The organism is Paenibacillus sp. FSL R5-0490 (genome assembly GCF_001956215.1).
Lineage (GTDB): Bacteria > Bacillota > Bacilli > Bacillales > Cytobacillaceae > Cytobacillus.
The window spans coordinates 1-57,671 of the sequence record NZ_MRTQ01000023.1 but is presented as its reverse complement, the minus strand read 5'-3'; the positions used below and the strand labels follow the sequence as shown (position 1 = coordinate 57,671).

Genomic DNA, 57,671 nt, shown 5'->3' with positions numbered 1-57,671 from the left:
ATTTTATCTGGTGCTTCATAGATGATGGCAAACCAGATAAATACATGCGTTTCCCATAATCCGATCTGGAAATGCGGAAGCATTTTATACCCTCTCGCATTGCTTGCAAATGCGACCCATGTATCATTTGGCGGATTCTTTGTTCTTCTCGCATGTTTGGCAACATGAGGGAACATTTCATCTCCTGACAGGTTTGAGAGGGATGGTGCAAAATAGCGGCCCAATTCTTCTAATTTAGGCCTAATAACAGATTTTAACCTGTCCATTCTTTCATCCAATCCATCTATTTTAAAGACATCAAAATCATCGTTTGTAAAACCGGAAAAAGACATATGCTGACCTCCTGTATGCTTTGTCAAATATTGTAGCATAACCGGGAACAATCCAAAAATTTAAAGCCCTATAGAATTGGCGAAATAAAGTTTTAGGTTATCGCACAAATTAGTTGCAACCGAGAATTGTCCTTCATATGATAAAAGTAAAAATAATCAGAAAATTAAACACTTTTGGAAGGGGTGTACTGTCTAATGAAACAACTAATGAATACAGTGAAAAAGAAAAATGGTGATAGGGAAAGGACAGCGGTTTTAAGGCTGGAAATGGACTATGAGCTTGCTACTTTATTTGATGCCATGTCAGAAAAGAATGAAGACCTTCAAAAACAATCTAAACTAAAGCTGGAAAAAATCAGGCAGGAACTTCTTAGATTAAAAGCACTTTAAGATGAATTGTCGATAAAGGAGAAAAGGCAGAAAAAATGCAAATAAGACGAAAAAATTAGAAACGAACTCCATGACGCTATGAGGAGTTCGTTTATTATTTTTAATCAACAAATCACGGCTGGTTTTCGGCAAATAATTATTTACCCGGAAATGATACCCCCTATCATTGGAGAGTATATAACTTGAAGAACCTTGCTAATTCATTTAAGCTAGAAATATTTTAATGCTATCACATGCGGAGGGCTGACCCATGACAAATTGGAGTGAGATTCATACATATGCCAAAGCCTTGATTAAAGAGGCGGGCGGGAATATTAAAAATTCGTTCAGCAAAACTCTGACCATAACCACCAAGTCAAATGCGAATGATTTAGTGACAGATATAGACCAGGAAACAGAACAATTCTTCATAAAGAAAATAAATGAAAAATACCCTGAGCACCGGATACTCGGTGAAGAAGGTTTTGGTGATAAGCTAAATGACCTGGATGGAATCGTCTGGATTATTGATCCGATTGACGGAACAATGAACTTTGTCCATCAGCAGAGAAACTTTGCCATTTCAGTCGGCATCTATGAAGATGGAAAAGGCAAAATCGGATTAATATATGATGTAGTTCATGACGAGTTATATCATTGCATGAAGGGGCATGGTGTATTCATGAATGATTTGGAACTTCCTCCCTTAAAGGAAACGGATGTGTCAAAAGCGATTATTGGATTGAATGCCACATGGGTTACCGAAAATAGAAGGATTGATCCATCACTGCTGGCACCACTTGTACGAAATGCAAGGGGGACACGGTCCTACGGTTCAGCAGCAATGGAAATGGCATATATAGCATCCGGGAGAGTTGATGCTTACATAACCATGCGTCTGGCTCCATGGGATTTCGCTGCTGGAGTGATTATGATTGAAGAATTGGGAGGAATTGCTACAACCGTTAAAGGTGAGGAGCTGAACTACCTTGAAAACAATTCTGTTTTTGTCTCTAAGCCAGGGCTGCATCAGCAAATTATGAAAGAATACTTAAAAAATGGCAATTGGTAACATATCAAGCAGCAAGTTTACAGAGGAAGACCTGCCCTTTTTTATAGAAGTCATTAAGGATAGCACGGACTGGGAAGAAGAAGAAAAATGCGGGAATGACCTGTGCAATTATATGGCCAGGCATCATGAATTAAATGGTGAGTGGAGAATTTGGCGAATTAACAGAGAACGAACAGCCGTCACTTTCCATGTGAATTTATCCCCTTCTAACCGGAAGCCGTGGCTCGGTACGATCCTGGTTAAAAAAGAAATGCGAAGAAAAGGAATCGGAACAGCGGTTATCGAACTGTTGGCCGCTGAATTAAAGAAAAAAGGCGAAAAGTCTTTCTTTGCTGGTGTTCCTGAAAATCGGAACAATTGGATTTGCTTTTTATCTGATGCCGGATTTGAGCAGTTTAAGTCGGAGGCTTCCGACGATGGCCGGGAATTTTTAATAATGGTCTGTCCATTAATATGAAAAAAGGCTGCAGCCAACCGCTGCAGCTTTTCATTATAACAAACCTTCTTCTCTCATTTTCTTCTTAGTCTTAAAACCATATCCCATCACAAATACTAAAGCGATGATGGACAAGATAATCCCTAAAATGCTTCTTTCAGCAACCGCAACGCCAATACCCATCATGCATATAGCTGCTCCTATAGCAAAGGCTAATAAAGGCCACTTGATATTCTTCATAATTTCACTCCCAAGAGGATTAATTTAGTTAAATACTGGTGAAAAATATGTAGAGAATATACTGCCCGGCAGTATAATTTTTCAGAAATATATCCTTCTCAACATTATTTTACACAAAAAGTTTTTAGGTTTCTATAGTAATTGTGATATAATGTATCAGTTGTGAAAAATGTTGAAAAATGAATTTGATTCAGTTTTGATAAATAGGAGGAAATCTTTTGAAATTAAGAGAAGATATTCGAAATATTGCGATTATAGCCCACGTTGACCATGGAAAAACAACATTGGTTGACGAGCTTTTAAAACAGTCCGGAACTTTCCGTTCAAATGAGCACGTGGAAGAGCGTGCGATGGATTCAAACGATCTGGAAAGAGAACGCGGTATTACGATTTTAGCTAAAAACACTGCAGTTAAATATAAAGATACAAGAATCAACATTCTGGATACACCAGGACATGCCGATTTCGGCGGAGAAGTTGAACGTATCATGAAAATGGTTGACGGCGTATTATTAGTTGTCGATGCATATGAAGGATGTATGCCGCAGACGCGTTTTGTTCTTAAAAAGGCTTTGGAACAAAAACTTACGCCAATCGTTGTTGTAAATAAAATTGACAAACCATCTGCCCGTCCAACAGAAGTTGTTGACGAGGTAATCGATTTGTTCATTGAACTTGGTGCAGATGAAGATCAGCTTGAATTCCCGGTTATTTATGCATCCGCTATTTCAGGAACTTCAAGTGTTACCCCTGACAAGCAGGATGATGACATGCATTCTCTTTATGAAGCAATCATTGAACATATTCCTGGACCTGCTGATAACCGTGAAGAGCCGCTTCAATTCCAGGTAGCACTTCTTGATTACAATGATTATGTGGGGAGAATTGGAATTGGCCGGGTATTCCGGGGAACAATCAAGGTCGGACAGCAGGTTGCTTTAATGAAACTTGATGGCTCTGTTAAGCAATTCCGGGTTACAAAGATCTTTGGTTTCTTCGGACTTAAGCGTGAAGAGATCCAGGAAGCTTATCCTGGAGACCTTATTGCCGTTTCCGGAATGGAAGACATTAACGTCGGGGAAACTGTTTGCCCTGTCGAGCATCAGGAAGCACTTCCTGTTCTAAGGATAGATGAACCAACCCTGCAAATGACTTTCCTTGTTAACAACAGTCCATTCGCGGGAAGAGAAGGCAAATATATTACTTCAAGAAAAGTTGAAGAAAGACTTCGTGCACAGCTTGAGACGGACGTAAGTCTCCGTGTTGAAAATACAGATTCACCTGACGCCTGGGTAGTATCCGGACGTGGAGAATTGCATTTATCGATCCTTATTGAAAATATGCGCCGTGAAGGTTTTGAACTGCAGGTTTCTAAGCCGGAAGTAATTATTAGAGAAATTGACGGTGTTCGCTGTGAACCGGTAGAACGTGTTCAAATCGATGTGCCGGAAGATAATACTGGATCGATTATTGAATCTATGGGTACCCGTAAAGGTGAAATGCTTGATATGGTCAATAACGGCAATGGTCAAGTAAGACTGACATTCAATGTCCCTGCCCGCGGACTGATCGGCTACTCCACCGAATTTATGACGCTAACCCGCGGCTATGGTATTATCAATCACACATTTGACAGCTACCAGCCAGAAATTAAAGGTCAAATTGGCGGACGCAGCAAAGGTGTCCTGGTGTCTATGGAAAGCGGCAAGTCATCCACATACGGAATTATGCAAGTTGAGGACCGGGGAACAATTTTCGTTGAGCCGGGTACTGAAATTTATGAAGGCATGATTGTGGGAGAGCATACTCGTGAAAATGATCTTACTGTAAACATCACTAAAGTGAAGCATGCGACAAACATCCGTTCTGCTAATAAGGATCAGACGAATGTAATTAAAAAGCCACGTATCATGACACTTGAAGAAGCTCTGGAATACTTGAATGATGATGAGCTGCTTGAAGTAACACCTGAGTCAATCAGACTGAGAAAGAAACTTCTTGATAAGAACGAAAGAGAAAGAATGGCCAAGAAGAAGAAATACGCTGAAACTAACTAAGACTTAAGAAGGGGGAGGAGATAAGGATATGGATGTATCACAGCGCCTGTCTTTTTTTGCTGCTTTGTTCAAAGTCGATGAGAATCCCACAACTGGAATGTGGCTTCTTTATATAACAATTGTTCTGCTGTCAATATTGGTATTTAAATTAGGATTTGCCAAGAAACTCCCAATTTTAAAATCAGCTATGATATACACTTTCTTGATTTTAGGCTGTACGATGCTGACATTTCTTGGAGTATTCCTTCCTGTAGCAGAAGGTCTTGTTGTGGCTGCATTAATCTTGATCATTTACAAAATCCGCCTTAACCAGGAAAAGAAGGAACAGGCAAAGGCGGAATAACAGGGAGATGCTGAGATGAAGTCTTTGCAGGATTCACTGTATAACTGGCTGACGATAAAAATTGTCTGTGAGGATCGTCCGGATGATACAGCAGCAGCAGACACAGAAAGAATGTTCTTTGAGATTCTTTCGGAAGAGCATAATATTTCCGATATTCACTTTGAAAAAGATGATTTGATGTATTATGTGCATTACACAAAGGGTGAAGAACGGAATAAGAGCCGTTTTCCCTGTGAATTGATAGAAGTAATGCTTAAACAGATTCAAAGTGAACCTGAAAAATATGTAAATTATCCGGAGGATTAAAAGAAGCCGCCCAGACAAAATGTTTGGGGCGGCTTTTTTGCTGTTCATGGAATGGTGTGCAGTTCACCATTCTTCCTCCTGGACTTTGCTCCGATATAGCTTAAAGTTTCCGGTATCAGCTCTTTTTTGTGTTTTTTCTGTAATTCTTGTTTCACATGGTCTGCACATATATGTGTGAATTGGGCGGTTGCGTAGACGTTTAGCCTGTAAGGACTCGTTTTCAATGGATTCAATTTTATCACATAGTACACATTTTACTCGCATGGGACACCTCATATTGTTTTAACTGTTGTTATTACCATTATAGTATAAGTTAAGGTCTGATTCGAATGCTTTGCGGCAAATAAATTTTTTTACGGTCATCCCGTATCGGGTTTTATGTGTTAGTTTATATTAGTATAGAAAGCGCTGCAGGTTAAATCAAACGTGTAGAAGAGATGTTATAAGTTGAAAGAAAAGCGTTATCATACTATGATGAAATTAATAAAGGAGGGAAAAGAATGGCAAATCAGGTAGAACCGAAATTAATCAAACCATTATATGACGAATTGCAAAAGGAACGTTTCGTCACACTTGCCACTATTGACTTTGAAACTGGCGGACCTAATGTTAATGCGATTTCATGGATACTGGCAAAAGATGACGAAACATTATATTTTGCAGTTGATAACCGTTCAAGAATTGTTCAAAACATAAATAGCAATAACAAAGTTGTTCTGAATATTATCGCGAATGAATCTACATACTCCATCGCAGGTGAAGCATCGGTTAAGGCTGAAAAGATGGAAGGCGTACCTTTAAAGCTCGCTCTTATGGTCATCACTGTGAAGGAAGTCCGTGATGTCATGTTTTACGGCTCTAAAATCACTGTCGAACCTCAATATGACAAAACATACGATAAAGATGCAGCAGCCCGTTTGGACAAACAGGTAATGGAGGCAATGAAAAAAGCTTAGTTCCCCAGGGAACTAAGCTTTTGTTGTTCTTACAGCCGTTTTACCGCTAAATAATAAATGCCATCGGTGGAGTCACTTTTACTTATAATAATTTGAGTGTTTTTCCTGTTTTTGTTCAAGCTGTTTTTCCTGATCATTGTTGAGTCTTTTCTTTGGATCTTCGGTTGCGTTTTTCTCATTTTCCTTTTTAGGATCAACCAGGTCGGCTGGGACTTCAGGCATTAGCCGGCCAGCGATATCTGCCAGTTCATTCATGATTCCCTGCAGGGGCTCTCCGTTTTGAATATCAGCGGCTATTTCCCGAAGCCTGGCGTTAATATCCGGATCAGCCACTACAATTGCTCTTGCACCATGAGGATCATTTTTAAGAGTTTCGGCAACTGAATATTTGATTGATCCGACCTCAGAACGGTCGAGATTTTTATTTACATCTACGCCAACTACTGCAAAGCGTCCAAGTACAACAGCTGTTGCATCATTGACATTGGGAACTCGGACAGCCAAATTGACAAGATGCCTGGAAACCTGCTGTCCAGTCTCTCTGTCAACTTCCTGTATTGTACTATTTTTAACATTTACGGAGTTGATGTTTTTCTGTTCCTGTTGATCTTGGGCTTCATTGTTGATCATGCCGCACCCTGTTAATAGTAATCCTGTCATCCATAACAGCAGCCATTTATTCATATTTGACACCTCCGGGACATCAAAATTTCCTGAAAATGAAAGCTTGAACTTTTTCAGGTTCAGGAATATTGAGGATTGTTTAATGTTATTGTGCAAAATTTCTTCTATCTTTATTCGGCATTACATATATTTTTACCAAGATAGATTTGTCCACTTCATAAGAAAGCCTTTCTTCCTAATTAATCAACATCTTTCGAAGGCTGAATAATATAAACCAACAGGATTATAATCCATCAGGAATGAAGGTGATCTTTTTCATGAAACTGCAAATCTGCAGGCAGGGGACCTTGCTTTTGTAATTTGCTTTATCAAGACACAAGAGGAGCAGGAGGCATCATATTGAGTAAAATTTACGTATTAGATACCAATGTCTTGTTGCAGGATCCTAATTCCATATTTTCATTTGAAGATAATGAAGTAGTCATTCCGGCTGTAGTCCTGGAAGAGGTTGATTCTAAGAAAAGGTATATGGATGAAATTGGGAGGAACGCAAGGCAAGTATCCCGGCTGATTGACAGCATGAGGGAGACAGGTAAGCTCCATGAGAAAATACCTCTTGAAAATGGCGGAAGCCTGCGAATTGAGTTAAATCATAGATCATTTCATGAACTTCAGGAGATCTTTGTAGAAAAAACGAATGATAATCGGATTTTGGCAGTTGCAAAAAACTTATCCTTGGAGGAAGAGACAAAAGAAAATGGACGAACGGTAATCCTGGTAAGCAAAGATGCCCTTGTCAGAGTTAAAGCGGATGCTATCGGGCTAATTTCAGAGGACTTCTTAAGTGATCGTGTAGTTGAGAATGATCATTTATATCCTGGGTTTCTGGAGGTATATATAGGTCTCGATATTATGAACCGTTTTTATGAAAAAGGAGAACTGCCGCTATCTGAAATAGCAAATCATCCTTTCTATCCGAATCAGTTTCTGGTGATGAAAGATGCGCTTGGTTCCTCATCGTCTGCACTTGGTATTGTGGACAAAAGTGGAAAGAAAGTGAAAAAACTCATTTTTGATCATGACCATATATGGGGGATCAAGCCCAGGAACGTGCAGCAGACAATGGCTCTTGAGCTGTTGCTGAGAAACGACCTGCCGCTTGTTACGCTTATCGGTAAGGCGGGGACTGGAAAAACTCTTTTGGCGCTGGCATCGGGCTTAATGCAGACAGAAGATTATGGCCAGTACAAAAAATTGCTGGTCGCCCGCCCTATTGTGCCTGTAGGCAAGGATTTGGGATTTCTTCCGGGTGAAAAAGAGGAAAAGTTAAGACCGTGGATGCAGCCGATTTTCGATAATCTGGAGTACCTGTTTAATGTCAAAAAGCCGGGTGAATTGGATGCCATATTGGCAGGTATGGGCTCGATTGAGGTGGAGGCTCTGACATATATCAGAGGCAGAAGCATACCGGATCAATTCATTATTATTGATGAAGCTCAGAACCTGACGAAGCATGAAGTAAAAACCATATTAACCAGGGTAGGGGAAGGGAGTAAAATTGTACTGATGGGAGATCCCGAGCAGATTGACCATCCCTACCTGGATGCTTATAACAACGGTCTCACCTATGTCGTGGAAAGATTTAAAGATCAGGTTATCTCAGGTCATGTCAAACTTGTTAAAGGTGAGAGATCTGGCTTGGCCCAGCTTGCTGCTGACCTGTTATAGCCTGCATGACAGAATTTGTGATTCTGGGGGTTTCATGCCGGGGGAGAGACTGCGAAGAAAAAGGGCGATGCAAATCGCCCTCTCCGGTTATTCCACTCTAAAAGCTTTCACTCTTTTTATGGGGGAATTTTGGTTGCTGCCATCCCCAAGATAGGCATGAACTGGCCCATCCTCTTTTAATGGTTTTCCATCCTTTGAGAACCCCAATATTAATTCCTCGGCTTCAGAAAGTGTCAATCTGGTTTCACCATCTTCACTTTCAATAACAACGATTTCTGCACTCTCATCCGGCTCTGCATTCATTAGGAATGGTTTAAAAGGTATACCGAATGTGCCTGTCAGGACCTTTTCTTTTTCAAATTTCTTTTCTGTTTTAAGTGTTGGAGGGAAAACTGCGCCTTCCATGATTTCTCTATCCCAATGCTTTGAGACAGCTTTAGTATATTCCTCCAGTTCATTTTTTCTGATATTTTCCTGCATAAAGTATGTTGTCAAATCCAGCCTTCGGTCATCAAATATCCAGACTCCCGGATCTAAGGTGATTTGATATTTTACGTTTCCTTTGAAAGCAATAATATTTTCCATATTGAACCTCCTGGCAGCAGCTATTATTCTAAATATATGTATGATTTAAGTATACAGATTTTTAAGGCGCTTGTCATACAGGCAATAATTGATGACATGCCTTATTCGTGCATTCTGAATTGATGCCGTAATCATTTCTCTATCGAATCCCTTATTATCCTTGCTTTTTTCCATGCTTAAGTATAAAATTTATAGATAGGATAATCGCTCGGAAATGGAGGGATTGAAAGTTGGCTTCTGACATGATTATTGATCACAAAGAAAAAGCAAATGCCCTTTTGAAGGCAGATGCTGCTAAAATATTAAAGTTAATAAAGGTGCAAATGGATAATCTAACCATGCCTCAATGCCCTCTATATGAGGAAGTTCTTGATACCCAGATGTTTGGCTTATCCAGAGAAATAGATTTTGCTGTCCGTCTTGGATTAATTGAAGAGACAGAAGGCAAGGCTATTTTAGATGAATTGGAAAGGGAGCTGTCCATGCTCCACGAAGCTTCAGTAAAAAAATAAAAATAAAAAACTCAAACATCTTCCATAGAATGTTTGAGTTTTTTTATAACCGTATTATTATAAGAATGGGTATTAGTATATCCAAAAGAAAAGAATGCTCAATATTGTATAACTTAATTTAAAAATAGTATAACATAATTATAGAATTATTTTCTTTGCTGTGTTACATTTAAATTAACTTTTCTTTTCTTCAAAGCAGGATATTCAATACTATAGTAGAATAAGTAATAAACTTAGAAGATAAGGGAAGAGGGCTGGATGTTAAAAAAAATATTAAAATCATATGATTATACCCTGATAATAGCTGTAGCCCTGTTAGCTGTTTTTGGACTCATTATGGTTTTCAGTGCAAGCATGGTAACAGCTGTGCAGATTTATGATCAGGAAAGCGACTTTTTCTACAATAAACAAAAGATGAATTTAATTATCTCAGGCATTGTTTTCGTTTTTGTCGCTCTATTTCCATACAAAGCTATGCAAAGCAACAAATTTCTTGTTCCGATGGTGTTTCTGTCGTTATTCGGCCTAATTGCGTTATTTATCTTTGGAAAAGTAGCGGGCGGAGCTATGAGCTGGTTTGAAATCGGAAAAAGAAGCCTTCAGCCTGCAGAGTTTGTCAAGCTTTCAGTCATTATATATTTGGCTGCAGTGTATGCAAAGAAGCAGCCCTATATTAATGAATTTAACAAAGGTGTTCTGCCCCCGCTTGCTTATCTGATTCTTGCCGTAATCCTGGTTGCTGTACAGCCTGATTTTGGTTCGTCCATGATTATATTGCTTGTGGCTGGAGCTGTGATCTTTACTTCAGGCATGAATTTTAAGAACATATTTAAATTGGGGCTTTTCGGTGTATTGCTGGCTGCTCCTTTTATCCTTCTATTAAAAGATAAGATATTTGCGCCTTATCGAATGGGGAGGGTAGAAGCATTTAGAGATCCCTTTGGATCGGAGTTTGGATATCAGCTTTCTAATTCCTATATTGCCCTCGGTGCAGGCGGGTTAAAAGGGCTGGGCCTTGGTGAGAGTATACAAAAACTTGGGTATCTTCCTGAAGCCCATACAGACTTCATTATGGCCGTAATTGCTGAGGAACTCGGGGCACTTGGAGTAGGTTTTGTCATTTTGCTTCTCGGGTACATTGTACTGAGGGGAATCTTTATCAGTTTAAAGTGTAAAGATGCTTTTGGCAGCTTGCTTGCTATCGGGATTTCCGCCATGATAGGAATTCAGGCGTTCATTAATCTTGCGGGAATTTCGGGTGTTATGCCGCTCACTGGTGTTACACTTCCTTTTATAAGCTATGGAGGGTCATCCCTGCTTCAGCTTTCGATTGCAATGGGAATTCTAGTGAATGTTTCTATGTTCGTCAATTATGAAAAGAAATATAAACATAAACATGAAGAGACAAATCCGGAATCCATGGACATGGCTTCCGAAAAAACATTTTCTATTCATAAATAAGCACAGATAACTTCACAGTGCTTTATTTATATATCAATCAGCAGATGCTGATTACATAATTGCTTCCATCAGGGGGATGCCAATCAAAGTTATTATGGCCGGTTAACGGAATACCCGCCCGGCCTCAACTTAGATTTGGCAGAATATTGCCAAAAAATACATAAAGACGGGGTGTTTTGTTTGAGCAGAAGAATTAACAAGGTATTAGTAGCCAACAGAGGAGAAATTGCCATTCGTGTTTTCCGCGCCTGCACAGAGCTGGATATTCGCACGGTAGCTATCTATTCGAAAGAAGATTCCGGTTCCTACCACCGCTATAAAGCGGATGAAGCTTATCTGGTAGGGGAGGGCAAAAAACCAATTGATGCCTATCTTGACATTGAAGGAATCATTGATATAGCAAAAAGCAGTGATGTTGATGCCGTTCATCCTGGCTACGGATTTCTATCTGAAAATATTGAATTCGCAAAACGGTGCGAGGAAGAAGGCATCATATTTATCGGTCCGACTTCAAAGCATCTGGATATGTTTGGAGATAAAGTTAAGGCAAGAACTCAAGCCCAGCTTGCAGAAATTCCGGTTATACCCGGCAGTGATGGTCCAGTAGAAAGCCTGGACGAAGTAATTAGCTTTGGTAAAAATCATGGCTTCCCAATTATCATTAAAGCTTCACTTGGCGGCGGCGGAAGAGGCATGCGCATCGTAAGGAACCTTGAAGAAGTAAAGGAATCCTATGAGCGTGCCAAATCAGAGGCAAAAGCAGCTTTTGGGAATGATGAGGTTTATGTTGAAAGATTTATAGAAAGACCAAAGCACATCGAAGTTCAAATCATCGGTGACCATGAAGGAAATATTGTTCACCTGTATGAAAGAGATTGTTCAGTCCAAAGGCGCCACCAGAAGGTTGTTGAAGTTGCTCCTTGCGTCTCACTCCCGGAGAGTTTGAGAGACGAGATATGCCAGGCTGCTGTCAACCTGATGAAGAATGTAGATTATTTAAATGCAGGAACTGTGGAATTCCTGGTTTCAGGTGACCAGTTTTATTTCATAGAAGTAAATCCGCGTGTGCAAGTTGAGCATACGATCACCGAAATGGTAACAGGTGTCGATATTGTACAAACGCAAATCATGGTGGCTGAAGGCTACTCGCTGCACAGCAAAGAAGTTGGTGTTCCAAAACAGGAAGATATTCATGTACATGGTTATGCCATTCAATCCCGTGTTACAACAGAGGACCCTCTAAATAATTTCATGCCCGATACTGGCAGGTTAATGGCATACAGATCAGGCGGCGGTTTCGGTGTGAGGCTCGATGCGGGAAATGGTTTTCAGGGTGCAGTAATCACTCCTTATTATGATTCGCTGCTTGTTAAACTCTCAACGCACGCAATGACATTCCAGCAGGCAGCATCAAAAATGGTGAGGAACCTTCAGGAGTTTCGTATCAGGGGTATTAAAACAAATATTCCTTTCCTTGAGAATGTTGTAAAACATGAGAAATTCTTAATCGGTGAGTATGATACATCATTTATTGATGAAACTCCTGAGCTATTCCTATTCCCGAAAAAGAAAGACCGCGGGACGAAGATGCTGAATTATATCGGGAATGTAACGGTAAATGGATTTCCGGGAATTGAAAAGAAGAAGCGTCCGGTATTTGAAGAGCCTCGAGTACCGAGATTAAAATACAGTACAGATTACCAGGATGGAACTAAGCAAATTTTAGATAATCAAGGTCCTGAAGGGCTGGTTAAATGGATAAAAGAACAAAAAGAAGTCCTGATTACGGATACTACCTTCCGTGATGCGCATCAATCTCTGCTCGCGACGCGGGTAAGAACTAATGACCTGAAGCATATAGCAGAGCCGACAGCAAAATTGCTTCCCGATATGTTTTCGTTTGAGATGTGGGGCGGTGCAACTTTTGATGTTGCTTACAGATTCCTGAAAGAAGATCCTTGGGATAGATTACTGACATTACGGGAAAAAATGCCAAATGTTTTATTCCAGATGCTTCTTCGTGCTTCGAATGCAGTCGGGTATAAAAACTACCCGGATAATGTAATAAGAGAGTTCGTAGAAAAATCGGCCTACGCCGGCATCGATGTATTCCGGATTTTCGATAGCCTTAACTGGGTTAAAGGGATGGAAGTCGCAATTGATGCTGTGCGCCAGACTGGGAAAATTGCTGAAGCCGCTATGTGCTATACAGGTGATATTCTGGATCCTGCCAGAACGAAATACAATCTTAAATACTATAAAGACTTGGCAAAGGAACTGGAAAATCAGGGAGCACATATACTGGCCATCAAAGATATGGCTGGTTTATTGAAGCCGCAATCAGCATATACTCTTATTTCTGAATTGAAAGAAACTGTTGACATTCCAATTCATCTTCATACCCATGATACAAGCGGAAATGGAATTTACACATATGCAAAGGCTATTGAAGCTGGAGTGGATATTGTGGATACGGCCCTGAGCACAATGGCAGGCTTAACATCCCAGCCAAGTGCGAACTCTCTCTATTACGCGCTGCAGGGAAATGACAGACAGCCAAAAATTGATATCCAGTCGCTCGAGCAATTATCTTACTATTGGGAAGATGTGCGCAAATATTACCAGGACTTCGAAAGCGGGATGAAAGCTCCTCATTCAGAAGTCTATCAGCATGAGATGCCTGGCGGACAATACAGTAATCTTCAGCAGCAGGCTAAAGCAGTAGGCCTGGGGGATAAGTGGGATGAAGTTAAGGACATGTATTCCCGTGTGAATCAAATGTTTGGTGATATTGTTAAAGTTACACCTTCATCCAAGGTCGTTGGTGATATGGCGTTATTTATGGTCCAGAATCAGCTGACAGAACAGGATGTTTTGAATAAAGGGAAATCACTGGATTTTCCAGACTCAGTTGTAGAGCTGTTTGAAGGCTACCTGGGACAGCCATATGGTGGATTCCCGGCTGAACTGCAAAAGGTCATATTGAAAGACAGGGAGCCAATCACAGTCCGACCGGGAGAGCTTCTTGAAGATGTAGACTTCGATGCTTTAAAAGAAAAACTCTTTAAAGAATTGGGCAGGCAGGTTACAAGCTTTGACGCAATTGCCTATGCACTTTATCCAAAAGTATTTATGGATTATATTAAGACCTGCGATCAATTTGGTGATATTTCTGTTCTTGATACCCCTACATTCCTGTATGGTCTAAGACTTGGTGAGGAAGTGGAAATTGAAATTGAAACAGGTAAAACATTAATAGTTAAATTGGTTTCGATAGGGCAGCCTCAAGCCGACGGCACAAGAATTGTGTATTTCGAGCTAAATGGCCAGCCGCGTGAAGTAAGCATAAAAGACGAAAGCATAAAAGCTACAGCCGCAGCGAAGGCAAAAGCTGATCCGCACAATGAAAGCCATATTGCAGCCAGCATGCCGGGAACTGTCATCAAGTTACTTGTAGAAAAAGGTGAAAAAGTCGAAAAAGGCGATCACTTAATGATTACAGAGGCTATGAAGATGGAAACTACTGTACAGGCACCATTCTCTGGAACTGTAAAGGATATTTTCGTCTCAAATGGTGAAGCAATTCAAACTGGAGACCTTCTGATAGAGTTGTTAAAATAAACAAAAGAGCTTCGGCATTTGCCGAAGCTCTTTTGTTTAGTGTATTTATGGAATGGAAGTAAAAGTAGGGATAGCAGATTCATCACTTTTGTCTTTTTCCTTAACTGCTGAAACAGCAAGCTCATTTTTTCTGCTTCGTGAAGACAGGAGGATAAAATAGCTTAGTACTCCAAATAAGCAGGAAATAAAGAAGGCGTGTGCAAGAGCTATATACAAGTTAAGTCTGGTTAAAACAACCAATGCTCCAGCGGCAACCTGGAGTGATACTAAGATAAATGAAATAATCCAGCCCCAGTAAATTACCTTCTGGTTCTTGTAATGTTTAATGGCCAGATAGGTAATGTAACCAATCCATATGAAAATTAATCCCGCGGCAGCCCGGTGCCCCATTTGCACCCATTCGTACATATTAGCCGGAAGTGCGGAAGATCCATTTATACAAAGCGGCCAGTCACGGCATACAAGGCTGGCATTTACATGACGCACAAGTGCGCCGGTGTAAACAACCGCATAGCTGTATAAAGAAACTCCAATAATATGTTTCCTCATTCTTTTATCGATAATAAGCTTTTCTGCCTCGAATTTTTTATCAACTTCAAAAATAAGTAAAGTCAGGAGCAGTACAGCAGCAAATGATATTAAAGATATCCCGAAATGAAGGGCGAGCACAAAATCAGATTGCCCCCAGACTACTGCGGCAGCGCCTATTAAAGCCTGCAGGATAAGGAAAAAAAGCGAAGTCAGCGCTAAAAACTTTGTCTCTCTAATATGTCCTATTTTTCTCCATGTCCAAATCGATAATATAAGAACCATAAATCCGATAGCGCCTGAAACCAGTCTATGTGCCAGTTCAATAATCAGTTCAGGAGTAATATCGGTGGGAACTAACTCGCCATTGCAAAGAGGCCACGATTTCCCGCACCCCATTCCTGATTCCGTTTTCGTTACCAGGGCACCGCCCAGCAAAACCAAAAGCATGCCGATTGATGTAAGAACAGCAAGCCATTTTAAAGATCGTTGCAAAGCCTTTCACCTTCTTTAAATATTCTAGGTTTAATATTAGTGTCATAATTGATTTACTGCGTATTTGTCCATTATCTATCTTAACAAAGATTCTATAAAAAGCCATATATGAATGTGCGTCCATTTACTTTTTCGATAGTACAGGAATAAAAAGCTTTTTACAACAGTTATAAAAATTATAAAGTTAATTACAGTAAAAAAGGTTGAAACTTATAATAGAGTTTGCTAGAAATATAAAGGGGGTATAAAATGGATGTCCCCTGTCGCGGAAAGTAAGCCAAAATACATAAAAGTGAGTATATTATTCCTTCTTAGTTTTCTGAAACAGTTTTATTATCTCAAAAATAAACCCTTTCTTTAAGTGAATTTAGACTTTGACACAAATTAGTCATAAATTATTCTAAAAAAATTCACAAAAGAGTTTTAAAGTGTGATTTAATATACAGAGAAATGGTTTAGATTCATTTAGATAGTAAACAGTTTAAATACATTATTAATAGTAGAAAACTATTAGTATGGTTATTATTCATCCAGGGTTCACCCCTCGTTTTTTATCGTGAATATGGCTTTCAGTGCATTTATACTTTATAGTAGGTGTAATGTTCGCGATAAGGAATTAAGGAGGAAAAGATATGTCTGACTCACGGGCTTTGAGTGATGCTTCTATCGAGAACAGAGAGCGAAGCCTTCAACAAGATATACCTGAGACAACAGTTTGGAAAGACTTCCTTGCTCTTATCAAAATTGGCATTGTAAATTCCAATCTGATTACAACCTTCACCGGTCTTTGGCTTGCACTGCATTTCTCAGGAAAAGGATTTTTCAATAATCTGGATCTGGTTCTTTATACAGTAATCGGCTCCTCATTGATTATTGCGGGCTCCTGCAGCTTAAATAATTATATTGACCGCGACATTGATCCATTAATGGAAAGGACAAAAGGGAGGCCAACTGTTACTGGGAAAGTGAACCCAGGCAAGGTTGCACTTTTGAGTTTTCTGCTTATTGGCCTTGGTACGGCCTTTTTAATGTTTACAACAGCAACAGCAGTTGTAATTGGATTAATTGGTGTTTTCAGCTATGTTGTCTTATATACAATGTGGTCAAAACGCAGGTTTGTTTCCAATACGATTGCAGGCAGCATTTCAGGGGCAGTTCCCCCGCTGATTGGGTGGGCCGCTGCAGATGGTAATCTTGATCCTATGGCTTGGATGCTGTTCGCTATTGTGTTTATCTGGCAACCTCCTCATTTTTATGCACTGGCAATGAGAAGGGTAGAGGAATACCGGGCTGCGGGAGTTCCGATGCTCCCAGTAGTAAAAGGATTTAAAACCACTAAATGGCATATTTATATCTGGATTGCAGCATTATTACCGCTGCCGTTTCTTATGCCATCACTTGGATTGCCATTCATAATACTTGCTGAGGTTTTAAACATCGGCTGGTTAATGACTGGGTTATATGCAAGGAAGTTTAATGATGATATTAAATGGGCTACATTAATGTTTGTATACTCCCTGCAATATCTGACCATCATGTTTGTAGCCATGGTAATTATCACACTTATTTAACTTAGTTAGGAAATTCCTTCTTTCGTTAATAACGAGAGGGGATTTATCCATATTTTTTGATCAAACAATTCAAAAAATGAAATCTTTACGAAAGAGGGGTTTGATTAAGCTATGAAAAGGCTTGCAAAGTGGCGTCTTTTTTCTCTGTTTGCAATGATGGCGCTCATTCTTTCCGCTTGCTCCGGCAAACCGTATTTATCTACGCTAAAACCTGCCGGCGAAGTGGCGCAGACACAATTTGATTTGATGGTGTTAAGTACTGTAATAATGGTAGGAGTAATTGCGGTCGTAACAGTAATCTTCTTTATTGTTGTTTTTAAATTCCGCCGCAAGGACGACAGAATTCCAAAACAAGTTGAAGGAAGCCACAAACTGGAAATCATTTGGACTGTTATTCCTATTCTTTTGCTTCTTATTCTTGCTGTACCGACAGTTTCAGCTACCTTTAAGCTTGCTGATGTAGGCCCAATGGAAAAGAAGAATGAAGAAGGTAAAACAGATGCACTTGTCGTTAATGTGCGTGCAAACTTATACTGGTGGGAATTTGAGTATCCAAACCAGGAAATTATCACTGGCCAGGAATTAGTTGTGCCAACGGATGAAAAAGTTTATTTCAATCTTATTGCTTCTGATGTTAAGCACTCCTTCTGGATTCCTGCTGTAGGCGGTAAGCTGGATACGAACACGGACAACGTGAATAAGTTCTGGCTGAAGTTTGACAGTGAAAAGGCTGCTGATGCGGACAATTACTTTTATGGAAAATGTGCTGAGCTTTGCGGTCCTTCCCATGCATTAATGGATTTCAAAGTTAAAGCGGTTCCACGTGATGAGTTCGATCAATGGGCAACTGCGATGGCAGAAGTAAAAGAACCTAAAAAGGCAGAGACAGATCTGGCTCAAGATGGTCAGGAAGTCTTCAATAACAGCTGTATCGGCTGTCATGCTGTAACTCCGGCAAACACTGCTCCTGAAGCAGCCCGTTTAGCTCCTAACTTAACAAACTTCGGTGATCGTGACCGTATTGCCGGTGTCCTTGATCATACTGAAGAAGATCTTAAGGATTGGTTAAGAGATCCGGAAACATTCAAACCTGGCAATAAAATGACAGGTACTTATGGTGAATTATCTGAAGAAGAGCTTGATGCCCTGACAGAATATTTAATGGGCTTGAAAGTTATGGAACAATAGGGGATTTTTTGAAAAGGGAGGTAAAATTGTGAGTACCTTAGCACAAAAAAAAGGTTTCGGAGCGGTTTTATGGGATTACTTAACTACAGTTGACCATAAAAAAATCGCAATCCTTTATCTTATAGCTGGCGGATTTTTCTTCTTGCTTGGCGGATTGGAAGCTATGTTCATCCGTATCCAGCTTGCAGTACCAAATAATGACTTTGTAAGTGCCGGATTGTATAATGAAATTTTAACTATGCACGGTACAACGATGATCTTCTTGGCGGCTATGCCACTGATTTTTGCTTTTATGAATGCTGTTATGCCACTTCAGATTGGTGCGCGTGACGTTGCATTCCCATTCTTGAATTCTTTAGGATTCTGGCTGTTTTTCTTTGGTGGAGTTTTCTTGAATCTGTCATGGTTCTTAGGAGGAGCTCCTGATGCCGGATGGACTTCTTATGCATCTCTATCAATTGCTTCTGAAGGGCATGGAATCGATTTCTATGCACTTGGACTGCAGATATCAGGTGCGGGTACGTTAATCGGGGGGATCAACTTCCTTGTTACCATCATTAACATGCGTGCCCCTGGTATGACATACATGCGTATGCCTATGTTCACTTGGGCTACATTTGTTACATCAGCATTGATTTTATTTGCATTCCCTGCTTTAACAGTAGGACTATTCCTGTTAATTTTCGACCGTATGTTTGGATCTAACTTCTTTGATCCTGCTATGGGCGGTAACACAATTATCTGGGAGCATTTCTTCTGGATTTTTGGACACCCTGAAGTTTACATCTTGGTATTGCCGGCTTTCGGTATTTTCTCCGAGATTTTTGCGATTTTTTCAAGAAAGCGCCTTTTCGGATACTCTTCAATGGTATTCGCAACGGTTCTTATTGGTTTCTTAGGATTCATGGTATGGGCTCACCATATGTTTACAACTGGTATGGGGCCGATTGCAAACGCGATCTTTGCTGTTGCAACAATGGCAATTGCAGTACCGACCGGTATTAAAATCTTTAACTGGCTATTTACAATGTGGGGAGGAAGCATCACTTTCACAACACCGATGCTTTGGGCTATTGCCTTTATTCCTTCATTCGTAGCCGGAGGTGTTACTGGTGTTATGCTGGCGTCTGCTGCACAGGATTACCAGTACCATGACAGCTACTTTGTAGTGGCCCACTTCCATTATGTTATTGTCGGCGGTGTTGTGTTTGCACTATTTGCGGGTGCTCACCTTTACTGGCCTAAAATGTTCGGTACAATGTTAAACGAATTCCTTGGAAAAATTACGTTCGTATTATTCTTTATTGGATTCCATTTAACATTCTTTATCCAGCATTTCCTTGGACTTTGGGGAATGCCGCGCCGTATCTTCACGTACCTTCCTGGACAGGGATTTGAAACGTCGAATATGGTAAGTACTGTTGGTGCTTTCTTCATGGCAGCTGCAGTAATCATCTTGTTAATAAATGTTGTTATTACCAGCGTTAAAAATGAAAAAGTTGGCAATGATCCTTGGGGAGACGGCCGTACTTTAGAGTGGGCCATTCCTTCACCGCCTCCATTCTATAACTTCAAGCAGCTTCCGCTGATTCGCGGCCTTGATGCATACTGGCTTGAAAAAATGGAAGGCAAAAAAGGCATGTCGCCTGCAGAGCCGCTAGGTGACATCCATATGCCAAACAACTCGTTCATTCCTTTTGTGATTTCTTTCGGACTATTTGTTGCTGCATTTGGTGCAATGTATCACGAAGAACACAGCTGGGGTATTCCAGTACTAATTGTGGGTATGCTTATTACTCTAGGCTCCATGTTTGTTCGTTCTGTCAAGGATGATCATGGATACCACATTCATAAAGAAGATTTGGAAGACAATAATGATAAGGGGGTTAAGGCATAATGGCTACTGAACAAAAAATGACTTATGAAACATGGCCTGCTTCGCCTGAAAAGCAAACCCTCGAAGCCAAGAACAAATTCTTAGGTTTCTGGTTTTTCCTTGGGGGAGAGACGGTTTTATTCGCCTCCCTATTCGCCACTTACCTTGCTTTAAAAGACAAAGTTCCTAGCAGTGACATGGCTCTTGCGAAAGACTTGTTTGAAATTCCATTGGCATTTATTATGACAATGCTGCTATTAACAAGCTCGCTCACAAGCGTATATGCTATGTATCACATGAAGAACTTCAACTTCAAAAAAATGCAGCTATGGCTTGGAATTACTGTTTTGCTTGGACTTGGATTCCTTGGTTTGGAAATTTACGAGTTCAATCACTATGTACATGAATTCCATCATAGCTTTACAAGCAGTGCCTTTGGTTCAGCCTTCTACACGTTAGTTGGATTCCATGGTGCTCACGTGGCATTCGGTTTATTATGGATCACTACTTTGATGATCCGCAACAGCAAAAGAGGATTGAACCTTTACAATGCTCCTAAGTTTTATGTAGCCAGCCTATACTGGCACTTTATCGACGTTGTTTGGGTTTTCATCTTTACAGTAGTATATTTAATGGGAATGGTGGGATAAACTGATGGCCAATCAACAACCAAACTCAGGTAACCCAAGAGTAGACATTGAATATAGACGCAAAAAAAGTGCAGAAGAGATGAGACATCAAGTTATCACATTTGCACTAATGATCTTCCTGACAATTGTTGCGTTCGTAGCAGCAGGTTATGAAGGTTTCTCCGGATGGTTTATAGTGCCGTTCATCCTGATTCTTGCTCTTGTGCAAGTAATCTTCCAATTATATTATTTCATGCATATGAGCCACAAAGGTCATGAAGCACCGTCTTTGTTCTTATACTCAGGAGCATTTGTCGGATTTATCACTATCATTACTTTCTTGACTGTTATTTGGTGGTAAGTTCAAAAAGAAAATCGGCTGTTGGCCGATTTTCTTTTTATGTAATGAAGTATTTGCAAATACCCAATTTCCGATTTATTGAGATTGCAGACTGAAGAGAGTATAATAGTACTTGTCAATATCGCTTAGTATTGGAAACGTTTAAGGCCGATTGAGCAATATTTAATGAGGTGATAGCATGTCTTTGGAAATATTCGGTTTCCGTGCACTTTGGAGTCCATATTTCTTTTTATTTGTAGCACTGATTCTTGCAGGATACTTTATGTTAACAGTAAAGTATCGTGGAAAGTTCAAAGATAGTGAGCCATTAACTAAAAGGCAGGGTGGGTATTTTACAGTCGCTATGATTGTGTTGTATGCGATCAAAGGCTCTCCGCTGGACCTGATGGGCCATTTAATGTTTTATGCCCATATGATACAGATGGCTATCCTGTATTTAGTTGTTCCTCCCCTTGTAGTCATGGGAACCCCTCAGTGGGTGTGGAGAAGAGTGATTAATCACAAAGCTATTAAACCTGTATTCAGTATTTTTACAAAGCCATTAATCGCCATTATTCTGTTTAATGGAGTATTTTCTATATACCACATACCAGATGTTTTTGACGTGGTAAAAACGGATATGATGTTTCATACTGTATATACATCTGGCCTGTTTCTTCTGGCAATCTTTATGTGGTGGCCGACTATTAATGAGCTTCCTGAAATGGAGTCACTGGACGGCTTGAAAAAGGTAGGATATATTTTTGCAAATGGTGTTTTATTGACTCCTGCATGTGCTCTGATCATTTTTGCAGATACTCCAATGTACAGCACATATTCTGATCCAAATGCATGGGCACAGGCCCTTCAGTTATGTGTTCCTTCTGCGACACTGGCAAGCCTGAATCTTAGCGGGCCGGAAATGTTCAATTCAATGTCTCTTATACACGATCAGCAGCTTGGCGGGGTCATCATGAAGATTATCCAGGAAATTGTATATGGCTTTATTCTTGCGCAAATCTTCTATGCTTGGTACAAAAAAGAACAGGAAATTACGCCTTCAGAAGAAGAAGCATTATTAAATCCGCATTTAGTAAAATAAAAAATAACTCCAGTCAGAGGCTGGAGTTTATTTTTTTGAAAAAGTAAAAAATGTATATTGCAATGATCATGATCACATGGAATGAAACAAATATTGAACATTTAAGGAACTTTTATTAAAAGCTCATACAGTTTGTTGAAAAATATAGTACACTTTAATAAAATGAACCTTGTGATAAATAATACCGTGAAGATGAATTTTAAACTGATAGTGGAGAGAGGAATAATTTATGGAATACTCATTACCTATACTCCCTACCATAAGCACGACCTTTATTGTATTAAGTGCAATAACGGTTGCGATTGGTTGGGTACAAATCAGCAAAAAAAAGCTTGAGGCTCATAAGAAAACAATGACTTTGGCTGCTGTGTTTGCTGTTATTTTCTTTATCATTTATGCCAGCAGAACTGTTTTTATTGGGAATACTGCATTTGGCGGCCCTGATGATATAAAAATTTATTATACGATTTTCTTAATTTTCCATATTACCCTGGCAACTGTTGGGGCAGTTTTAGGAATTATCTCGTTATATACGGGCTATAAAAATAAAGTGGCAGCACATAGGAAATTGGGACCGATAACCAGTGTGGTCTGGTTTTTTACTGGCATAACAGGTGTTGCAGTCTATCTGCTGCTGTATGTTTTCTACCATGGAGGAGAAACCACATCAGTTATAAAAGCAATCCTGGGTACGTAACAGGTTATGAGATGCCGCTGGCTGTTTAGCGGTATTTTTTTTATGCCCAAAAAATTATCCACTTCTTAATTAAAAGGACTTAATAAGTATATGGCGAATATTTATGAATGATATTTAATTGGGAGTGAATTTTGTGTCGGTAAGTAAATTAACAGAGAATGAATATATTGAGGCCATGAAGCTTTCCATGTATGCCTTCCAGTATAATGTGCCTGAAGCTGACATCCCGGCCAGGATGGAACGTTTAAAAAATCATGCCATTTTTGGTATCTGGGAAGGGGAAAGTTTGGCTGCCAAACTTCACATCATCCCCCTGAAAGTTCATATTAATGGCTTTGAATGGGATATGGGAGGTGTTGCTGGTGTGGCAACATATCCGGAATTCAGAAGAAGGGGGCATGTAAGCAGTCTGATCAAGCACGCTTTAGCCGAGATGAATAATAAGGATCAGCTATTTTCATTTTTGCATCCATTTGATATTTCTTTCTATCGAAAATACGGATGGGAGATATTCACTGAATATAAGAAAACGCATATTAAGAAAATAGATTTAAAAATGACGGGAAAATCTTCAGGGACCATTAAGCGATTTACTAAGAACCAGCACACATTAACCATCGAAAAGATTTATAAAGAATATATGCAGCGTTATTCAGGAGGGCTTGTAAGAGACACATACTGGTGGGAAAACTTTGTGTATTCTGATTACCAGATTGCGGTGTATTTTAACGAATCAGGTGAAGGACAGGGCTATATATTATTTAAGGTAAAAGACAATAGAATGGATATCGAAGAATTCGCAGCTTTAAATCAGGAAGCCAGATTGAACTTATGGAATTTTATCTGTCAGCATGATTCGATGGTTGAGGAAGTAAAGATCATTACTTCAGTACACGATCCATTTCCTTATTACCTGAATCAGCCTAATTTAAAAATGGAGGTTTTTCCGTACTTTATGGGGAGAATCGTCAATGCTGAAAAGTGTCTCGGCCAATATTCTTTCAATGAATATAGTGAAAATGTCTTTCTGCATATTGAGGATCACCATGCACCATGGAATAATGGAAGTTACCTAATTGCTGACGAAGGTGTCAGGGTGTTTAAAGAGAAAGCAGGAAGCCAATGCACTAACCCTCCAGCACGGGGTCTTCATATGTCTATCAATGCCCTTTCAGCGATTATAATTGGCTATAAGAGGCCAATGGAGTTATATGATTTAGGTGAAATTAAAGGTCCAAGAAATGATGCAGAAATACTTGAAGGAAAAATTCCTGTGCAAAAGTCCTTTTTCTATGACTTTTTTTAAGGAAACTAAGTTGAGATGTTTGCAGGAAAGAAAAAGCGTCCAGGCGGACGCTTTTTTATTTTTTTATTAAGTTTATATTTTGAAATTCATCTTAATAAGTCCTGCTTCTTTTGCGGAATTAAAGGCAATGACCAGTAATGGGCCAATGATGAAGCCCAGTATTCCAATAAGTTTCAGGCCTAGATACATGGCTATTAGCGTAGCAAGCGGAGATAGCCCTATATGGGTGCCCATTACCTTTGGCTCAACTGTCCTCCGGATAATTAAGAGGACGGCTGCAAGAATTGCCAATTGTGTCCCCATAGCTAAATCTCCTGTCAGCAGATGAAACAATGCCCATGGGCCTAGAATGACAATGGAGCCAATAATAGGGATAAAGTCAATAACCCAAATGATTATAGACATGATCAATGCCATTTCTGGATTGATGAATAATAATCCAATCAGTGAAACGATAAAGATAATCACACTTACAAGAAATTGAGCCTTGAAAAAGCCAAACCCGACATAAGAGAGCCGTGAAGTCATAAACTTGACTTTATCTGCTGTTTTTTCTGTAAGGTGATTATACAAGCCTTTCCTTAATCGCGGAAGATCTATTAAAAACAAAAATAAGGCAATCAAATATACGATGAAACTGACAAGATAATTCGGGATGTTTGTCAGAAGTGCTTTTAAGCTATCTATATTTACGTAAGCGACAAGGTCATTCTTCGTTTTATTCAAGAAGGATTGAATCTGGTTGCTTAATTCATCAACAAGGTCTTTAGGAAGGTCTTTGGCGGCATTGGAAAAGTCCGCTTCTGCCCTGAGCCATGCTTTTGTAATTTCATTAATGTACATAGGAGCATTTTCAACAAGTTTAATGGCTTCAGTAATCACTTTTGTCGTAATAAAGTAACCTGATAAGCCAATGAAGAGGACAAATCCCAGAAAAGTAATCAGCACGGATACTCTTCGGCTTATTTTTATTCTATTTTGCAGCAGTTTCACAACTGGCTCCAGGATTAATGCAGTAATAAATGCAACAATCAGCGGAACAGAAACAGGCAAAATGAAATAAAAAAGGACAGTTATAAGAATTACAGCAATCAATATTAATAAAAAACGTTTTGTGAATATTGCAGACAAAATAAGTCCCCTTTCCCAATTTTGTTAACCATCAAAAGACCGTAACACTTTGATTATAGTATGCATTAAATATTATAAAAACAAAAAATTAAACGGTTTAAAGCTGAGAGATTATTGCCCGTATATTAAAAATCGTAAAGAAAGAAGTGAACGGTAGATGCATAACGCCCATCTTGACTTCGAGACGATTCAGGCAGCCAGTGATATAATCTCCGCAATCGTAGAATCCAGCCTGGAGGAAAGAAAAAATGTTATTCCTCTTAAGCATGAAAGATTCACTTTCTTTAAGAGAAAAGAAGAACCAATCTCCATAACTTTTAAGAACACTGAAGTATATTTGAGAATTAAGCTTAACATAGTAAATGGAAAAAATATTTTGGAGGAAACTCTCCGGATTCAGAAAGAAATCAAGGATGAGATTGTCCATTTTACAGGACTGAAGGTAAAAAGAGTGGATCTCTCAGTCCAAAAAATTATATCTGCAGGAAGCGCTCTTTCAGAAAATTAAATTTAGCGGGTCCAAAGTTGATATAAAAAAGACGCATGATGTTCATGCGTCTTTTTATGCAGAAAAAACATTCTGTAATCTTAGCAAAAATTACTCAGCAAATTGGTCAATTTCAGCTTTAATTTCACTAAGAATTTTTTCGCATTGGCTTACTAATGATTTAGGGAAGCTTTCGCCTTCGCCGTATTCTACACCGTGCGGATAGTAATGTTTGCCTAGCAGCGGGGTCATAAGCTGAATAGTTGCTCTATGGGCTCCTACATCTCCTTCAGCAGCATATCCAAATACACGAAGGTAAAAAACGCCTTCTTTTAATTCGAATTTACGGTCATATGTAACTCTTTCATAATCCCATTGCCCTTCACGGACAAGGCCGTGTGAAAGCATTACTTCATCTAAGCGGGTTAAGTCTGCTTTATTATTTTCCAGACCTGTGTTTTCAAATTTCATAATTGTCCCTCCTGAAAACAATCCATGGTTCTGATGAACGGATCCATGCATAATTTTAACAAGTTTATCTCAAATTTAATAATAGTAGAAAAAAGCGTAACTTGCAACGGATTCATGCAAGAAAACATTCATCTGTCAAAGAACGTTAGCTGAAATGCCATATTTAACGTCTGTCTGGCATATCTTGAGCAAATGGAACTGAGCAGCTGCAAAACTGTGAAAGGGGAAGCGTCAATTGCAGAAATACAAAGCCATCAGCATCTTATTTTTTCTAATATTCTTTACACCTCAGCCTGCAGGTGCTGCTGTAGATTACAGAGTTGAGCAAAAAGATACTCTTTGGGAAATTGCCCTTAGATTTCAGAAAGATCTGAAGGAAATTATTAATAGCAATCCTCAGATAGAAAATCCTGATTTAATTTTTCCAGGTGAAATGATTATCATTCCAGACCATGGAAAGAAGATAGCTCTTCCAAATATGGGTGAGAATGAAAATGAACTTATGAGACTCGCCAACGAAAAAAGAAGGGAATTAAGTCTAAAACCGTTGTCTGTAGATTTGCAGCTGAATGCTGAAGCCCAAAAAAAATCTTCGGATATGATGAAATTACAATATGTTTCACATAATTCTCCTACATATGGAAATCCTACAGAAATGTTAAGGAATCAGCAGATTTCATTTTTCACCGTTAAGGAGAATATCGGGGCGGGCTATAAAACAGCTGATGAAATCTTTGCTGCCTGGATGAATTCCTCGGTCCACCGGGAAAATATTCTTAACAAAAAGGCAACCCATATCGGTGCCGGATATTGTCAAGGAGGCCTGCACGGTCACTATTGGACCATATTCATTGTTGAAAAAAATGAAGGAGGATAAAAAATGGAAAAAATCCGCGATATTATGACAGACCAGGTTGAAAGCTGTTCACTATTGGACAATGTTTATGAAGTGGCAGTTAAGATGAAAGAATTAAACGTAGGTGCTATCCCGATTGTGGATAGTGATAAGCTCGTCGGAATGATCACCGACCGGGATATTGTTCTTCGCTGTGTGGCAGAAAAACACCCTGCTTCATCTAAAGTAGAAGATATTATGAGCAGCCATTTAGTAACTGTGTCAAGTGATACAGAGGCTCGGGAAGCAGCCCGTTTGATGGCAGAACATCAGATTCGCAGGCTTCCTGTTGTGGAAGGTGACAAGCTTGTTGGGATAGTTTCACTAGGTGACTTCGCCGTGCGTCATTTAACAGATGACCAGGCTGGAGAAGCCCTTACTGATATTTCTAAACACGAATCTGAAGCACAGCATTAAGAGGACACCACCTGGGTGTTCTTTTTTTTTGCAGCAAATGCTGTTACGGAACTTATTTATAATAGATAAACAATACACCTAATGGTATGATTAATAGTATATATGCAATAATTTTATTTAGATTCCATTTAGCAGAACGCCTGCATGTTATACTTTAAATTTCCTTAAATACAGCGAGTAAAAGAAGGGAGGTACGGTTCTCTGCGAGCACTTTTCCGAATTTTAGTATTGATTTGCATTTTTCTGGCAGCAGGCTTTTACATCGATATTGGGCGTAAAGAAAAAGGGGAAATCCTTGTCAGTCAGGAAAATACAATTAAGGATATAAATAATAAGGAAAATAAATTATCTTCCAATACAGGGTTCCCTGAAAAGGGTGTGGCCTCACTAATGGGAAAATCAGCTGGGGAGCTTAAAGAAAGTTTGGGAGAGCCGTCCAGAATAGATCCCTCTTTTTATGGATACGATTGGTGGATATATAATAAAAGCGGCGCTGAGTATATTCAGGCTGGCGTCAGCAATAATAAAGTGGTTAGTTTGTTTGCGACAGGTGAACATTCAGACATTTACCCTTTCAAAATAGGGCAGCCAATTGGTGAATTATATTCATCCGTCTTTTTTGAAACAGAATTCAGTCTTAAAGTAAAAGACAGTTCATACCGTTTCGAGTTATCTGAAGATGACCTTAATACAAGGCCGCTTGTTATGGTTGGTGAATACTATGCACAGCTTAATATAGATAGATTTACAGGGACGCTTTCCAGCGTGAGGTTAATGGATGCAGCCACTTTAATAAAGCTTCGCCCGTATGAAATGGTTTACCGTGGTGAATTATTGGAGCCCCCATTGCCTTCTCCTGCTTTTGAAGACGATGTGGAGAGAGCGAAAGAGAAGCAAATTTTCGACATTACCAATGTTATAAGAGTCAGCCATCATTTACAGCCGCTGAAATGGGATGATCCGACTGCAGCGGCAGCTTTAGCTCATAGCAAAGATATGTATGAAACAAAAGACTTTTCTCATACTTCTAAAACTTACGGCGATTTGGCGGACCGGCTTGAAGCTGCGGAGGTCTCATATGAGGAGGCCGGGGAAAACATAGCTGCAAATTATACAGATGCTCCCGCTGTTGTTGAAGGCTGGCTTAACAGCAAAGGCCATCGGGATAGTCTGCTGAAAGAAGAGTTTACCCATCTTGGAGTTGGAGTTTATAAAAAGCATTATACGCAAAATTTCATAAAAAAAGCTGATGGAGAAGCTAAAAAATGAAAAGAGCCTAAATTAAGGCTCTTTTTTACTATTAGCAATCTGAATCCGGCCAACCTGAAAATAGTCATCTTTCCAATTTCCATACAAGTGGACAGAATCACCGATCTTGACAGAAGGAATTGAAGCATTAGTCATTAAAGGAGTAATTTTTTTTATATTTGAATGCTTGAGGCTCTTTGTTTGGACGGTCAGTTCAAGAACATGTACATAGCGGCTGTAATTATAGCGCTGTCTGCTATCGCTAAGATGGACGACTTCGCCTGAAATAATGGCTTCCTCGGGGACCTCTGCAAGGCTCACCCACTTCTCATAGCCTTCCCGCATTTCCTTTTTTGTCAGCCAATAAAAATAAAGGCAAATAATTGGAATAACGATAGCGGTGACCATCTTTCCACCTGCCTTTAATTATTTACATTTTTCTTTTCAATGATAAAAAAGCTGCCTGTTGCCTGTGCAATTTTTCTTCCATCAGAACGGAGTACATCTGCAGATAATACCATGCTTTTTGTTCCCTTATGGTCAATTGTCGCTCTGCATGTTACGTATTCCCCTTTGCCGACTGCAAGATAATGAATATTCAACTGTGTCGTAACAGCGCCAAAACCTTCAGGAAGAAGCGAAGCCGCAAGTGTTCCCATGGCAGAATCAATAATTGTAGCGGTTATTCCCCCATGGAGAATTCCGAGCGGATTATTGACAATCTTACTTAAAGGAACTGTCAGTATGCATTCATCTTCAGTTATATGCCGTTCCATATGGAGCAGTCCGCCAATATAAGAGCTGTTTTGACCGGTTTGTTTTTTATGAAAACCTAAAAGCAGGGATTCTAATGCGGTTAATTCTTCGTCAGTGGCATTCCTGGTGCACTGATCAAATAATTCCATAAGATCTCTTTTCATTATTATTCACCTTTCAATATCTTTCTGCATTCATATATTACCATTAATGGCTGAATTTTTGAATTTTAATGGACCAATAAAGCAGATATAAATATTCACCTTTTTCATTCATATTCATATGGTATTATAGGCATTTGCATTAGAACGAGGTGATATTTTATGTCCAAAACGAAGCTTCATCCCTCTGTTGAAAAGTTTAAAGAGTTTGTTAAACAGAATCCCCGGATCATCAAAGAAGTCAGGGATGGTAATGCAACGTGGCAGGAATTATATGAGGATTGGTATTTGCTTGGGGAAGAAGATTCAAGGTGGGACTCTTATAGAGAAAACAAAGAAAATACACAAAAGACCGAAGAGAAAAAAAGTGACTGGATGGGCAGCATTATGGGTACCCTTAAGCAAATGGATGCGAATCAAATGCAGGGTTACATCACTAATCTCAGCCAGGCACTTTCAACTGTGCAGGGGGTTATTTCGCAATTTCAAGGCGGCGGCCAGAAACCATCGGGAGGCTCAAAGCCAAGTATGACTAAACCAAGCAGCCCTTTTACATTTAATAAGGATTAAGGGGTTAATCAGATGAGAAAAGATATCGTCGAGTATCTTGAACAAAAGCAGGATCTTAGGCAATTTATCCGTGAGCAGCCTTATTGGTATAGAAAATTGAGCAGAAATCCAAACGAAATTCAATCTCTGGAAGTGGCCGCACTGCACTATTATAAAAAAACAATTCCACATCAGGTTGAAAAATTCACGAATGGAGTGCAAATGGCCTCCATGATGATGAGCATGTTTCAGGCCATGAATTCTCAATCCAATTAGAAAGCTTTCTCGCACACGAGGAAGCTTTTTATTTGTTATAGAGTAAAAATAAGCAGCCGGGCAAACACTAACTTTATTAGAGCGTTACGGAAGACATCCTAAAGGAGTGTAAAATAATGAAAAGGCAAATATACTTTTTTATATTGCTGGTTATTTTTGTTCTTGCAGCGTGCCAGAAAGATATTCCTGAGCCCGAAACAAAAGCGGAAGCCAATCCTGCTGTGAATGCCGTTAAAGCAGAACAGCCGGTGCCGGTTTCGGGTGTGGAAAGCTCTGCCAGGGATCCCTTTTTTGTAAGGCATCAAATAAAAGGAAAAGACGTTTTTATTGAATGTATTGTGCAGGATGTGTCCTTTAGAAAGCAAAGCAGCAAAGAAAAAGGCAAAATTATCCTGTATGTAAACGGAAAGAAGAAGGATGAAATCCATTCAGCTGCTTTTATTATAAAGGGGCTTCCTTCAGGCAAACATCGAATCGGACTGGAACTTGTTAAAGGCGACAGGGCTGAAGCTTCTTTGAAAAGAGATTTTCTTGTGGTGATTCCTTAGTCTGCTTGCTTTAGCTTTAAACCGTTTCATGATAAAATAAGAAACGGAGGTGGGCTATTTTGCTTGCTACATTAGAAAGAATGGCTATTTTGGACAAAGCTGACGAACTTGCAGCGATGATTACAGAATCTGAAGAAGCGGAACATTACCGCAAAAGTTTATATAAATTAAAGAACAGCCGTGAAACTCAAAGGAAGATACAGGATTTTATCAAAATGAAAGAACTGTATGAAGAAGTTCAGCGATTTGGCAAATATCATCCAGAATATAAAAGGGTGATGATGTCTATTAGGGAGCTAAAGCGCGACATGGACATGGATATACATGTGGCGGAATTCAGAAGAGCAGAGACCGCTCTGCAAACTCTCCTGGATGAGGTAAGCATGCTGATAGGACGTTCTGTATCCGAACACATTAAAGTTCCCACCGGCAATCCTTTCTTTGAATCAAGCTGCGGAGGAGGCTGCGGTTCTGGAGGCAGCTGTGGCTGTTCTTAGACAAGAGTAAGTGCTCTGTCCACTGAGGCAGCGTTCAAAAAACCAGCTAATGCTGGTTTTTTCTTTTTAAATAAAATATGCAGTTTGAACCTTCCCATTGAAAACTGTTATTTTTCTGTGCTAGACTAAATAAAACAAACGATCGCTGAAGGGGAAAACTATATGCTTGGTCAAAGGCAAGGAATAATCGTATGGCTTTATTCTTTAAAGCAGGCAAAAATGTTAAGAAGATTTGGAAATGTACATTATGTTTCAAAACGGCTCAAATATGTAGTGCTATACTGTGATCTTGCAGATACGGAAACAATTATGGAGAAGATAAATTCATATTCTTTTGTTAAAAAAGTGGAACCATCCTATAAGCCGTTCCTCAAAACGGAATTTGAAAATTCCAAACCGGACAAGGCTAAAGAATATGATTATAAGATGGGAATATAAAAAGGCGTGAGCAAAAGCTCATGCCTTTTTCTCATTTAATGCAAAGGTGCAATAAAATGATTAAGCCTTAGAATTCCTATTAAATATTGATAATATAATTCCTTTTCATTAAAAATAGCAGAAGGCTTTACTGTCAGCTGAATAATTTCTTTATTCATTTCTTTCGCTGCATCCTCGAATAAATCATACCTTTTATTTGGCACTGACTTGGGATTTGGGATCCCTTCACGGCAAATATATAACGGCTGAAATTCTCCCGGGTCTGTCGGCTTCAATATGACTGCAAGGGATGTCATTTCTCTATTATTGATGCTCGTATGGAAAGCTGCCATGTGGGACAATCGATGCTTGTTCGCCCGTGCAATTTCAATTAATTCATAAATATCTGAGTATCCCTCGCCTATTTCTATAAAACGCTGTATCAAAATTAGAACCTCCTTAAAACTCAACGCATTCACTTATTAAATGATTTTTGTCCATCCATACTTTATCATTTTAAGCATAAAAATAGAATGGAAAAAAATCATAAAATTTATAAAAATTAATGTGACTGATGACCTTCCCTTTGGTATTGTTAGGTTAAAAGAAAAATGACTAAGAGGGCATAGCAATGTGGAAGGCATCTTTATTTATTTTTTTACTTTTGTCTGGAATTATTTCAGGTATGGTACTGTGGCAGTGGCAGACTTATTCTGATCGTGCGGTTGCCATAAACAGTTCCGAGGCGATTACACAGGAAATCATAGTCGAAACGCATCAGAAAGAACTAAAAATCACTCAAAAGTTAAACGGACTTCTGGACCGAAAAGAATATAGGCTTGATATCCCCGACACTTTATTTAAATGGAATTGCAAGACTGGAACGGGAAAAGCCTGTGATTCAGCAGACGAAAGTCCTTATACATTTTTTTCTGCTGATGATCAGATGATATTTGAGTATACTGTACCGATAAATGAAAAGAAAAAAGCATTCCTGTTAACGGATTGGTTTGTTAAAATCCCCGGAATAAAGGCTGAAGGCTTGTCCATATCAATTTCGGATTCTTTCAAAAGAGAGGGTTCCTGGGCAGCAGGGATTAGGCTTAAAGCCCAAAAGAAACTAGATCATATCGATTACTATTATTTCGAAGGTTATGGAAATGTTCCATCACTTTACTGGCAAGAGGAACCGCTTTTGAAGACAGCTATAAACAATACAGATGCATACACAACTGATATTCGGGCAGCCAGCTTGGATTTTAAGAAACTGGATGACATCGGGAATTTTCCATTTATGTCGATTATCCTTACCAATCGCTACCCTGAATATATGGATGAAAATATCCTGATTGCATCTCCACACATTAAAGTCGACCAGCTGGAAAAAAAGCTTATAGCTTTGCAGTTTCAAAGAAAATTTGCAGATGGCTTTCCTGACTGGATTATTGATGCTTTCACAGCAGGATTATTAGATTTAAAACCTGGCTCATCGGAAGGAAGACTAGTCCTGAAGGAATTGCAGGGGGAGTTGACAGAAGGTGAACTAAAGGATTTTCTTCTAAATGTATTACAGGAGGATACTCTGAATACAGAAAAGCTGGACAAACTTTTAGGCAATGCTAAGGGTCTGCACACACAATTTTTCACCATGAATATCAAAAGCAAAGCACTGCTTGTCCCTCTGTATTTTCAGGAAGAAAAAAAGCTATGGGTGTCTGGTGCTGAGAAGGCGAGCATAAATTTAGTATATAGGGATGGTCTCATTTTTCTGCCATTTACAGCCTCGATGCAGTCATTAGGATATGAAGTTAAGGTCCTTTCCGGTGAGGAAACGATGCTTGTGTCAAAAGGGAAGAACAGTTATCGGTTTTATTTGAATAAAAATGTTTTTATCTATAATGAAGAAGATTATGGATTGCTTATGAATCCATTAACTAGGCAAAACGGAACAATATGGATGGAAATCCAATGGTTTAAAGCACTTTTTGGAGTGACTGCTGAAGAAAGAGAAGGCGGGATTCACCTGACCCCCTGACAGAATTTAAAAGAATACAAAATAAAAAGCCCTGCAGTTAACTGCAGGGTCCTTCTATATCCTTTTCAGGATAGAAGGCAAAGGGAGAGGAGAAACCGGAGGAAGAACTTATGGGGAAACGTAAGTCTTCTCCGCGGTTGGCAACAACATCCTTGAATAGATGCTGTTAATTACATTATTTCCACATTCCTCAAGGATATACACTTCCTGCTATATTTTTTTCCAGCTGATGATCTCGCTTACAATTTGCCGGTTGGCCACGAATTGTAAGATATGGTAGGATAGGATAGAAAAAAACAGTTTTCCATTTCGACAGGAAAATTGAAAAATTGCAGGTTAGTGGTGATCGTATGCGAGTGGTATCGGGAACTAGAAAAGGGAAGATATTAAAAGCTGTTCCGGGCAGCTCAACCCGTCCGACTACTGATAAAGTAAAAGAAGCTATTTTTAATATAATTGGGCCCTATTTTGACGGTGGCCAGGGGCTTGATCTTTTTGCCGGCAGCGGCGGCCTTGGTATTGAAGCTTTGAGCAGAGGAGCGGACAAGGTCATTTTTGTGGATAGGGACGGAAAGGCCATTCAGACCATCCATGAAAATATACGCAATTGCGATTTTGATGAAAAGGCGGAAATATATCGAAATGATGCAGATCGTGCACTCAAGGCAATTTTAAAGAGAGATCTTGTTTTCGATTATATATTTCTCGATCCGCCATACCGCAAACAGCAGCTGCTTAAGCTTCTTAAAGTTATTGATGAGAATAACCTGCTTTCGGATCAGGGAACAATTCTATGCGAACATGGATCAGATGTGGAGCTCCCTGAAACTGTTGGAAGACTGGTTCAAAAGAAGCATGAAAATTACGGGATAATTTCTATCTCTATCTACAGCCGGGCTGAATAATACATACTTGGAAAGCTAATGGAAAATATACATAACAAGAATGTGACAGGGGGATAACAATGGGAGGCATCGCGGTTTGTCCAGGCAGCTTTGATCCAATTACTTACGGTCATCTGGATATTATTAAGAGAGCGGCAAAGGTATTTGAACAGGTTTATGTGGTTGTATTGAATAATTCTTCAAAAAACCCTCTTTTTAATGTTGAAGAAAGAATTCATCTGATAAAAGAAGTTACGAAGGATCTTAAGAATGTTAAAGTTGATTCATTTCAGGGGCTGCTGATGGATTATGCAAAATCGGTAAATGCAAGTGCTGTTATTCGAGGCCTTCGTGCAGTTTCTGATTTTGAATATGAAATGCAGATCACATCCATGAACAGAGTCTTAAATGATGAAGTGGAAACCTTTTTTATTATGACTAACAATCAATATTCGTTTTTAAGCTCAAGCATTGTGAAAGAAGTGGCAAAATATAACGGGAAAATATCAGAACTAGTTCCCGACATTGTAGAAAAAGCTCTGAAAAACAAGTTCCAATAATTAATCAGCGGGGATATCCTTGCCTGCTGATTGTATGGGGTTTAATAAAACGGGTGCCTGATAGGTACCCGTTTTGCTGTTACTTCCTTTCCAAACGCCTGGCGAGCATTAAAGTATAAATTGAAAGTGCAAGTATAGTAATAATCGGTCCGGATGAGACGAATCCATCCATTAATTTACCGAGAAACGAGTATTTTTCAAAAAGACCGACCGGAATGGCATTTGATGGCTGTTCTGTATTGTAATAGCGTTCATAAATTGGCTGCCAAAGAATGAATGCATAAAATGCAGCTGCAAAGCCATGAACAATTCTTGCGAAGAAGAAAGGCTTGAAGTTAATATCGGTTTGTGCCAGGATGCTCGCCACCTGAGCTTGCACGCTGAATCCGCTGAAAGCGAGTATGAAGCTGACAATGATGACCTGGTGCATTAATGTTGCCTGCTGAACCTGGCTTGTCATCTGGCTTCCAAGTGTTATTTCAAACAAACCTGAAATGAACGGGATGCTTAATTCTGTTGGCAGGCTGAATATTGACAATACGGCTTCTAAACCTTTAGCAAGGAATGCCGTTATTCCAATGTGAAATAGGAGCTTGTTAATAACAGAGAATAAAATGATAAATCCGCCGATCATCAGAAGTGTCTGGATGGATGACATGACTGCATCACCAAGAAGCTTGCCTATCGGGCGATTATCCTTTATTCTTGTCCGATGAAGAGCTGATAAGGCAGCCCTTAAAGATGGTTTTGACGTCCTTGCACCATGGGAAGGCTGCTTGGGCTTCTTTCCGTAGAACCTCATTAATAAACCGACGGTAATATTGCCGAGATAATGTGCCAGAGCCAATATCACCCCAAGTTTGGCGTTATTAAAAAAACCAACCGATACGGCACCGAATATAAACAAAGGATTTGAACAGTTAGTAAAGGAAACCAGGCGCTCTGCTTCTGTTTTTGAGAGCTGTCCCTCCTGCCGCAGCCTTGCGGTCAGTTTTGCCCCGGCCGGATAGCCTGAAGCCATCCCCATTGCCCAGACAAACCCGCCTACCCCAGGTACTCTGAAAAGTGGCCTCATCAAAGGTTCAAGAAGTACTCCAATAAATTTAACAACACCAAAGCCGATCAGCATTTCTGATACTATGAAGAAAGGCAGCAATGAAGGGAAGACGATTTCCCACCACATATCTAACCCCCTGATGGATGCATCAACCGATTCCTGGGGAAATGAAATTAATGAGATGGCCATTAAGGTTACAGAGAGTGCAAGAGTAACCGTTTTTAATTTGGAACGAAACACGGACAAGCCTCCCTCAAGTTGTACTGACTGTGAAATGAATTTAAACAATGGTAAAATAAAGAAGCATTTGCATCTATATTTTTCTCCGGCCTTTTCATTTATTTGAATCCGGAACAAAGGTATACGGTGATAAAGCCTGTGCTGCCAAGTCTTGTCCCCATATAACTCAATATACTCATAGAACTTTAAAATAGACCATAGAATTAGGTACAGGCATAAGTGAATTTTCAGCTGAAAATTTTTATAATATGCTTCTTTTAGAAATAAAATGAATAGAATAAACATAAGTTCGAATCGGCCAGTGGCTATAAGGGGGGAGTCTTTTGCAGCGTCCGAAAATAGGTTTGGCACTTGGTTCGGGAGGAGCTCGGGGATTCGCCCACCTGGGTGCGATCAAGGTCATGAAGGAAGCCGGCATACCGATTGATTATATTGCCGGCAGCAGCATGGGTGCCATGGTAGGCTGCTTTTATGGGGCGGGTCTGGATGTTGATCGGTTATATAAGCTTTCCAAAGCATTTAAAAGGAAGTATTATTTAGATTTTACAGTTCCTAAAATGGGTTTTGTGGCAGGGAAACGAGTAAAGGAATTGATCCGTATATTTACTCATGGAAAGAACCTCGAGGACCTCGATATTCCTGTTAATGTAGTGGCCACAGATTTAATGACTGGTGAGAAAATTGTTTTTAAAAGCGGCCCCATTTCTGATGCTGTTAGGGCAAGCATATCCATCCCGGGTATATTTGTGCCTGAAAAATTAAATGGCCGCCTTCTAGTGGACGGGGGAGTAGTGGACCGGGTTCCTGTGTCAGTCGTTAAGGAAATGGGAGCTGATATCGTCATCGCAATCGATGTTTCACATGTTAAGACAAATGCGGAAATCACCTCAATCTATGACGTAATCATGCAGAGTCTGGATATCATGCAGATGGAGCTTGTCAGTCACCGGGAAATTGCTTCTGATTTTATGATCAAACCAAGGGTGGAAATGTATAGCTCACGCGCATTTACAAATATTGAAGAAATTATCAAAATTGGCGAAGAAGAAGCAAAAAAGCATATTGACACTATTAATCATTACATAACTAAATGGAAGGAGCATCCTGATTCATGAAAAGCAAATTTTATACCCGTTCCTTCTTGATTTTGGCAGTTATCCTTGTGGCCAGTTCGTTTTATTATCTGCCTTATTATGTATCAAAGCCGGGTATGGCAAAAGAACTCGAACCGATTATTGAGGTGGAGAACGGCTATGAAGAACAAGGCAGCTTCATGCTGACTACCGTAAGAATGGGCCGGGCGAATATATATGCATATATGGCCGCCAAATTCAGCAAGTATCAGGAATTGTATCCTGTGGAAGAAATACGGGCTGAGAATGAAACAGATGAAGAGTATAATGTACGGCAGCTTCATATGATGGCAACTTCCAAACTGGCTGCTATTGAAACGGCTTATAAAAAAGCCGGCCTGCCCATTCATTATCTTTATAATGGCGTATATGTCCTTAATGTGCTGCCTGATATGCCCGCTGACGGCAAACTTCAGGCAGGTGACCGCATCTTTAAAGTGGACGGCAGGGAGTTCGAATCCTCTGACGAATTTATCAGTGCTGTCTCCAATAAACAGGAGGACAGTGAAATAACACTAACTTTTGAACGACAGGATAAAACGATGGAAACCTCGATTCCTTTAAAAACACTTGAGGAAACAGGAAAGCCTGGCGTAGGGATCACTCTTGTTGACGACAAAGAAATAGAGGTCGAACCGTCTGTGAATATTGACAGTGAAGAAATTGGCGGCCCTTCTGCCGGACTGATGTTTTCTCTTGAAATTTACAATCAGCTAATAAAAGAAGATTTGACGGGAGGCTATAAAATAGCCGGTACCGGAACAATCAATTCCGAAGGGACAGTCGGGAGAATTGGCGGGATCGAGCAAAAAATCGTAGCAGCAGACAAAGCAGGAGCAGAAATTTTCCTTGCGCCTAACGAAAATGGAGCAGAAGACTCCAATTACAGAGCAGCTGCTGCAACAGCCAGGGATATTAAGACCGATATGAAAATCGTTCCGGTGGATACGTTTGATGATGCAGTGGAATATTTAAGGAACCTGGATTAAAAAAACTTGCAGAAGCCAGCGCCAATCGAGAGATGCCGCTGGCTTTTCTTTTTTATCTGGAGCAATTAGCCTTGAAAAGGGAAGGCAGAACAGAATTTAGTCAACCATAATAGGAGGCTGGTTAAATTCCTGCTGCATAAGACTCCGGTCCTCAGCAGCCTCCATGCCCATTGCATATACCCGGGAGGCTTTAATATCCAAATGCATCTGTTGTGCAGCATTTGAGGAAATTCTTGATATCAGCGGAAGCTTTAAGTCAGACTTATGCATGTTTAAATACCTCCTGCCATTCCTGGACATCCCCAAAAGACGAAGATATTCGGCTTTTGATGCTTTATTGGGCATCTCTGTTTTTTCCGTATTTGTAAGGATATGTACACAAGCCCGCTGAAGTCTTGTCCATGTGTACCTCTTTGTTTTAATCTTTTCCATGAACTGCTGAAAGCTTTCTGCCTGAATTGCTGCTGATAAAAACCTATGCTCCAGGCCTTCTTCCATTTCATAAATGCATCTTAACTGTTCCGGCTGCAGATGAACCAGACGGAATTTTAAAAATGACCAGTATTGTTCCCATTGATTAAACGCACCATACTCTTTTTTATATTGAAGTAAACCCTGATATGTAGTTTCCGGAACATATTGGCGAATGGCTTCAATTTCTCCATTCCCGGCAAAAAGTGCTTTTCTTATGCTTGTGGCACTTGCAATAGATTCAGAAGAAAACTGTTCGTCATGATATCCTGCGCTTTTTCTTGCAACTGTAAAAAGCTGCATAGATGAATTGATCCTGCGGGCTGAATTTAAATATTGAAAGCCAAGAATGTTATTCGGTTTTGAAAGGTCAACCAATTCATTTTCAGGATTCAAATCAAGGAATGCCAAGGATGCTGCTTTTGGATAGCTGACTCCTGCACCAAGGTGTACTCTGAGCTTTTCCTGGTAGGCAGCATGATGTTTTCCGAGAAATGACAGCGTTTGGTGAAAGCTTTCCATATTGCCGGATTCACTCCCGAAGCATAAGCTGCTGCAGCCGGCTGCTTCTAGAATGGATACTGCTCCGCTTGCGAAAATATCTGCCTGCTGAACAGCAAACTGGTAGGGAAGTTCAAATACAATATCTGCACCCGCCTTTAGTGCCATTTCTGCTCGTTTCCATTTTGAAACTAACGCAGGTTCTCCCCGCTGCAGAAAGTTGCCGCTCATGACCGCAATAATGGTTTCTGCACCTGAAATATTTTTGGCCTGCTCCAAATGGAAGGCATGGCCATTATGAAAAGGATTATATTCTACAATTACACCTGTTGCTTTCATATTGACATACTCCTCGAAAAGGTTTAAAAAGATATGTATTGGAAAAAGTATTAAAAGAATAGCGGGAGCGCATTGCCAAGTAAACAAAATCTCTAAATCCCGCAAAAAAACTTTTTACTAAAGAAGCCTTCAATAGTATGATAATAGCTACATTATAGTGTAAAGAAAAAATATTGACAAATAATTATAGGAAGGCTATAATTACCTTTGTTGCCTTGGGGTGATTCGTATGAAATGGACTTTAAGTCAGTTACAAAAATATCGAAGCAAGGACTTTCCCATTGATGAAACTGTCAATGCTGATGAGGTCATGAAATTGAATCCGGAAATACGCGGTGCATCACCAATGCATGTGACTGGCCGTGCGGATATCGATTCTGCCAAAGTGACCTTTCATTTAACTATAAAGGGTCATTTAATATTGCCTTGTTCTCGTACTTTAGTTGACGTAAATTATCCAATTAATGTTGAAACAACTGAAACTTTCCTCTTAAAAGGTCCTGATTATGAGACCGAAGAGGAAGTTCACCAGGTAAAAGGGGATGTGATTGATTTAAATCCGATCCTTCATGAGATCCTTTTACTCGAAGTCCCAATGCAAGTTTTCTGCGAAGACAGCAGTGAAGAGGGAGCTCCACAATCCGGTAAGGATTGGGAGGTCATTCATGAGCAGGATAAACAGGATAAAGTAGATCCTCGTCTTGCCGGACTTGCTCAATTTTTTGATCAGAATGATCCTTCTTCCGATTCATAACGGAAGAAAAACAAGAAGCACTTGAAGACACCAGCTTGCTCTGGCCTTCATAACTTTCTTAATGGGTTTGTCCAATTCCTATGGACATCCTCTAATACTCTTTAAGGAGGTGGGAAGAATGGCTGTACCTTTTAGAAGAACATCTAAAACTGCGAAGAGAAAACGTCGTACCCATTTTAAATTACAGGTTCCTGGTATGGTGGAATGCCCAAACTGTGGTGAAATGAAACTTGCTCACCGCGTTTGCAAAGCTTGCGGAACTTACAAAGGAAAAGAAGTAGTTAACGACTAATCCTTTAGATACAAAGCACAAGAACTTAGTTCTTGTGCTTTTGTCGTTTTAAAGCATCGATTTAATCATTATAAGTACATGCCTATCTATATTTTTGCTAATATTAGAAATAGTTAATCAAAATTTAAGGAGGCACCCATGAAGCCTTACATAATTGAAGAATATGAGAATGGACTGTTAATTTTCAGGATTAACAGGCCTGAAAAAAGAAATGCCATAAACTATGAGGTTATGGATGGCCTGGAGACCGCAATTCATATGGCTGGTAAGAAATCAGTAAAGGTGCTTGCGATTACGGGTGAGGGAGACCAGGCTTTTTGCTCAGGAGGGGATCTATCTTCCTTTCACAGTTTAAAGACAGAAAATGAAGCCTTTGGAATGCTAAGCAGAATGGCTGCTCTTTTAAAAAAATTACTATTCTTGCGTACACCAACTATTGCCATATTGAATGGGACAGCTGTCGGCGGAGGCTGTGAGCTGGCTGCTGCATGTGATTACCGAATTGCCAAAGCAGGAATAAAAGCAGGTTTTATTCAGGGAACTTTAGCCATAACAACCGGCTGGGGAGGCGGTTCCATTATTATGGAAAAGATGCTTCCTGCCAATGCCATGAGAATGCTGATGGAAGCAAAATTATATACTGAAGAGGAATTAAAAGAATTAGGTTTCGTACATTCAGTCTTTCAGGGCGATTCAACCGATGGGTGTCTGCATTTTCTGGAAAGAATGATTAGACTTGAGAGTGAGGTATTGGAAGCTTATAAAGATCTTCTTGTAAATAAATGGGCGAAAGCAGGCTTAGAAGAGAGAATTGACCAAGAAGTGCGCCGCTGTTCGGTTTTATGGGAGGGAGAAGCACACCATAACAAGGTTGACAGCTTCCTGAATAAGCCATAAGCGTTTTCTTTGCGGGGATGAATAAAGTTACAATTTATAATATGATATCAGTCTATCTTTTCTAGCATTGGCATATGTATAAAGAAAAACACTAGGAGGGATACGCTGATGTCTTCAACCCGTCAGGATGCTTGGTCTCAAGATGAAGATTTACTTCTTGCAGAAGTTGTGCTCCGTCATATACGTGAAGGAGGAACTCAGCTTCAGGCATTTGAAGAAGTTGGCAAACAGTTAAGCAGAACCGCGGCTGCCTGCGGATTTCGCTGGAATTCTTATGTAAGAAAACAATATAAATCAGGTATTGAATTGGCAAAAAAGCAGAGAAAAGAAATGAAGAAAAACCCGCAGGCTGCTGGAAGTGAACATGATCTTCATGCAGTTCCTGAGGAAAAGACGGAAAAAAGCGAAAACACAGTTCAGGAAATTAATAGGAAAATCGAGTTTGATGAGTTAGTCGGCTTTCTGAAAGCCTTATATGAGAATGCTCAGAAACCTGCACCTGCAGAAGATCCCAGTGCTTTGAAACGCATTCAGGAGCTTGAGAAGCAAATGTACTACCTGGCTGCGGAAAATGAGAAATTAATTAAAGAGTTAAATACGCTGGAACAGGATTACAAAGCACTGGTAGAGATTATGGAAAGTGCAAGAAAGCTTGTTGGGCTTAAGGACGGCAGCCGCCACAAAAACTTGAATTTTACTGTAAATCCCGAAATAAAGCCTGAAAAGGTTGAGAAATAGATGATTGTAAATAAATAGAAATAAGCGGACTGAAATTTGTCCGCTTATTTCTATGCATTCATAGCAGAAGACATCTGCTTAATGAGTTTGTTCTTTAACACCAGCAGGGAACCAGGCAAGCGGATTCTCTCCCAGGTCGCGTTCCATATCATAATGAACGGGTTCAAATCCCATCTTCTCCCAGAAGGCCTTTGATTTCACACGCGGATTTGTTTTAATAGGAAGTCCAAATCCTTTTGCGAATTCTACAAGTGATTGCCCATAGCCTTTGTTTTGATAGTCAGGCAAAACTTCAAGCTTCCATAGCTCTAAATAATCCTGTGCAGGTTCGAAATAGCGGTCGAATCTTGCTTCGATTTGATAAAGGCTCATGCGTGCAACAAGCTTATCCCCGAAATAAATACCATAAAATGGAGATTCGCTGTCGTTTTCGATAATATTAGCTTCAAGGTCTTCAAGCATGGAAAGCTCCTGCAATCCATACTCTTTAAATTTCTTAAACTCTTCCAGAGTTTTATAATTTACCTTTAATTTTTCAACCTTATAGTTCATAAAATCTCCCCCTTAGCCATCGGTGTGTAGGAATTCCGCGGATGTAAACGCTTTATAATACCTTCCTTTAAAGTTGAAAGGTTTCTTCTTTGTCTATTATTATATAACAAGTAAACAAAAAATTCTGCACATATGGAAAACTTAATATATTTTTAGTTTTTTTATAAAAATCAGAAAGCGTTTACAAATATAGCAGGAAATAAGCAGAAGATTGTAGAAATATATATTATTGCAGGATTAATACAAGTAGAAAGGGGCCAGATTGTGCGAAAAATTCTGATTGCCAACAGGGGAGAAATTGCTTTAAGAATCATAAAAACCTGCCGTGAAATGGAAATTGAAACTATTGCCATATATTCTGATGCAGATAAAGACCTGCCATTTGTTAAAGAAGCTACATATGCTTTCCATATTGGTGAACCGCCTGTCAATAAATCTTATTTAAAAACAGATGCCATTCTAGAGATTGCCAAAAGGGAAAAGGCAGATGGAATTCATCCGGGATATGGTTTTTTGTCGGAAAACGCCGGCTTTGCAAGAGCTGTAATTGATGCAGGGATTGCTTTTATTGGACCGGATCCGGAAACGATTGAATTGATGGGGGATAAAATTGTATCCCGCAAAACCATGAAGGAAGCAGGAGTGCCGGTTGTCCCGGGCAGCGGAGAGGGAACCTCAACCATCGAGGAAGCATGCAGGCTTGCTGATGATATGGGTTACCCAGTTATGCTAAAGGCAAGCGGTGGAGGCGGAGGAATTGGTATGGTGCGCTGTGAAAATGAGCAAGCGCTCGCTAAGTCCTTTGACTCAACCAAAGCCCGTGCCAAAGCTTATTTTGGTTCTGATGAGGTTTTTATAGAAAAGTATATAGAGAATGCCAGACATATTGAAATACAGGTGTTTGGTGATCATCATGGGAATATCGTCCACTTATTTGAAAGAGATTGCTCTATACAGAGGAGACATCAGAAGGTAGTGGAGGAATCACCATCTCCTTTCCTTTCAGAGCAAACAAAGCAAAAGATGTATGATACAGCTTTGATGGCTGCCAGAGCAGTCAATTATAAAAATGCCGGTACTATTGAGTTCATTGTAGATGAACAGGAGAATTTTTATTTTCTTGAAATGAATACAAGACTTCAGGTCGAGCATCCCGTAACTGAACAAGTAACCGGACTTGATCTTGTCGAATGGCAGCTCCTTGCAGCGAGAGGGGAAAAGCTTCCTCTTGAACAGAACAATATAGAGCAGCAGGGCCATTCGATTGAATTTAGGCTTTATGCAGAGGATCCTGTAAGCTTCATGCCTTCTCCTGGGAAATTGTCAAAATTTGAATGGGCAGATTCTCCGGGAATACGAGTAGATTACGGATATGCTTCAAATACGGCAGTCAGCCCATTTTATGATCCTATGATCGCAAAATGCATTATCTATGGCCAATCAAGGGATGAAGCAATCAAAAATGCACTGCGATTCTTTGATGGACTGAAAATTGAAGGTATTAAAACGAATGCCCCATTATTTAAAGAAATTTTAAAAGACGAAGATTTCCGTAATGGAAATTATTCTACATCCTATCTAACCCAGAAGGCTTTTGCCGTTAACTAAAAGGAGGAAATTACAATGAAAGAAATTACATCATCAATGGCAGGTACTGTATTAAATGTGTTGGTCGAAGCAGGCCAGGAGGTTAATGCAGGACAGGAAGTACTAATGCTTGAGTCCATGAAAATGGAAATTCCGGTCGAAAGCGAAACTGCTGGGAAAGTTGCTGAAGTGAAGGTCAGCATAGGAGATTTTGTGAACGAAGGCGATGTGCTGGTTGTATTTGAGTAAGCAGGCAGGGACACACAAGGCATGAGGCTGCTTGCTAAGCCCCGTCTGTTCCGTGTAACTATCTGCCATTCGGATTATTGGCTATAATTTGAAATTTATCGCAGTCTAACGGGAGTAAGACCCCCCACTTCAAGATTCAGAGGAATCAAAGGAGGATAAGTGGGGGTCAAACTGCCCGTAAAGGCCCGATTGGTGAGATACAGTGAAACTTGCCGACGCGCAGGCAGAGGCTTAGTTGAACCAATCGGGTTCATAGTGTCGATTGATCGAAGCGCTAGCGGAGATCTTAGCGACACTAGAACGCGACTAACAATCAGGGGATAAGGCCTCCCTGATTGAAGTTTCACTTTATATTTGAGGAGGATGGGAATGACTACTGCAAAGACATTAACTGAGACGCTCCAGGAAAGAAGCCGGGTAATAGAAGCGGGCGGACATCCAAAATATCATGAAAAGAACGAAGCACAAAACAAGCTATTTGTAAGAAGACGGCTAGAGCTTTTGTTTGATGACGGATTCTATGAAGAAGATGGAAAATTTGCGAACTGCCAGGAAAATGACCTTCCTGCAGATGGAGTTGTTACTGCAGTTGGAAAGATAAACGGCCAGACTGTCTGCGTAATGGCGAATGATTCAACAGTAAAAGCCGGCTCCTGGGGTGCGAGGACGGTTGAAAAGATCATCCGTATTCAGGAGACAGCAGAGAAGTTGAAAGTTCCGATTCTATACCTGGTTGACTCTGCCGGTGCCCGTATTACCGATCAGCTTGAAATGTTTCCGAATAGACGCGGAGCAGGAAGAATTTTTTATAACCAGGTAAAGCTTTCAGGCATGATACCGCAGATTTGCCTCCTTTTTGGACCATCTGCTGCCGGCGGAGCTTATATACCTGCATTTTGTGATATTGTTATAATGGTAGATCAAAATGCTTCTATGTATCTCGGATCACCAAGGATGGCAGAAAAGGTTATCGGGGAGAAGGTAACCCTGGAAGAAATGGGCGGCGCCCGCATGCATTGTTCTGTCAGCGGATGTGGTGATGTCCTTGCTTATAGTGAGGAAGAGGCTATTGAGTCAGCAAGAAGGTATTTGGCATATTTCCCGGCAAGCTTTAAAGAAAAACCTGCGAAGCTGGAAGCCGTCATGCCAAAATCCGGCCGTGCGCTTGAAGAAATCATCCCAAAAAATCAAAATGCCCCATTTGACATGTATGAGTGTATTGATTCCTTAATTGATGAAGGCAGCTTTTTTGAAATTAAGAAGCTTTTTGCTGCGGAACTAATCACAGGACTTGCCCGAATAGGCGGAAGGCAAGTGGGAATTATCGCCAACCAGCCAAAGGTTAAAGGCGGCGTTTTATTTGTGGATTCTGCGGATAAAGCAGCGAAGTTTATTCAGCTTTGTGATGCTTTCCATATTCCGCTGTTATTCCTGGCGGATGTCCCTGGGTTCATGATCGGGACAAAGGTTGAAAGAGCCGGAATTATCCGTCATGGTGCCAAGCTTATTGCTGCCATGAGTTCTGCAACAGTTCCGAAAATCTCCGTTGTTGTAAGAAAGGCATATGGAGCCGGATTGTATGCAATGGCTGGTCCGGCATTTGAGCCTGATTGCTGCATAGCATTGCCAACAGCGCAAATTGCAGTAATGGGACCTGAGGCAGCTGTAAATGCTGTTTATTCCAATAAAATCAATGCGATTGAAGATCCAAAAGAAAAGATTAAGTATGTTCAGGAAAAACAGCAGGAATATAAAGAAACCATTGATATCTACAAGCTAGCCTCTGAATTAATTGTTGACGATATTGTTGCACCTTCAGATTTAAGAAATGTTTTAATTAACCGATTTACTCTTTATGAGACTAAAGAACTGACATTCAGTGTCCGGAAACATCCGGTTTATCCGGTTTAATACTCATCATTAAAAATCCCTTTTTCGATTTTCGAAAAAGGGATTTTTTTAAAGGATTTAGCTGATGAAAAATGGAATTAAGAAATAACTATTAGATTTCATGTTAAAAATGTTCCATTTTACCCATGAATTTATCTTATTTTGTTAAAATATGTTTAAAAAGTAAAAATGGTGGAGTCTGTTATGAAAATAGCTATTATCGGAGGAGGCGCTGTCGGCCTTCTGTTTGCCCATTACTTAAATGAAAATCATGATGTGCTTATCTATGTGAGAAACAGCATTCAGCTGAATAAGCTGCGCAAAAATGGACTTACAATCGAGAGAAATGGAATCCGCAGCAATACCCGCGTTAAGGCATGCCATTTTAGTGAATGGAAGGGGGAAGAGGATTTAACAATCGTTGCGGTTAAGCAATACAGTATTCCTGAATTGACAATAGATTTATTGAAGAAGGATGCTTGCAAATCCGGGTCATTTTTGTTTCTGCAAAATGGGATGGGGCACTTGAGGTGGGCAGAAATGCTGGAAGCTGATAACCTTTTTGTGGGCAGTGTTGAGCATGGTGCTTTTAAGACAGCATCTGATACTGTGCTGCATACCGGGGTAGGAGTCACAAAAGTGGCAGCATTAAAGGGTGATGTGGATTTTTTGAAAAAAATTTCCGATTCGGCATCCTGCTTTTTTCCATTTATTTTCGTCGAGGATCATCTGGAAATGCTAATTCAAAAATTAATCGTCAACTGTCTGATAAACCCTCTCACTGCAGTTCTCCGTGTTAGAAATGGTGAACTGCTTTCGAATAAATATTATTATCAGCTATTTTTAAAGTTGTTTGAGGAAGTAAGTGCCATATTAAAAATCACTGATAAAGCAGCTGCTTTAAGCCACGTAAAAAGTGTCTGTAAGGAAACAGGGATGAACAGATCCTCAATGCTTAAGGATATTGAAGAAGGCAGGGAAACAGAGATAGATGCTATTTTAGGCTATATCCTCAAGGAAGCTGAAATGAAGAAAATGTCTGCTCCGTATACAGAAAGTCTTTATTGTCAGATTAAAGGCAGGGAGAGGGGGAAATAAGTTGAACACTGTGTTCTCAAGCCTGATTGCAACACTGGTGACCATACCGCTGCTCGGGTACCTGGCTGTTTTTATTATCAGCAAACAAATTACAAAAAAACATAAAAAATCTGTACATATTGCCTTGGATGTCAGCACTTTTTTATTTATATTGTCGGTTCACTATTTAATTATCGTTATCTGGGATAAATCTTTTCTATGGATGATTATTCTATCCCTGCTCATTACAGCTGTCATTTTTATTATCATTCATTGGAGAATTAAGCATGAAATTAATATGCGTATCTTATTCAAAGGATTCTGGAGATTTAATTTCCTGCTCTATTTAACAGCTTATATTATCTTGATGCTAATCGGTCTTGTTCAAAGGGTAACTTCCGTTGTTTTCATACCTTAATAAACAGGTTTATAAACATGATGATTTAACATTTAGAATTGAAGCATTTAGGTAAGCAAAGTTTTTTTCTTTTCAATTAAGACAATGCTATACTCATAAGATGAAAATCAAAATGATCAGCTATGAGAAAGGAAGTTCATTAATGGAGATTCTTAATCTCTCATTACCGGCAACAAACCGGTTTGCAACAGATTATATTGCACAAACAGAAGAACTTATGCAGTTTTTTCACTATCGTTATAATTCGGATTCTGATTATAAAGCAAGGGTAGCTGAACTGAAGGGCCGTTCATTTATGAGGAATGAACTTTCTCAATATATTGGAGAGTTTATGGATCGTTTTCCTTCTTCACCGGCAGTTCATGACTCGCTAAATAAGCTTAAGCAAGAAAATAGTGCAGTGATTATCGGAGGACAGCAGGCAGGGATTTTGACGGGACCTCTTTATACTATACATAAAATCATCTCAATCATTCATCTTGCAAAACAGCAGGAAAGTAAGCTGGGCATTCCCGTTGTACCTGTTTTCTGGATTGCGGGCGAGGATCATGACTATCAGGAAGTAAATCACATTTTCATCGAGAAGAATAATAAAATGGAAAAATTGACTTACCCTGAAAAAGTATTAGAGAAGAAAATGGTATCAAATATCCCTTTGAACCGTGAAAAATGCAGGGCATGGGTGGAAGACATCATTGAAACTTTTGGAGAGACCGAACATACAAAAAATCTCCTTTTGGTATTGGAAGAAAAAATTATGCATTCCAAAACCTATGTGGATTTCTTTGCCGGCATTATCATGCATTTATTTAAAGAAACAGGGCTTCTTCTGGTTGATTCCGGTGACCCAAGGCTCCGCCAGCTTGAAAGCAGTATTTTTGGCAACCAGATTAAAGGCTTTGAAGAAATCACAAACCGTGTGAAAATCCAGCAGCATAACCTGGAGAATGCTGGATTTTCAAATGCCATTGATTTAAGTGAAAATGCTGCCAACCTGTTCTATTATGATGAAAAGCATAAAGAAAGGGTTCTTTTGGAGTTCAATCAGGAGAAAAAGGTATTTACAGGGAAGGAGTGCTTCCATGAGTTTACCATGAGTGAGCTTCTGGAGATTGCTGAAAATCATCCAGAAAGACTGAGCAATAATGTGGTGACAAGACCCATCACTCAGGAATGCCTATTTCCGGTTCTAGCCTTTATAGCCGGGCCTGGTGAAATTGCCTATTGGGCTGAACTTAAAATGGCATTTGAATGGTTTGGGATGAAAATGCCTCCTATTATGCCGCGTTTAAATATAACCTTTTTAGAACGGTCTGTAGAAAGTGATTTGGACGAATTAGGACTTGATTTACAGTCTGTGCTCGTATCAGGAACGGAAGCAGTGAAGGAAGCTTATCTAAAGAGTATTAAAAATGAAAGCTTAGAAGACCAGTTCCGTAAAACAAAAGATCAGTTAAAACAAAATTATGAGCTTATTGAAGAGCTTACATTAAAAGATGTTAGTGCCCTTCTTCCACTGTTGAAGAAAAATGAAGAGCTGTTATTGAAGCAAATAGATTTCATGGAGAATAAAATTCAGAAATCCATACAGCAAAAATATGATGTGGTTATTAAAAAATATGAAAAAGCGGAAATCTCCCTGAGACCGGGCGGCATTCCTCAGGAGAGAGTGTGGAATATTCTATATTACCTTAATAAATATGGGACAGATTTTCTTGAAGAATTACTCCATATCTCGTTTGATTTTGATGGGACACACAAAGTCATAAAAATTTAATATTCGCCATTATTCTTCGGGCCTTATCCATTTGGATAAGGTCCTTTTTATATGAAAAAGAAGGTGAAACCTCTTTATCACCTGTGTTTTCCCCTTTAAAAAACCTTGTGTAAAAACAGTAAAGAGTTTAAAGAAAATGTAATAAAAAGACGAACGGAAAATGGAAGAATACCTTATAGGAAGCAGGATTTTAAATGTAGTGGTAGAATAATTAAAAACATGTGGAGGAAAGTGGGGGATTGTGGTACATTTGAGTTAGAAAGTGGGTGCAGTGGGTATGTTCATGGGTGAGTTCCATCATAACGTTGATAATAAAGGCCGTCTCATCGTGCCATCCAAGTTTCGTGATAACCTGGGTGAAACATTTGTTTTGACACGCGGCCTTGATCAATGTTTGTTTGGCTACCCCATGGATGAGTGGAGGCAGCTTGAAGAGAAATTAAAAGGACTTCCGCTTACTAAAAAAGATGCCCGTGCATTTACCCGTTTTTTCTTTTCAGGTGCCACTGAATGTGAAATAGATAAGCAAGGAAGAATAAATATTGCTTCCCCGCTTCTGCAATATGCAAAATTGGAAAAAGAATGTGTAGTGCTGGGCGTTTCCAATCGGATCGAGATATGGAGCAAAAATCTTTGGGAAGATTATTTTGCAGAATCAGAGGAATCTTTTGCTGATATTGCGGAAAATATGATTGGGTTTGATATATAATGGGAATGTTTTAGTAATATAATTTCCCATGAAACAAAGATACTTGTTTAGCTCCGGATGCTTACAACGCGTCTTGTGCTTCTCTGATTGGAAAGGTGGATTCATTCAACAATGTTTGAACATACAACAGTACTATTAAAAGAAACAGTAGAAGGCTTAAACATCCATCCTGATGGTGTGTATGTGGATTGTACCCTGGGCGGAGCAGGCCACAGTAAATTAATTCTTTCCCAGCTGTCTGCAAAAGGAAAGCTATACGCATTTGACCAGGATGACACAGCAATTGCACACGCAAAAGAAAAACTGGCTGAATATGGCGACAGAATCACGATTATCAAAAGCAATTTCAAGTATCTTCAGGAAGAGCTTGAAAACCTTGGTGTTTCTAGAGTGGATGGTGTTTTATATGATCTTGGCGTTTCTTCACCTCAGCTGGATACACCTGAAAGAGGATTCAGCTATCATAATGATGCCCCGCTTGATATGAGAATGGATACCGGTGCTGATATTTCCGCTTATGATGTGGTAAACAGCTGGGAATATGGTGAACTTGTGAAAATCTTCTTCAGATATGGAGAAGAGAAATTCTCAAAGCAAATTGCGAGGAAAATTGAAGCGGCCAGGGAAGTTACTCCGATAGAAACAACAGGCCAGCTGGTAGAAATTATTAAAGAGGCCATTCCTGCACCTGCCAGGCGAAAAGGCGGACATCCCGCCAAGCGTGTTTTTCAGGCAATTAGAATAGCTGTAAATGATGAACTGGGTGTATTTGAAGATTCTCTGCACCAGGCTATTGACATATTAAATCCCAATGGAAGAATCAGCGTAATTACGTTTCACTCACTGGAGGACCGAATTTGTAAAGCTGCCTTTAAAAAAGCCAGCGAAACACCGAATCTGCCTCCCGGCCTGCCGATTATTCCAGATGAATATAAGCCAACCTTAAAGTTAATTAACAGAAAGCCGATTCTGCCTTCAGAGGAAGAGCTGGAACATAATAATCGAGCAAGGTCCGCAAAGCTGAGAATAGCAGAAAAGCTTTAATCGAATAGAGAAAATAAATTACAGGAGGGGAATTATGAGCAATTTAGCCCGAAAAATACAGGAAGAAAAACAATTTGATGTTCAAACCCAGCCCGTACAGGCCCCAAAGAAATTAAAAACAAAAAAGTCCTGGCTTTCCCCCGGCGAGAAAATACTGGGGCTTGCTTTCACTGGCATTGTTTGTTTTGGTGCAGTGCAAATGGTTTCAAATCAGGCGGCCATTTACGAAGTAAACAAAGAAATTCAGCAAACAGAAGAAGCAATCCAAACGCAGAGCAAAGTGAATACAGATCTTAGTATGCAAGTGAGTGAATTAAGTACATACGAACGCATTAAAGCGAAAGCTGAAGCAATGGGTCTCAAATTCAGCGGAAATAATGTCAAGGTCGTGGAAGATTAATGAAGAAACAGCCAAATATCAATTTTGGAGCAGCGATATTATTTTTAATATTCAGCCTGCTCTTTTTTGTATTAATTTTTCGCTTTGTTTCTATTCAGGCAACAGGTGAGGCAGCAGGCCACGCACTTGCAGCTAAGGCTCAGCAGAAATATGAACGCGAAAAGACCATTCAGGCCAAAAGGGGTACCATTTATGACCGAAATGGCGAAGTCATTGCCGAGGATACTATTTCTTACAAGCTTGTAGCAATCCTGGACAAAAGCATGAAACCTGATTATGTGAAAGACCCCGGAAAAACAGCAGCGGCGCTTTCAAAAGCCATTGACCTGGAAGAGTCAGAGATTTACAGGATTTTAACAAAGAAAACAAAAGATGGAGAAAAACCATTCCAGGTTGAATTTGGAAAAGAGGGCCGCGATCTTCCGTTAAAGACAAAAAGAGAAATAGAAGATATGAAATTGCCCGGGATTACCTTCATAACAGATTCCAAGCGGTTTTATCCAAATGGAGTCTTCGCCTCACATTTAGTCGGGTATGTTGAAAAGAAAAAATCAAAAACAAATAAGACCGATACAGTCGGGATGCTGGGCCTCGAGCAGAGCTTAAATAAGGTGCTCACAGGAAAAGATGGGAAATTCAGCTATGAAAGTGATATATGGGGCTATCTGCTTCCTAATGGAGATCAAAAAATCCAGCCTGCTCAAAATGGCAAAGATGTGTATCTGACGATCGATAAGAAGATCCAGACCTTCCTCGAAGATTCTATGAATAAAGTAGACGAGGAGTATAAGCCGAAAAAAATGGTTGCGGTAGTCGCTGATGCTAAAACAGGTGAAATTTTGGCTATGGGACAGAGACCGTCCTTTCATCCGAAAACAAAGGAAGGCATCGAAGACACTTGGCATAATGAAGTGATTGAAAACTCATTTGAGCCCGGATCAACCATGAAGATTTTTACTTTGGCTGCTGCCATTGAGGAGGGTGAGTTTAATCCGAATGAATGGTATAAATCAGGAAGTTATAAAGTGACGGAAAATTCACCGGCTATACGAGACCATAATCAGGGACGCGGCTGGGGATCGATTACTTACCTTGAAGGTGTGCAGCGTTCATCGAATGTGGCTTTTGCGAAGATAGTGAAAGAAAAGCTCGGGTATGAAAAATACAGGGAATATATAACAAAGTTCGGCTTTGAAAATCCGACGGGGATTGACCTGCCGAATGAAACGGGCGGAAAGATCGCTTATGAGTGGCCGCTTGATAAGGTAACTACGGGATTCGGACAAGGTTCGGCCATTACGCCTATTCAGCAGATACAGGCAGCTACCGCCATCGCGAATGACGGCAAAATGATGCAGCCACATGTTATCAGCAGTATTGTTGATAGCGATAAAAAGGAAGTCGTGAAAAAAACAAAGCCGAAGGTGAAGGGTAATCCCATATCTGCAGAAACGGCAAAGAAAGCCAGGGATATCCTGGAAACAGTTGTTTCTTCTGAAAAAGGAACAGGGTATAAAAGGTATAATATCGAAGGCTATGAGGTTGCGGGAAAAACGGGGACTGCCCAAATCCCCGATCCAAATGGCGGGGGATATTTAACAGGTCATGAAAATTTTATCTTCTCGTTTTTAGGCATGGCGCCAAAAGATGATCCTGAACTGATCATCTATGTAGCGGTCCAGCAGCCGGATATTGACCTCAGTACAAATGGTGCAGAACCTGTTGCTAAGATTTTTACTCCGGTAATGAAAAGCAGTCTGCAATATTTAAATATAGAACCGGCAAAAGAACTAAAGGCAAATTCGGAACAAGCGCCTGAAGTGGAAGGAAAAACAGTTGAGGAAGCAAAGGCACAATTGAAAAAATCCGGATTTGAAGCTATTGTGCTGGGAAAGGGCACCAAGGTACAAAGGCAGGTCCCTGGCAATATGTATAATTTGCTTGAAGGCGAACGAGTGATCTTAAAGACAGATGGTGAATTAACAGTGCCTGATATGTCTGGCTGGTCGTTAAGGGACGTCATGAAGGTGGCAAAGCTTGCTGACTTAAAGCTTAATACTGTTGGAAGCGGGTATGTGATGAAACAAAATCTGAAAGCCGGTTCTGTACTTAGGGAAGGTGACTATTTAATAGTCGAACTTGAGCACCCTGCTGAGAAATATAATGAGGAGAACCTCAAATCAGAAGAGCAGCAAGAAGAAGAGGAAGCAGTGCTTGATTAAATGGGGAACGTACTGCCGGATGTGCGGCAGTGCGTTCTATTCGTTTTGGTACAAGCATATATTGGAACGAGCTATAATTTAAGGAGGTTCGTCCGTACATGCGTGTTTCTAATGTAACCGTTCGAAAACGGCTGACTGCAGCGTTGTTTGTTGGTATTCTCGTCTTTTTTATAATTGATTTGCGTCTGGGATATGTTCAGTTTTTTCTGGGGAATATGCTTACAGATGGCGCAAAGGAGCTCTGGAGCAGAGATATCCCCTTCGAACCGGAAAGAGGAGAAATCGTTGACAGAAATGGTGTTCCGCTGGCTACTAATGTCAGTGCTCCAACTGTCTATGTTGTACCCAGACAAATCAAGGATCCTGCAGATGCTGCAGAGAAATTGGCTGCAGTACTGAATATGCCAAAAGAAAAAGCCTATGAGCTTATCACCAAAAGGGCATCAAGTGTGAAAATTCCTCAAGGCAGAAAGATTTCCCATGAAAAAGCGAAAGAAATCCGTGCATTGGGTATCGAAGGAGTATACATTGGTGAAGATTCAAAACGCCATTATCCTTTCGGTAATTACCTATCGCATGTTCTGGGGTTTGCAGGAATTGATAATCAGGGTCTTATGGGCCTTGAGTTATATTATGATGAAAAGTTAAAAGGGAAAAAGGGATCTGTTAAGTTTTATGCGAATGCAAAGGGAGAGCGGATGAACGATATGGCGGATGACTATAAGCCGCCGGTTGATGGAATGGATTTAAAGCTTACCATCGATTCAAAGATACAGACTATTGTAGAAAGGGAGCTTGATATAGCTCAGGCGGAATACAACCCTGATGGAATAATCGCAATTGCCATGAATCCAAATAATGGAGAGGTTCTTGCCATGTCCAGCAGACCGGATTTTGACCCCGCGAATTTTAAAAATGTTCCTCCGGAGATCTACAACCGCAATCTGCCGATATGGAGTACATACGAGCCTGGTTCCACATTTAAAATCATTACTCTGGCAGCTGCATTAGAAGAGGGAAAGGTAAATTTGGAAAAGGATCATTTCCACGACCCGGGATCTGTTGAAGTGGGCGGTGCCAGACTGAGATGCTGGAAAAAGGGTGGACATGGCAGTCAGACTTATCTTGAAGTAGTACAGAATTCCTGCAACCCAGGCTTTGTAGAGCTGGGTGAGAGATTAGGCAAGGAGTCTCTATTTAAATATATTCGCGACTTCGGGTTCGGCGAAAAGACCGGCATCGACCTTCAGGGCGAGGGGAAAGGGATTCTATTTAATCTCGATCGGGTTGGTCCAGTCGAGCAGGCAACCACTGCTTTTGGTCAGGGGGTTTCCGTTACCCCGATTCAGCAGGTAGCAGCCATTTCAGCTGCGGTTAATGGCGGAACATTATATACGCCTTATATAGCAAAAGAGCTTATAAATCCGGCTACAGGTGAAGTTTTGATGAAAAAATCGCCTGATGCAAAGAGAAAAGTAATTTCAAAGGAAACATCAGATGAAATCCGCAAAGCGCTTGAGTCAGTTGTGGCAAAAGGATCAGGAAAAAAAGCGTTCGTTGACGGATATCGTGTTGGGGGAAAAACGGGGACTGCACAGAAAGCGCAAAATGGCAGGTACCTGGAAAATAACCATATCGTATCATTCATAGGGTTTGCACCTGCTGATGATCCTCAGCTCGTCGTGTATGTGGCTGTGGATAATCCAAAAGGAACCGTTCAATTTGGGGGTGTTGTAGCTGCTCCGATTGTAGGAGAAATCATGGGGGACAGCCTGCGGGCGATGGGTGTAAAGCCCCGCAAAAATCAAATTGAAAAAGAGCTGACATGGATGGATTCCCCAATGATTGAGGTTCCTGATATGGTAGGTATGACAAAGAAAGACCTTGGGGAACTATATCTTAACCTGAAAATTGATGCCAGCGGGACAGGGGATACGGTGGTAAAACAAACGCCTCAGCCGGGCATTAAGTTAAAAGAAGGTTCAACGATCCGCCTGTATTTTGATAATAAATAAGATAAGAAATGAGGGCGGCTTCCTCTGCGCCGCCTGAATTTTTTTTGTTTGTAAGGAAACTGTAACATACTTTCAGGGTTCTTCTTCTATATATAAAATAGCTAAAAAAGCAATTATCCTGTACAATATATATCGCCATCATTTAGAATGTTGTTTTGATTATATTTATTTATCGCAGTCTAACGGGAGTAAGACCCCACTTCAAGACTCAGCGGAACCAAAGATAATAAGGGGGTCAAACTGCCCGTAAAGGCCCGATTGGTTCAACTAACAATTAGCGGGGAAAAAGCACTCCCCACTAATTGAAGTTTCACTTTATCGCAGTCTAACGGGCAGTAAGACCCCACTTCAAGACTCAGCGGAACCAAAGGTGATAAGGGTGTCAAACTGCCCGTAAAGGCCCGATTGGTTCAACTAACAATCAGTGGGGAAAAGAAAACCCCCCACTGATTGAAGTTTCACTTTATCGCAGTCTAACGGGCAGTAAGACCCCACTTCAAGACTCAGAGGAATCAATTGAGTTAAGCGGGTGTCAAACTGCCCGTAAAGGCCCGATTGGTTCAACTAACAATTAGCGGGGAAAAAGCACTCCCCACTAATTGAAGTTTCACTTT

The 57,671-nt window shown here is 40.1% G+C and carries 62 protein-coding genes (1 of these 62 running past the window's edge); 48 read left to right on the top strand and 14 right to left on the bottom strand.

The genetic code is table 11. The features are described from left to right. Positions 1-332 carry the 5' portion of a YktB family protein gene (locus BK139_RS18195; protein WP_076261579.1) on the bottom strand. 289 nt of this gene lie to the left of the window's left edge, so 332 of the gene's 621 nt are visible here — the first part of the coding sequence; its start codon is at positions 330-332; the stop codon falls past the left edge of the window. Positions 333-527: 195 nt separating this feature from the next. Between BK139_RS18195 and BK139_RS18190 the strand changes: the two genes are divergently transcribed. From BK139_RS18190 to BK139_RS18180, 3 genes are all read left to right on the top strand, one after another. Then, on the top strand, positions 528-722 hold the full coding sequence (locus BK139_RS18190) for a hypothetical protein (protein WP_035328635.1): 195 nt from the start codon (positions 528-530) through the stop codon (positions 720-722). 250 nt (positions 723-972) lie between these two features. Then, positions 973-1,773, top strand: a complete 801-nt coding sequence (locus BK139_RS18185; protein WP_076261577.1) for an inositol monophosphatase family protein — start codon at positions 973-975, stop codon at positions 1,771-1,773. Continuing rightward, positions 1,760-2,230 (top strand): GNAT family N-acetyltransferase, encoded by a 471-nt coding sequence (locus BK139_RS18180; RefSeq protein ID WP_076261574.1) that lies wholly within the window; start codon positions 1,760-1,762, stop codon positions 2,228-2,230. The genes BK139_RS18185 and BK139_RS18180 overlap by 14 nt, the downstream gene beginning before the upstream one ends. 33 nt (positions 2,231-2,263) lie before the next feature. Here BK139_RS18180 and BK139_RS18175 read toward each other — a convergent pair whose 3' ends face one another. Further along, positions 2,264-2,449, bottom strand: coding sequence for a YlaF family protein (locus BK139_RS18175; RefSeq protein ID WP_061793421.1), 186 nt, complete (start codon positions 2,447-2,449; stop codon positions 2,264-2,266). A 218-nt stretch (positions 2,450-2,667) separates the two neighbouring features. Between BK139_RS18175 and typA the strand changes: the two genes are divergently transcribed. From typA to BK139_RS18160, 3 genes are read left to right on the top strand one after another with little or no spacing between them, the layout of a single operon-like run. After that, positions 2,668-4,506: a translational GTPase TypA gene (typA, locus tag BK139_RS18170; protein WP_035328642.1), complete on the top strand. Its 1,839-nt coding sequence runs from the start codon at positions 2,668-2,670 to the stop codon at positions 4,504-4,506. Positions 4,507-4,534: 28 nt separating this feature from the next. Further along, positions 4,535-4,849, top strand: coding sequence for a YlaH-like family protein (locus BK139_RS18165; protein WP_035328645.1), 315 nt, complete (start codon positions 4,535-4,537; stop codon positions 4,847-4,849). 15 nt (positions 4,850-4,864) lie between these two features. Then, complete coding sequence (locus tag BK139_RS18160) at positions 4,865-5,155, top strand: hypothetical protein (RefSeq protein WP_076261571.1); 291 nt, start codon at positions 4,865-4,867, stop codon at positions 5,153-5,155. Between the two features lie 63 nt (positions 5,156-5,218). Here BK139_RS18160 and BK139_RS18155 read toward each other — a convergent pair whose 3' ends face one another. Then, positions 5,219-5,419, bottom strand: coding sequence for a YlaI family protein (locus BK139_RS18155; protein ID WP_035328651.1), 201 nt, complete (start codon positions 5,417-5,419; stop codon positions 5,219-5,221). Positions 5,420-5,655: 236 nt separating this feature from the next. Here BK139_RS18155 and BK139_RS18150 point away from each other — a divergent pair, with 236 nt between their 5' ends. Further along, positions 5,656-6,111, top strand: a complete 456-nt coding sequence (locus BK139_RS18150; protein WP_076261568.1) for a pyridoxamine 5'-phosphate oxidase family protein — start codon at positions 5,656-5,658, stop codon at positions 6,109-6,111. 78 nt (positions 6,112-6,189) lie between these two features. Here the strand turns inward: BK139_RS18150 and BK139_RS18145 are convergent, their stop codons facing one another. Next, positions 6,190-6,795, bottom strand: coding sequence for a YhcN/YlaJ family sporulation lipoprotein (locus BK139_RS18145; protein ID WP_076261638.1), 606 nt, complete (start codon positions 6,793-6,795; stop codon positions 6,190-6,192). A gap of 336 nt (positions 6,796-7,131) precedes the next feature. On the opposite strand from BK139_RS18145, the gene BK139_RS18140 reads away from it, so the two are divergent. Continuing rightward, positions 7,132-8,463 carry a PhoH family protein gene (locus BK139_RS18140; RefSeq protein WP_175609154.1) on the top strand — a complete coding sequence of 444 codons (1,332 nt, stop codon included), beginning with the start codon at positions 7,132-7,134 and terminating at the stop codon, positions 8,461-8,463. A gap of 87 nt (positions 8,464-8,550) precedes the next feature. On the opposite strand, the gene BK139_RS18135 is transcribed toward BK139_RS18140, so the two are convergent. Next, complete coding sequence (locus BK139_RS18135) at positions 8,551-9,048, bottom strand: molybdopterin-binding protein (protein WP_076261565.1); 498 nt, start codon at positions 9,046-9,048, stop codon at positions 8,551-8,553. A 230-nt stretch (positions 9,049-9,278) separates the two neighbouring features. Here BK139_RS18135 and BK139_RS18130 point away from each other — a divergent pair, with 230 nt between their 5' ends. From BK139_RS18130 to pyc, 3 genes are all read left to right on the top strand, one after another. Beyond that, complete coding sequence (locus tag BK139_RS18130; protein WP_061793419.1) at positions 9,279-9,560, top strand: Fpa/YlaN family protein; 282 nt, start codon at positions 9,279-9,281, stop codon at positions 9,558-9,560. Between the two features lie 258 nt (positions 9,561-9,818). Then, positions 9,819-11,021, top strand: a complete 1,203-nt coding sequence (locus tag BK139_RS18125) for an FtsW/RodA/SpoVE family cell cycle protein (RefSeq protein WP_076261562.1) — start codon at positions 9,819-9,821, stop codon at positions 11,019-11,021. A 180-nt stretch (positions 11,022-11,201) separates the two neighbouring features. Beyond that, entirely contained in the window at positions 11,202-14,642 is a 3,441-nt protein-coding gene (gene pyc, locus BK139_RS18120) for a pyruvate carboxylase (protein ID WP_076261560.1), read from the top strand. Positions 14,643-14,687: 45 nt separating this feature from the next. Here the strand turns inward: pyc and BK139_RS18115 are convergent, their stop codons facing one another. After that, positions 14,688-15,665, bottom strand: coding sequence for a COX15/CtaA family protein (locus tag BK139_RS18115; protein ID WP_076261557.1), 978 nt, complete (start codon positions 15,663-15,665; stop codon positions 14,688-14,690). 632 nt (positions 15,666-16,297) lie between these two features. Between BK139_RS18115 and cyoE the strand changes: the two genes are divergently transcribed. From cyoE to BK139_RS18075, 8 genes are all read left to right on the top strand, one after another. Next, complete coding sequence (gene cyoE / locus BK139_RS18110; protein WP_076261555.1) at positions 16,298-17,236, top strand: heme o synthase; 939 nt, start codon at positions 16,298-16,300, stop codon at positions 17,234-17,236. 111 nt (positions 17,237-17,347) lie between these two features. Then, on the top strand, positions 17,348-18,424 hold the full coding sequence (coxB, locus tag BK139_RS18105; RefSeq protein ID WP_076261553.1) for a cytochrome c oxidase subunit II: 1,077 nt from the start codon (positions 17,348-17,350) through the stop codon (positions 18,422-18,424). Between the two features lie 28 nt (positions 18,425-18,452). Beyond that, on the top strand, positions 18,453-20,321 hold the full coding sequence (gene ctaD / locus BK139_RS18100) for a cytochrome c oxidase subunit I (protein ID WP_076261550.1): 1,869 nt from the start codon (positions 18,453-18,455) through the stop codon (positions 20,319-20,321). Continuing rightward, the gene (locus BK139_RS18095; protein ID WP_076261547.1) at positions 20,321-20,950 is read left to right on the top strand and encodes a cytochrome (ubi)quinol oxidase subunit III; all 630 of its coding nucleotides are present in this window, start codon (positions 20,321-20,323) and stop codon (positions 20,948-20,950) included. The genes ctaD and BK139_RS18095 overlap by 1 nt, the downstream gene beginning before the upstream one ends. 4 nt (positions 20,951-20,954) lie before the next feature. Then, complete coding sequence (ctaF, locus tag BK139_RS18090; RefSeq protein WP_076261545.1) at positions 20,955-21,290, top strand: cytochrome c oxidase subunit IVB; 336 nt, start codon at positions 20,955-20,957, stop codon at positions 21,288-21,290. A gap of 178 nt (positions 21,291-21,468) precedes the next feature. Next, positions 21,469-22,371 carry a cytochrome c oxidase assembly factor CtaG gene (gene ctaG, locus BK139_RS18085; RefSeq protein WP_076261543.1) on the top strand — a complete coding sequence of 301 codons (903 nt, stop codon included), beginning with the start codon at positions 21,469-21,471 and terminating at the stop codon, positions 22,369-22,371. Between the two features lie 229 nt (positions 22,372-22,600). Continuing rightward, a complete protein-coding gene (locus BK139_RS18080; RefSeq protein ID WP_035328690.1) occupies positions 22,601-23,068 on the top strand; it encodes a DUF420 domain-containing protein in 468 nt (155 codons plus the stop codon). A gap of 133 nt (positions 23,069-23,201) precedes the next feature. Next, entirely contained in the window at positions 23,202-24,374 is a 1,173-nt protein-coding gene (locus tag BK139_RS18075) for a GNAT family N-acetyltransferase (RefSeq protein WP_076261541.1), read from the top strand. A 72-nt stretch (positions 24,375-24,446) separates the two neighbouring features. Here BK139_RS18075 and ytvI read toward each other — a convergent pair whose 3' ends face one another. Next, positions 24,447-25,505 carry a sporulation integral membrane protein YtvI gene (ytvI, locus tag BK139_RS18070; protein ID WP_076261539.1) on the bottom strand — a complete coding sequence of 353 codons (1,059 nt, stop codon included), beginning with the start codon at positions 25,503-25,505 and terminating at the stop codon, positions 24,447-24,449. Between the two features lie 157 nt (positions 25,506-25,662). Here ytvI and BK139_RS18065 point away from each other — a divergent pair, with 157 nt between their 5' ends. Beyond that, positions 25,663-26,013, top strand: a complete 351-nt coding sequence (locus tag BK139_RS18065) for an Asp23/Gls24 family envelope stress response protein (protein WP_076261537.1) — start codon at positions 25,663-25,665, stop codon at positions 26,011-26,013. Positions 26,014-26,103: 90 nt separating this feature from the next. On the opposite strand, the gene BK139_RS18060 is transcribed toward BK139_RS18065, so the two are convergent. Further along, entirely contained in the window at positions 26,104-26,463 is a 360-nt protein-coding gene (locus BK139_RS18060; RefSeq protein ID WP_076261535.1) for a YugN family protein, read from the bottom strand. A 235-nt stretch (positions 26,464-26,698) separates the two neighbouring features. On the opposite strand from BK139_RS18060, the gene BK139_RS18055 reads away from it, so the two are divergent. The 3 genes from BK139_RS18055 to BK139_RS18045 all read left to right on the top strand — a co-directional run bounded on the left by BK139_RS18055 (position 26,699) and on the right by BK139_RS18045 (position 29,044). Continuing rightward, positions 26,699-27,340, top strand: a complete 642-nt coding sequence (locus BK139_RS18055) for a CAP domain-containing protein (protein ID WP_076261533.1) — start codon at positions 26,699-26,701, stop codon at positions 27,338-27,340. Positions 27,341-27,343: 3 nt separating this feature from the next. Beyond that, entirely contained in the window at positions 27,344-27,775 is a 432-nt protein-coding gene (locus BK139_RS18050) for a CBS domain-containing protein (protein ID WP_076261531.1), read from the top strand. Between the two features lie 201 nt (positions 27,776-27,976). Next, positions 27,977-29,044: a CAP domain-containing protein gene (locus tag BK139_RS18045; RefSeq protein WP_076261529.1), complete on the top strand. Its 1,068-nt coding sequence runs from the start codon at positions 27,977-27,979 to the stop codon at positions 29,042-29,044. Between the two features lie 12 nt (positions 29,045-29,056). On the opposite strand, the gene BK139_RS18040 is transcribed toward BK139_RS18045, so the two are convergent. Together BK139_RS18040 and BK139_RS18035 are read right to left on the bottom strand one after the other, a co-directional pair. Next, positions 29,057-29,431: a hypothetical protein gene (locus tag BK139_RS18040; protein ID WP_076261527.1), complete on the bottom strand. Its 375-nt coding sequence runs from the start codon at positions 29,429-29,431 to the stop codon at positions 29,057-29,059. Between the two features lie 14 nt (positions 29,432-29,445). Then, positions 29,446-29,943, bottom strand: coding sequence for a PaaI family thioesterase (locus BK139_RS18035; RefSeq protein WP_076261525.1), 498 nt, complete (start codon positions 29,941-29,943; stop codon positions 29,446-29,448). Positions 29,944-30,102: 159 nt separating this feature from the next. On the opposite strand from BK139_RS18035, the gene BK139_RS18030 reads away from it, so the two are divergent. The 5 genes from BK139_RS18030 (at position 30,103) to BK139_RS18010 (ending at position 32,248) form a co-directional block, all read left to right on the top strand. Then, the gene (locus BK139_RS18030) at positions 30,103-30,510 is read left to right on the top strand and encodes a YlbD family protein (protein WP_076261523.1); all 408 of its coding nucleotides are present in this window, start codon (positions 30,103-30,105) and stop codon (positions 30,508-30,510) included. Positions 30,511-30,522: 12 nt separating this feature from the next. Further along, the gene (locus BK139_RS18025; protein WP_048011183.1) at positions 30,523-30,765 is read left to right on the top strand and encodes a YlbE-like family protein; all 243 of its coding nucleotides are present in this window, start codon (positions 30,523-30,525) and stop codon (positions 30,763-30,765) included. A 116-nt stretch (positions 30,766-30,881) separates the two neighbouring features. After that, positions 30,882-31,313: a hypothetical protein gene (locus BK139_RS18020; protein ID WP_076261521.1), complete on the top strand. Its 432-nt coding sequence runs from the start codon at positions 30,882-30,884 to the stop codon at positions 31,311-31,313. A 59-nt stretch (positions 31,314-31,372) separates the two neighbouring features. Further along, on the top strand, positions 31,373-31,810 hold the full coding sequence (locus tag BK139_RS18015; RefSeq protein ID WP_076261519.1) for a YlbF/YmcA family competence regulator: 438 nt from the start codon (positions 31,373-31,375) through the stop codon (positions 31,808-31,810). 162 nt (positions 31,811-31,972) lie between these two features. Further along, positions 31,973-32,248: a YlbG family protein gene (locus BK139_RS18010; RefSeq protein WP_009330926.1), complete on the top strand. Its 276-nt coding sequence runs from the start codon at positions 31,973-31,975 to the stop codon at positions 32,246-32,248. A gap of 35 nt (positions 32,249-32,283) precedes the next feature. On the opposite strand, the gene BK139_RS18005 is transcribed toward BK139_RS18010, so the two are convergent. After that, positions 32,284-32,673: a DUF7147 family protein gene (locus BK139_RS18005; protein WP_076261517.1), complete on the bottom strand. Its 390-nt coding sequence runs from the start codon at positions 32,671-32,673 to the stop codon at positions 32,284-32,286. Between the two features lie 185 nt (positions 32,674-32,858). Here BK139_RS18005 and BK139_RS18000 point away from each other — a divergent pair, with 185 nt between their 5' ends. The 3 genes from BK139_RS18000 to coaD all read left to right on the top strand — a co-directional run bounded on the left by BK139_RS18000 (position 32,859) and on the right by coaD (position 35,706). Beyond that, positions 32,859-34,262 (top strand): stalk domain-containing protein, encoded by a 1,404-nt coding sequence (locus tag BK139_RS18000; protein WP_076261515.1) that lies wholly within the window; start codon positions 32,859-32,861, stop codon positions 34,260-34,262. Positions 34,263-34,612: 350 nt separating this feature from the next. Continuing rightward, a complete protein-coding gene (gene rsmD, locus BK139_RS17995) occupies positions 34,613-35,167 on the top strand; it encodes a 16S rRNA (guanine(966)-N(2))-methyltransferase RsmD (protein WP_076261513.1) in 555 nt (184 codons plus the stop codon). Between the two features lie 59 nt (positions 35,168-35,226). After that, a complete protein-coding gene (gene coaD / locus BK139_RS17990; protein ID WP_076261511.1) occupies positions 35,227-35,706 on the top strand; it encodes a pantetheine-phosphate adenylyltransferase in 480 nt (159 codons plus the stop codon). 79 nt (positions 35,707-35,785) lie between these two features. On the opposite strand, the gene ylbJ is transcribed toward coaD, so the two are convergent. Next, positions 35,786-37,003: a sporulation integral membrane protein YlbJ gene (gene ylbJ, locus BK139_RS17985; protein WP_076261508.1), complete on the bottom strand. Its 1,218-nt coding sequence runs from the start codon at positions 37,001-37,003 to the stop codon at positions 35,786-35,788. A gap of 323 nt (positions 37,004-37,326) precedes the next feature. Between ylbJ and BK139_RS17980 the strand changes: the two genes are divergently transcribed. Both BK139_RS17980 and BK139_RS17975 read left to right on the top strand, forming a co-directional pair. Beyond that, positions 37,327-38,118 (top strand): patatin-like phospholipase family protein, encoded by a 792-nt coding sequence (locus BK139_RS17980; protein ID WP_076261506.1) that lies wholly within the window; start codon positions 37,327-37,329, stop codon positions 38,116-38,118. Continuing rightward, entirely contained in the window at positions 38,115-39,125 is a 1,011-nt protein-coding gene (locus BK139_RS17975) for a SepM family pheromone-processing serine protease (protein ID WP_076261502.1), read from the top strand. The genes BK139_RS17980 and BK139_RS17975 overlap by 4 nt, the downstream gene beginning before the upstream one ends. Positions 39,126-39,221: 96 nt before the next feature. On the opposite strand, the gene BK139_RS17970 is transcribed toward BK139_RS17975, so the two are convergent. Continuing rightward, complete coding sequence (locus BK139_RS17970) at positions 39,222-40,436, bottom strand: nucleotidyltransferase (RefSeq protein ID WP_076261500.1); 1,215 nt, start codon at positions 40,434-40,436, stop codon at positions 39,222-39,224. 229 nt (positions 40,437-40,665) lie between these two features. On the opposite strand from BK139_RS17970, the gene BK139_RS17965 reads away from it, so the two are divergent. The 4 genes from BK139_RS17965 (at position 40,666) to BK139_RS17950 (ending at position 43,117) form a co-directional block, all read left to right on the top strand. Further along, positions 40,666-41,190, top strand: a complete 525-nt coding sequence (locus BK139_RS17965; RefSeq protein WP_048011377.1) for a YceD family protein — start codon at positions 40,666-40,668, stop codon at positions 41,188-41,190. A gap of 118 nt (positions 41,191-41,308) precedes the next feature. Then, positions 41,309-41,482, top strand: coding sequence for a 50S ribosomal protein L32 (rpmF, locus tag BK139_RS17960; RefSeq protein ID WP_009791160.1), 174 nt, complete (start codon positions 41,309-41,311; stop codon positions 41,480-41,482). Between the two features lie 138 nt (positions 41,483-41,620). Continuing rightward, positions 41,621-42,379, top strand: a complete 759-nt coding sequence (locus BK139_RS17955; protein WP_076261498.1) for an enoyl-CoA hydratase/isomerase family protein — start codon at positions 41,621-41,623, stop codon at positions 42,377-42,379. A gap of 108 nt (positions 42,380-42,487) precedes the next feature. Next, positions 42,488-43,117, top strand: coding sequence for an RsfA family transcriptional regulator (locus BK139_RS17950; protein WP_076261495.1), 630 nt, complete (start codon positions 42,488-42,490; stop codon positions 43,115-43,117). Between the two features lie 78 nt (positions 43,118-43,195). Here the strand turns inward: BK139_RS17950 and BK139_RS17945 are convergent, their stop codons facing one another. Beyond that, on the bottom strand, positions 43,196-43,669 hold the full coding sequence (locus tag BK139_RS17945; protein ID WP_035328746.1) for an N-acetyltransferase: 474 nt from the start codon (positions 43,667-43,669) through the stop codon (positions 43,196-43,198). A 264-nt stretch (positions 43,670-43,933) separates the two neighbouring features. Here BK139_RS17945 and BK139_RS17940 point away from each other — a divergent pair, with 264 nt between their 5' ends. The 11 genes from BK139_RS17940 (at position 43,934) to BK139_RS17890 (ending at position 57,057) form a co-directional block, all read left to right on the top strand. Further along, positions 43,934-45,277: an acetyl-CoA carboxylase biotin carboxylase subunit gene (locus BK139_RS17940; protein WP_076261493.1), complete on the top strand. Its 1,344-nt coding sequence runs from the start codon at positions 43,934-43,936 to the stop codon at positions 45,275-45,277. Positions 45,278-45,292: 15 nt separating this feature from the next. Beyond that, a complete protein-coding gene (locus BK139_RS17935) occupies positions 45,293-45,505 on the top strand; it encodes an acetyl-CoA carboxylase biotin carboxyl carrier protein subunit (RefSeq protein WP_076261491.1) in 213 nt (70 codons plus the stop codon). 369 nt (positions 45,506-45,874) lie between these two features. Continuing rightward, complete coding sequence (locus BK139_RS17930) at positions 45,875-47,416, top strand: acyl-CoA carboxylase subunit beta (protein WP_076261489.1); 1,542 nt, start codon at positions 45,875-45,877, stop codon at positions 47,414-47,416. Positions 47,417-47,599: 183 nt separating this feature from the next. Further along, on the top strand, positions 47,600-48,493 hold the full coding sequence (locus BK139_RS17925) for a 2-dehydropantoate 2-reductase (RefSeq protein WP_076261487.1): 894 nt from the start codon (positions 47,600-47,602) through the stop codon (positions 48,491-48,493). 10 nt (positions 48,494-48,503) lie between these two features. After that, the gene (locus tag BK139_RS17920; protein WP_311315724.1) at positions 48,504-48,890 is read left to right on the top strand and encodes a DUF3397 domain-containing protein; all 387 of its coding nucleotides are present in this window, start codon (positions 48,504-48,506) and stop codon (positions 48,888-48,890) included. 142 nt (positions 48,891-49,032) lie between these two features. After that, on the top strand, positions 49,033-50,667 hold the full coding sequence (bshC, locus tag BK139_RS17915) for a bacillithiol biosynthesis cysteine-adding enzyme BshC (protein ID WP_076261483.1): 1,635 nt from the start codon (positions 49,033-49,035) through the stop codon (positions 50,665-50,667). Between the two features lie 277 nt (positions 50,668-50,944). Continuing rightward, a complete protein-coding gene (mraZ, locus tag BK139_RS17910) occupies positions 50,945-51,376 on the top strand; it encodes a division/cell wall cluster transcriptional repressor MraZ (protein ID WP_009330903.1) in 432 nt (143 codons plus the stop codon). Positions 51,377-51,487: 111 nt separating this feature from the next. After that, positions 51,488-52,420, top strand: coding sequence for a 16S rRNA (cytosine(1402)-N(4))-methyltransferase RsmH (rsmH, locus tag BK139_RS17905; RefSeq protein ID WP_076261481.1), 933 nt, complete (start codon positions 51,488-51,490; stop codon positions 52,418-52,420). A gap of 34 nt (positions 52,421-52,454) precedes the next feature. After that, positions 52,455-52,820, top strand: a complete 366-nt coding sequence (gene ftsL, locus BK139_RS17900; RefSeq protein ID WP_076261479.1) for a cell division protein FtsL — start codon at positions 52,455-52,457, stop codon at positions 52,818-52,820. Next, a complete protein-coding gene (locus tag BK139_RS17895; protein ID WP_076261477.1) occupies positions 52,820-55,042 on the top strand; it encodes a penicillin-binding protein in 2,223 nt (740 codons plus the stop codon). The genes ftsL and BK139_RS17895 overlap by 1 nt, the downstream gene beginning before the upstream one ends. 98 nt (positions 55,043-55,140) lie before the next feature. Then, on the top strand, positions 55,141-57,057 hold the full coding sequence (locus BK139_RS17890) for a stage V sporulation protein D (RefSeq protein WP_076261475.1): 1,917 nt from the start codon (positions 55,141-55,143) through the stop codon (positions 57,055-57,057). Positions 57,058-57,671 lie beyond the last annotated feature (614 nt).

What these genes read in the sequence shown, in the direction of transcription:
- BK139_RS18190 (WP_035328635.1), top strand. Translation starts at nt 528, where the DNA reads ATGAAACAACTAATGAATACAGTGAAAAAGAAAAATGGTGATAGGGAA.
- BK139_RS18185 (WP_076261577.1), top strand. Translation starts at nt 973, where the DNA reads ATGACAAATTGGAGTGAGATTCATACATATGCCAAAGCCTTGATTAAA.
- BK139_RS18180 (WP_076261574.1), top strand. Translation starts at nt 1,760, where the DNA reads ATGGCAATTGGTAACATATCAAGCAGCAAGTTTACAGAGGAAGACCTG.
- BK139_RS18175 (WP_061793421.1), bottom strand. Translation starts at nt 2,449, where the DNA reads ATGAAGAATATCAAGTGGCCTTTATTAGCCTTTGCTATAGGAGCAGCT.
- BK139_RS18165 (WP_035328645.1), top strand. Translation starts at nt 4,535, where the DNA reads ATGGATGTATCACAGCGCCTGTCTTTTTTTGCTGCTTTGTTCAAAGTC.
- BK139_RS18160 (WP_076261571.1), top strand. Translation starts at nt 4,865, where the DNA reads ATGAAGTCTTTGCAGGATTCACTGTATAACTGGCTGACGATAAAAATT.
- BK139_RS18155 (WP_035328651.1), bottom strand. Translation starts at nt 5,419, where the DNA reads ATGCGAGTAAAATGTGTACTATGTGATAAAATTGAATCCATTGAAAAC.
- BK139_RS18150 (WP_076261568.1), top strand. Translation starts at nt 5,656, where the DNA reads ATGGCAAATCAGGTAGAACCGAAATTAATCAAACCATTATATGACGAA.
- BK139_RS18145 (WP_076261638.1), bottom strand. Translation starts at nt 6,795, where the DNA reads ATGAATAAATGGCTGCTGTTATGGATGACAGGATTACTATTAACAGGG.
- BK139_RS18135 (WP_076261565.1), bottom strand. Translation starts at nt 9,048, where the DNA reads ATGGAAAATATTATTGCTTTCAAAGGAAACGTAAAATATCAAATCACC.
- BK139_RS18125 (WP_076261562.1), top strand. Translation starts at nt 9,819, where the DNA reads ATGTTAAAAAAAATATTAAAATCATATGATTATACCCTGATAATAGCT.
- cyoE (WP_076261555.1), top strand. Translation starts at nt 16,298, where the DNA reads ATGTCTGACTCACGGGCTTTGAGTGATGCTTCTATCGAGAACAGAGAG.
- coxB (WP_076261553.1), top strand. Translation starts at nt 17,348, where the DNA reads ATGAAAAGGCTTGCAAAGTGGCGTCTTTTTTCTCTGTTTGCAATGATG.
- BK139_RS18095 (WP_076261547.1), top strand. Translation starts at nt 20,321, where the DNA reads ATGGCTACTGAACAAAAAATGACTTATGAAACATGGCCTGCTTCGCCT.
- ctaF (WP_076261545.1), top strand. Translation starts at nt 20,955, where the DNA reads ATGGCCAATCAACAACCAAACTCAGGTAACCCAAGAGTAGACATTGAA.
- ctaG (WP_076261543.1), top strand. Translation starts at nt 21,469, where the DNA reads ATGTCTTTGGAAATATTCGGTTTCCGTGCACTTTGGAGTCCATATTTC.
- BK139_RS18080 (WP_035328690.1), top strand. Translation starts at nt 22,601, where the DNA reads ATGGAATACTCATTACCTATACTCCCTACCATAAGCACGACCTTTATT.
- BK139_RS18065 (WP_076261537.1), top strand. Translation starts at nt 25,663, where the DNA reads ATGCATAACGCCCATCTTGACTTCGAGACGATTCAGGCAGCCAGTGAT.
- BK139_RS18060 (WP_076261535.1), bottom strand. Translation starts at nt 26,463, where the DNA reads ATGAAATTTGAAAACACAGGTCTGGAAAATAATAAAGCAGACTTAACC.
- BK139_RS18050 (WP_076261531.1), top strand. Translation starts at nt 27,344, where the DNA reads ATGGAAAAAATCCGCGATATTATGACAGACCAGGTTGAAAGCTGTTCA.
- BK139_RS18040 (WP_076261527.1), bottom strand. Translation starts at nt 29,431, where the DNA reads ATGGTCACCGCTATCGTTATTCCAATTATTTGCCTTTATTTTTATTGG.
- BK139_RS18035 (WP_076261525.1), bottom strand. Translation starts at nt 29,943, where the DNA reads ATGAAAAGAGATCTTATGGAATTATTTGATCAGTGCACCAGGAATGCC.
- BK139_RS18030 (WP_076261523.1), top strand. Translation starts at nt 30,103, where the DNA reads ATGTCCAAAACGAAGCTTCATCCCTCTGTTGAAAAGTTTAAAGAGTTT.
- BK139_RS18025 (WP_048011183.1), top strand. Translation starts at nt 30,523, where the DNA reads ATGAGAAAAGATATCGTCGAGTATCTTGAACAAAAGCAGGATCTTAGG.
- BK139_RS18020 (WP_076261521.1), top strand. Translation starts at nt 30,882, where the DNA reads ATGAAAAGGCAAATATACTTTTTTATATTGCTGGTTATTTTTGTTCTT.
- BK139_RS18010 (WP_009330926.1), top strand. Translation starts at nt 31,973, where the DNA reads ATGCTTGGTCAAAGGCAAGGAATAATCGTATGGCTTTATTCTTTAAAG.
- BK139_RS18000 (WP_076261515.1), top strand. Translation starts at nt 32,859, where the DNA reads ATGTGGAAGGCATCTTTATTTATTTTTTTACTTTTGTCTGGAATTATT.
- rsmD (WP_076261513.1), top strand. Translation starts at nt 34,613, where the DNA reads ATGCGAGTGGTATCGGGAACTAGAAAAGGGAAGATATTAAAAGCTGTT.
- coaD (WP_076261511.1), top strand. Translation starts at nt 35,227, where the DNA reads ATGGGAGGCATCGCGGTTTGTCCAGGCAGCTTTGATCCAATTACTTAC.
- BK139_RS17975 (WP_076261502.1), top strand. Translation starts at nt 38,115, where the DNA reads ATGAAAAGCAAATTTTATACCCGTTCCTTCTTGATTTTGGCAGTTATC.
- BK139_RS17970 (WP_076261500.1), bottom strand. Translation starts at nt 40,436, where the DNA reads ATGAAAGCAACAGGTGTAATTGTAGAATATAATCCTTTTCATAATGGC.
- BK139_RS17965 (WP_048011377.1), top strand. Translation starts at nt 40,666, where the DNA reads ATGAAATGGACTTTAAGTCAGTTACAAAAATATCGAAGCAAGGACTTT.
- rpmF (WP_009791160.1), top strand. Translation starts at nt 41,309, where the DNA reads ATGGCTGTACCTTTTAGAAGAACATCTAAAACTGCGAAGAGAAAACGT.
- BK139_RS17955 (WP_076261498.1), top strand. Translation starts at nt 41,621, where the DNA reads ATGAAGCCTTACATAATTGAAGAATATGAGAATGGACTGTTAATTTTC.
- BK139_RS17950 (WP_076261495.1), top strand. Translation starts at nt 42,488, where the DNA reads ATGTCTTCAACCCGTCAGGATGCTTGGTCTCAAGATGAAGATTTACTT.
- BK139_RS17945 (WP_035328746.1), bottom strand. Translation starts at nt 43,669, where the DNA reads ATGAACTATAAGGTTGAAAAATTAAAGGTAAATTATAAAACTCTGGAA.
- BK139_RS17935 (WP_076261491.1), top strand. Translation starts at nt 45,293, where the DNA reads ATGAAAGAAATTACATCATCAATGGCAGGTACTGTATTAAATGTGTTG.
- BK139_RS17930 (WP_076261489.1), top strand. Translation starts at nt 45,875, where the DNA reads ATGACTACTGCAAAGACATTAACTGAGACGCTCCAGGAAAGAAGCCGG.
- BK139_RS17925 (WP_076261487.1), top strand. Translation starts at nt 47,600, where the DNA reads ATGAAAATAGCTATTATCGGAGGAGGCGCTGTCGGCCTTCTGTTTGCC.
- bshC (WP_076261483.1), top strand. Translation starts at nt 49,033, where the DNA reads ATGGAGATTCTTAATCTCTCATTACCGGCAACAAACCGGTTTGCAACA.
- mraZ (WP_009330903.1), top strand. Translation starts at nt 50,945, where the DNA reads ATGTTCATGGGTGAGTTCCATCATAACGTTGATAATAAAGGCCGTCTC.
- rsmH (WP_076261481.1), top strand. Translation starts at nt 51,488, where the DNA reads ATGTTTGAACATACAACAGTACTATTAAAAGAAACAGTAGAAGGCTTA.
- ftsL (WP_076261479.1), top strand. Translation starts at nt 52,455, where the DNA reads ATGAGCAATTTAGCCCGAAAAATACAGGAAGAAAAACAATTTGATGTT.
- BK139_RS17895 (WP_076261477.1), top strand. Translation starts at nt 52,820, where the DNA reads ATGAAGAAACAGCCAAATATCAATTTTGGAGCAGCGATATTATTTTTA.
- BK139_RS17890 (WP_076261475.1), top strand. Translation starts at nt 55,141, where the DNA reads ATGCGTGTTTCTAATGTAACCGTTCGAAAACGGCTGACTGCAGCGTTG.